This window comes from Corallococcus sp. AB038B (assembly GCF_003668955.1).
GTDB lineage: Bacteria > Myxococcota > Myxococcia > Myxococcales > Myxococcaceae > Corallococcus > Corallococcus exiguus.
The window spans coordinates 455,843-513,513 of record NZ_RAWO01000005.1 but is presented as its reverse complement, the minus strand read 5'-3'; the positions used below and the strand labels follow the sequence as shown (position 1 = coordinate 513,513).

General features: G+C 69.5%; 47 protein-coding genes (1 of these 47 cut by a window edge). 17 read left to right on the top strand and 30 right to left on the bottom strand.

Annotated features, from left to right (window positions below; genetic code table 11):
- A protein-coding gene (locus D7Y04_RS23545; protein ID WP_121760755.1) for an FHA domain-containing protein crosses the window boundary here: on the top strand, positions 1–585 show its final stretch. Its footprint begins 1,293 nt before the window's first position; 585 of the gene's 1,878 nt are visible here — the last part of the coding sequence; its start codon lies off the left edge, out of view; the stop codon is at positions 583–585.
- 55 nt (positions 586–640) lie between these two features.
- Positions 641–1,234, top strand: a complete 594-nt coding sequence (locus D7Y04_RS23540) for a response regulator (RefSeq protein ID WP_014398871.1) — start codon at positions 641–643, stop codon at positions 1,232–1,234.
- Here D7Y04_RS23540 and D7Y04_RS23535 read toward each other — a convergent pair.
- From D7Y04_RS23535 to D7Y04_RS23525, 3 genes are read right to left on the bottom strand one after another with little or no spacing between them, the layout of a single operon-like run.
- Positions 1,231–1,995 carry an enoyl-CoA hydratase/isomerase family protein gene (locus D7Y04_RS23535; RefSeq protein WP_121760754.1) on the bottom strand — a complete coding sequence of 255 codons (765 nt, stop codon included), beginning with the start codon at positions 1,993–1,995 and terminating at the stop codon, positions 1,231–1,233. The genes D7Y04_RS23540 and D7Y04_RS23535 overlap by 4 nt on opposite strands.
- A gap of 12 nt (positions 1,996–2,007) precedes the next feature.
- Positions 2,008–2,220, bottom strand: coding sequence for a biotin/lipoyl-binding carrier protein (locus tag D7Y04_RS23530; RefSeq protein WP_014398873.1), 213 nt, complete (start codon positions 2,218–2,220; stop codon positions 2,008–2,010).
- A gap of 27 nt (positions 2,221–2,247) precedes the next feature.
- A complete protein-coding gene (locus D7Y04_RS23525) occupies positions 2,248–3,597 on the bottom strand; it encodes an acetyl/propionyl/methylcrotonyl-CoA carboxylase subunit alpha (protein ID WP_120594378.1) in 1,350 nt (449 codons plus the stop codon).
- Positions 3,598–3,770: 173 nt separating this feature from the next.
- Between D7Y04_RS23525 and D7Y04_RS23520 the strand changes: the two genes are divergently transcribed.
- The gene (locus tag D7Y04_RS23520) at positions 3,771–4,115 is read left to right on the top strand and encodes a hypothetical protein (protein WP_233601545.1); all 345 of its coding nucleotides are present in this window, start codon (positions 3,771–3,773) and stop codon (positions 4,113–4,115) included.
- A gap of 16 nt (positions 4,116–4,131) precedes the next feature.
- On the opposite strand, the gene ftsZ is transcribed toward D7Y04_RS23520, so the two are convergent.
- The 18 genes from ftsZ to mraZ form a co-directional block, all read right to left on the bottom strand.
- Complete coding sequence (gene ftsZ, locus D7Y04_RS23515) at positions 4,132–5,364, bottom strand: cell division protein FtsZ (RefSeq protein WP_120594409.1); 1,233 nt, start codon at positions 5,362–5,364, stop codon at positions 4,132–4,134.
- A 340-nt stretch (positions 5,365–5,704) separates the two neighbouring features.
- Positions 5,705–13,549 (bottom strand): Ig-like domain-containing protein, encoded by a 7,845-nt coding sequence (locus D7Y04_RS23510; RefSeq protein ID WP_121760790.1) that lies wholly within the window; start codon positions 13,547–13,549, stop codon positions 5,705–5,707.
- Positions 13,550–13,956: 407 nt separating this feature from the next.
- Entirely contained in the window at positions 13,957–15,192 is a 1,236-nt protein-coding gene (gene ftsA / locus D7Y04_RS23505; RefSeq protein WP_120566811.1) for a cell division protein FtsA, read from the bottom strand.
- Between the two features lie 41 nt (positions 15,193–15,233).
- A complete protein-coding gene (locus D7Y04_RS23500) occupies positions 15,234–16,091 on the bottom strand; it encodes a cell division protein FtsQ/DivIB (protein WP_120594381.1) in 858 nt (285 codons plus the stop codon).
- Between the two features lie 134 nt (positions 16,092–16,225).
- Positions 16,226–17,182, bottom strand: a complete 957-nt coding sequence (locus tag D7Y04_RS23495; protein ID WP_120594382.1) for a D-alanine--D-alanine ligase — start codon at positions 17,180–17,182, stop codon at positions 16,226–16,228.
- Positions 17,179–18,111: a UDP-N-acetylmuramate dehydrogenase gene (gene murB / locus D7Y04_RS23490; RefSeq protein WP_120594383.1), complete on the bottom strand. Its 933-nt coding sequence runs from the start codon at positions 18,109–18,111 to the stop codon at positions 17,179–17,181. The genes D7Y04_RS23495 and murB overlap by 4 nt, the downstream gene beginning before the upstream one ends.
- Positions 18,112–18,114: 3 nt before the next feature.
- Positions 18,115–19,539, bottom strand: coding sequence for a UDP-N-acetylmuramate--L-alanine ligase (gene murC, locus D7Y04_RS23485; protein ID WP_121760753.1), 1,425 nt, complete (start codon positions 19,537–19,539; stop codon positions 18,115–18,117).
- Entirely contained in the window at positions 19,536–20,687 is a 1,152-nt protein-coding gene (gene murG, locus D7Y04_RS23480; RefSeq protein ID WP_120594385.1) for an undecaprenyldiphospho-muramoylpentapeptide beta-N-acetylglucosaminyltransferase, read from the bottom strand. Before murG ends, murC begins: the two co-directional genes overlap by 4 nt.
- A complete protein-coding gene (ftsW, locus tag D7Y04_RS23475; protein ID WP_120594386.1) occupies positions 20,684–21,847 on the bottom strand; it encodes a putative lipid II flippase FtsW in 1,164 nt (387 codons plus the stop codon). Before ftsW ends, murG begins: the two co-directional genes overlap by 4 nt.
- Before the next feature lie 5 nt (positions 21,848–21,852).
- Positions 21,853–23,223 carry a UDP-N-acetylmuramoyl-L-alanine--D-glutamate ligase gene (murD, locus tag D7Y04_RS23470; RefSeq protein WP_121760752.1) on the bottom strand — a complete coding sequence of 457 codons (1,371 nt, stop codon included), beginning with the start codon at positions 23,221–23,223 and terminating at the stop codon, positions 21,853–21,855.
- Between the two features lie 32 nt (positions 23,224–23,255).
- Positions 23,256–24,434, bottom strand: a complete 1,179-nt coding sequence (gene mraY, locus D7Y04_RS23465; RefSeq protein ID WP_120594388.1) for a phospho-N-acetylmuramoyl-pentapeptide-transferase — start codon at positions 24,432–24,434, stop codon at positions 23,256–23,258.
- Entirely contained in the window at positions 24,434–25,834 is a 1,401-nt protein-coding gene (gene murF / locus D7Y04_RS23460; protein ID WP_121760751.1) for a UDP-N-acetylmuramoyl-tripeptide--D-alanyl-D-alanine ligase, read from the bottom strand. The genes mraY and murF overlap by 1 nt, the downstream gene beginning before the upstream one ends.
- Before the next feature lie 25 nt (positions 25,835–25,859).
- Positions 25,860–27,398 (bottom strand): UDP-N-acetylmuramoyl-L-alanyl-D-glutamate--2,6-diaminopimelate ligase, encoded by a 1,539-nt coding sequence (locus tag D7Y04_RS23455; RefSeq protein WP_120575428.1) that lies wholly within the window; start codon positions 27,396–27,398, stop codon positions 25,860–25,862.
- A 49-nt stretch (positions 27,399–27,447) separates the two neighbouring features.
- Positions 27,448–29,469, bottom strand: a complete 2,022-nt coding sequence (locus tag D7Y04_RS23450) for a penicillin-binding protein (RefSeq protein WP_121760750.1) — start codon at positions 29,467–29,469, stop codon at positions 27,448–27,450.
- A complete protein-coding gene (locus D7Y04_RS23445) occupies positions 29,466–29,858 on the bottom strand; it encodes a cell division protein FtsL (RefSeq protein ID WP_120575430.1) in 393 nt (130 codons plus the stop codon). The genes D7Y04_RS23450 and D7Y04_RS23445 overlap by 4 nt, the downstream gene beginning before the upstream one ends.
- Positions 29,855–30,760 (bottom strand): 16S rRNA (cytosine(1402)-N(4))-methyltransferase RsmH, encoded by a 906-nt coding sequence (rsmH, locus tag D7Y04_RS23440; protein WP_120594391.1) that lies wholly within the window; start codon positions 30,758–30,760, stop codon positions 29,855–29,857. Before rsmH ends, D7Y04_RS23445 begins: the two co-directional genes overlap by 4 nt.
- A 24-nt stretch (positions 30,761–30,784) precedes the next feature.
- Complete coding sequence (locus tag D7Y04_RS23435; protein WP_120594392.1) at positions 30,785–31,168, bottom strand: STAS domain-containing protein; 384 nt, start codon at positions 31,166–31,168, stop codon at positions 30,785–30,787.
- Between the two features lie 48 nt (positions 31,169–31,216).
- A complete protein-coding gene (gene mraZ / locus D7Y04_RS23430) occupies positions 31,217–31,669 on the bottom strand; it encodes a division/cell wall cluster transcriptional repressor MraZ (protein ID WP_120566798.1) in 453 nt (150 codons plus the stop codon).
- Between the two features lie 238 nt (positions 31,670–31,907).
- Between mraZ and D7Y04_RS23425 the strand changes: the two genes are divergently transcribed.
- On the top strand, positions 31,908–32,618 hold the full coding sequence (locus D7Y04_RS23425; RefSeq protein WP_120594393.1) for a PilZ domain-containing protein: 711 nt from the start codon (positions 31,908–31,910) through the stop codon (positions 32,616–32,618).
- 33 nt (positions 32,619–32,651) lie between these two features.
- Here D7Y04_RS23425 and D7Y04_RS23420 read toward each other — a convergent pair whose 3' ends face one another.
- Entirely contained in the window at positions 32,652–34,460 is a 1,809-nt protein-coding gene (locus D7Y04_RS23420) for an acyl-CoA dehydrogenase family protein (RefSeq protein WP_121760749.1), read from the bottom strand.
- A 181-nt stretch (positions 34,461–34,641) separates the two neighbouring features.
- Positions 34,642–35,364, bottom strand: coding sequence for a hypothetical protein (locus D7Y04_RS23415; protein WP_233601544.1), 723 nt, complete (start codon positions 35,362–35,364; stop codon positions 34,642–34,644).
- 223 nt (positions 35,365–35,587) lie between these two features.
- On the opposite strand from D7Y04_RS23415, the gene D7Y04_RS23410 reads away from it, so the two are divergent.
- From D7Y04_RS23410 to D7Y04_RS23380, 7 genes are all read left to right on the top strand, one after another.
- Positions 35,588–37,801: a serine/threonine-protein kinase gene (locus tag D7Y04_RS23410; protein WP_121760748.1), complete on the top strand. Its 2,214-nt coding sequence runs from the start codon at positions 35,588–35,590 to the stop codon at positions 37,799–37,801.
- A gap of 95 nt (positions 37,802–37,896) precedes the next feature.
- Positions 37,897–38,112 carry a hypothetical protein gene (locus D7Y04_RS23405; RefSeq protein ID WP_120575436.1) on the top strand — a complete coding sequence of 72 codons (216 nt, stop codon included), beginning with the start codon at positions 37,897–37,899 and terminating at the stop codon, positions 38,110–38,112.
- 78 nt (positions 38,113–38,190) lie between these two features.
- A complete protein-coding gene (locus tag D7Y04_RS23400) occupies positions 38,191–39,150 on the top strand; it encodes a CarD family transcriptional regulator (RefSeq protein ID WP_120594397.1) in 960 nt (319 codons plus the stop codon).
- An 83-nt stretch (positions 39,151–39,233) separates the two neighbouring features.
- A complete protein-coding gene (locus D7Y04_RS23395; protein WP_120594398.1) occupies positions 39,234–39,746 on the top strand; it encodes a hypothetical protein in 513 nt (170 codons plus the stop codon).
- Positions 39,733–40,683 carry a hypothetical protein gene (locus D7Y04_RS23390; protein WP_121760747.1) on the top strand — a complete coding sequence of 317 codons (951 nt, stop codon included), beginning with the start codon at positions 39,733–39,735 and terminating at the stop codon, positions 40,681–40,683. The genes D7Y04_RS23395 and D7Y04_RS23390 overlap by 14 nt, the downstream gene beginning before the upstream one ends.
- A gap of 20 nt (positions 40,684–40,703) precedes the next feature.
- A complete protein-coding gene (locus tag D7Y04_RS23385) occupies positions 40,704–42,542 on the top strand; it encodes a glycosyltransferase family 39 protein (RefSeq protein WP_121760746.1) in 1,839 nt (612 codons plus the stop codon).
- Positions 42,543–42,690: 148 nt separating this feature from the next.
- Positions 42,691–43,257, top strand: coding sequence for a hypothetical protein (locus tag D7Y04_RS23380; RefSeq protein WP_120594401.1), 567 nt, complete (start codon positions 42,691–42,693; stop codon positions 43,255–43,257).
- 80 nt (positions 43,258–43,337) lie between these two features.
- Here the strand turns inward: D7Y04_RS23380 and D7Y04_RS46570 are convergent, their stop codons facing one another.
- Positions 43,338–43,742 (bottom strand): ATP-dependent DNA helicase, encoded by a 405-nt coding sequence (locus D7Y04_RS46570; protein ID WP_147477181.1) that lies wholly within the window; start codon positions 43,740–43,742, stop codon positions 43,338–43,340.
- Between the two features lie 188 nt (positions 43,743–43,930).
- On the opposite strand from D7Y04_RS46570, the gene D7Y04_RS23370 reads away from it, so the two are divergent.
- The gene (locus D7Y04_RS23370; RefSeq protein WP_233601543.1) at positions 43,931–44,413 is read left to right on the top strand and encodes a hypothetical protein; all 483 of its coding nucleotides are present in this window, start codon (positions 43,931–43,933) and stop codon (positions 44,411–44,413) included.
- Positions 44,414–44,493: 80 nt separating this feature from the next.
- Here D7Y04_RS23370 and D7Y04_RS23365 read toward each other — a convergent pair whose 3' ends face one another.
- The 4 genes from D7Y04_RS23365 to D7Y04_RS23350 all read right to left on the bottom strand — a co-directional run bounded on the left by D7Y04_RS23365 (position 44,494) and on the right by D7Y04_RS23350 (position 49,294).
- Complete coding sequence (locus D7Y04_RS23365; RefSeq protein WP_121760745.1) at positions 44,494–44,913, bottom strand: ATP-dependent DNA helicase; 420 nt, start codon at positions 44,911–44,913, stop codon at positions 44,494–44,496.
- 160 nt (positions 44,914–45,073) lie between these two features.
- Positions 45,074–46,258: an iron-containing alcohol dehydrogenase gene (locus D7Y04_RS23360; protein WP_121760744.1), complete on the bottom strand. Its 1,185-nt coding sequence runs from the start codon at positions 46,256–46,258 to the stop codon at positions 45,074–45,076.
- An 18-nt stretch (positions 46,259–46,276) separates the two neighbouring features.
- Positions 46,277–47,740 (bottom strand): glutamine synthetase family protein, encoded by a 1,464-nt coding sequence (locus D7Y04_RS23355; RefSeq protein ID WP_199749719.1) that lies wholly within the window; start codon positions 47,738–47,740, stop codon positions 46,277–46,279.
- A 66-nt stretch (positions 47,741–47,806) separates the two neighbouring features.
- A complete protein-coding gene (locus D7Y04_RS23350; RefSeq protein WP_120594405.1) occupies positions 47,807–49,294 on the bottom strand; it encodes an aldehyde dehydrogenase family protein in 1,488 nt (495 codons plus the stop codon).
- Between the two features lie 88 nt (positions 49,295–49,382).
- On the opposite strand from D7Y04_RS23350, the gene D7Y04_RS23345 reads away from it, so the two are divergent.
- From D7Y04_RS23345 to D7Y04_RS23325, 5 genes are all read left to right on the top strand, one after another.
- Complete coding sequence (locus D7Y04_RS23345) at positions 49,383–50,141, top strand: glutamine amidotransferase (RefSeq protein ID WP_172818164.1); 759 nt, start codon at positions 49,383–49,385, stop codon at positions 50,139–50,141.
- Between the two features lie 148 nt (positions 50,142–50,289).
- Entirely contained in the window at positions 50,290–51,120 is an 831-nt protein-coding gene (locus D7Y04_RS23340) for a triacylglycerol lipase (protein ID WP_121760742.1), read from the top strand.
- 3 nt (positions 51,121–51,123) lie between these two features.
- A complete protein-coding gene (locus D7Y04_RS23335; protein WP_121760741.1) occupies positions 51,124–51,585 on the top strand; it encodes a hypothetical protein in 462 nt (153 codons plus the stop codon).
- A 154-nt stretch (positions 51,586–51,739) separates the two neighbouring features.
- On the top strand, positions 51,740–52,960 hold the full coding sequence (locus D7Y04_RS23330; protein WP_121760740.1) for an AI-2E family transporter: 1,221 nt from the start codon (positions 51,740–51,742) through the stop codon (positions 52,958–52,960).
- 120 nt (positions 52,961–53,080) lie between these two features.
- On the top strand, positions 53,081–55,648 hold the full coding sequence (locus D7Y04_RS23325; protein ID WP_121760739.1) for an ATP-binding protein: 2,568 nt from the start codon (positions 53,081–53,083) through the stop codon (positions 55,646–55,648).
- Between the two features lie 21 nt (positions 55,649–55,669).
- Here D7Y04_RS23325 and D7Y04_RS23320 read toward each other — a convergent pair whose 3' ends face one another.
- Both D7Y04_RS23320 and rho read right to left on the bottom strand, forming a co-directional pair.
- Complete coding sequence (locus tag D7Y04_RS23320; protein ID WP_120575451.1) at positions 55,670–55,990, bottom strand: hypothetical protein; 321 nt, start codon at positions 55,988–55,990, stop codon at positions 55,670–55,672.
- 26 nt (positions 55,991–56,016) lie between these two features.
- Positions 56,017–57,630 (bottom strand): transcription termination factor Rho, encoded by a 1,614-nt coding sequence (gene rho / locus D7Y04_RS23315; RefSeq protein WP_120597457.1) that lies wholly within the window; start codon positions 57,628–57,630, stop codon positions 56,017–56,019.
- Positions 57,631–57,671 lie beyond the last annotated feature (41 nt).

Genomic DNA, 57,671 nt, shown 5'->3' with positions numbered 1-57,671 from the left:
TCGGAGAAGGACCTCGGTGCGACCCGCAAGGCCCTCCTCAAGCCCAATGGGGCCGGTGTCGATGAGGCGACCAAGATCTTCGGCGCCATCCCCACGGACACGGTCTTCGCCAAAGAGCGCGAGGAGCTGAGCGACAAGTTGGAAGCCGCGCAGACCCAGGCCGCGCAGAACACCCAGCTGCCCGAGACACCTCCGCAGGACGAACCGGACGCGACCGCCACCGCGCCCAATAAGTCCAATGAGAAGCCCACGTCCGATTACATGAAGGACATGAAGTCTGCGGACGTGGCCAAGCGGATCGGCGATATCCAGAAGCAGATCCTCACCATGAAGGCCCAGGATCCGAACGGCGCCCAGGAAATCGCCAAGGACTGCGCGTTGCTCGCGCCCAAGGTTCCCGAGTGCCACCTCATGCTTGGCATGACGTATGCCCAGCTCAAGAAGTTCAAGATGGCCGAGCAGCACTACGAGACGTTCCTGACGCTCACGCCAGAGGGCTATCCAAAGCGCGACCTGGTGATCCAGGCGTTGACCAAGATGACCGGAGCGCCACCGACCCAGGCGCAAAAGTCCCCCGGCCCGTAGCCTGGCGAGTAATCCCCCCGCAGCAATTCCCTCAACCCTGCAGCGAGGAGACGCTGTGCAGATTCGCATCCTGGTAGTTGATGACGAGCAGGACAACTGCGACTACCTCAAGCTCGTGCTGACCCGTGAAGGCTACGAGGTCGTCACCACCACGGACCCCACGCAGACGGTGGACATCCTCCGTGGCTCGGACTTCCACCTCGTCATCCTCGACATGATGATGCCGCAGATGTCCGGCACCGAGGTGCTGGAGCTGATCCGCAAGTACGACACGGACATCGCGGTCATCGTCGCCACGGCGTACCCCACCGTGGACACGGCCGTCGCGTCGCTCAAGGCGCAGGCGTCCGACTACGTGAAGAAGCCCATGGAGCCGGAGCAGTTCACGGCCGCCGTGCGCAACGCGTTGCAGAAGAAGGGCCTGTCCCAGGACCCGGAAGCAGACCTGCACCGCGCCATCGGCCGCACCATCCGCGACGCGCGCAAGACGCAAGAGCTCACGCTCAAGCAGCTGGCCCGCCGCACCGGCCTGTCCGTGTCCCTGCTGTCCCAGATTGAGCGCGCGGAGTCCTCCGCGTCCATCTCGTCGCTCTACAAGATCGCCTCCGCGCTGCAGCTGCGCATGGGCGAGCTGTTCGGCGATACCTAGCGACCGGTGAAACGGGGCGCGCGCTTCTCCAAGAAGGCCGCGCGCCCCTCCTTCGCGTCCTCGCTGCCAAACGCCTCGCCGCGCACCTGACGCAGGTGCGCGACGTTCTCCGGGGACAGCCCGGAGCGCGCCAGCAGCCCGAACGCCTCCTTCATCCCCGACACCGCCTTCGGCGCCCCCGCGGCCAGCGTCGCGCACAGCGCCAGCGCGCGCGCTTCCGCGTCCTCGGGGCACTCATCCAACAGGCCCCACGCGAGCGCCTCCGCCGCCGGCAGCCGGCGCGCGGTGAGGAACAGCTGCTTGGCGCGTGAAAGCCCCACCAGCCGCACCGCCCGCGCCAGCCCCTCCGGCGAGTACACGATGCCCAGCCGGGCCGGAGGCATGAGGAAGAACGCGTCGGAAGCGCCCACGCGGAAGTCGCAGGAGGCCGCCAGGTCGAAGCCCGCGCCCACCGCGCCGCCCTGCACCAGCGCCACCGACGGCGCCGGGTGCCGCTCCAGCTTCAGCAGGCACGCCACCAGCGGGTCATCCGGCAGCCGCCCGTCCGCGCCCGGCGGCCCCAGGTGCGTCAAGTCATAGCCCGCGCAGAAGTGCCCGCCCTGGCCGCGCACCAGCAGCGCTCGCACGTGGGCGGCCGGCTCCAGCGCCGCGTCCAGCCGGGCCAGCAACGCGTCATTCAGCGCGTTGCGCCGCGACGGGTTGGAGACGGTGAGCACCCGGACACCGCCCTCGCGATCCTCCACCTCCAGCGTGGGCTCCATCGAAGCCCGTGGCTACTCGAGCACCACGAGGACGTCACCCTCGTTGACCGCCTGCGCTTCCTTGCAGCGGATCTCCTTCACCGTGCCGCCCTCTTCGGCCTCCACGGGCATCTCCATCTTCATGGACTCGAGGATGACGAGCGTGGTGCCGGCATCCACCTTGTCGCCCACCTTCACTTCGATCTTCCACACCGTGCCCGTGATGTGCGCCGCAACGTCCGCCATGAACCGTCCCTCCTCGGGTGGGAATACTTAAGGCTTCGCGTGATGATCCAGGAAGTGCGTGTCCAGCTCGCCGGCGCTGAAGGCCGGGTCCTTCAGGATGCGAAGGTGGAGCGGGATGTTCGTCTTGATGCCTTCGATGCGGAAGGACTCCAGGGCCTTCACCGCGCGGGCAATGGCCTCGTCGCGCGTGGCACCGGTGATGATGAGCTTGGCGATCATCGGGTCGTAGTTCGGCGTCACCACGTCCCCTTCCGCGTAGCCGGCGTCCAGGCGCACGCCCTCGCCCGTGGGCGGCTGGAACACCTTCAGCGGGCCAGGGGACGGGAAGTACTTCACCGGGTCCTCCGCGTAGATGCGGAACTCCAGCGCAGCGCCCTTCCGCTTCACGTCCTCCTGCTTCACGGTGAGCTTCTCGCCCGCGGCGATGCGCAGCTGCCAGCCGATGAGGTCCAGGCCGGTGGTCAGCTCCGTCACCGGGTGCTCCACCTGGAGCCGGGCGTTCATCTCGATGAAGTACACCTGCCCGTCGGAGTACAGGAACTCCACCGTGCCCGCGTTGGCGTAGCCGAACGCCTTCGCCGCCTTCACGGCCGCCGTGAAGAGCGTGTCCGTCAGCGCCGCGTTCCGTCCATTGGCGAACAGCACCGACGGGGCCTCCTCCACCACCTTCTGGTGCCGGCGCTGGATGGAGCACTCGCGCTCCAGGCCGTGGATGAGGTGGCCGTGGGTGTCGCCCAGAATCTGGACCTCGATGTGGCGGGGCGCCGGGAAGTAGCGCTCCAGGTACACGCCCTCGCGGCCGAAGGCGGCCTTCGCGCGGTCCGTGCACTGGCGGTAGACCTTCTCCAGCTCCGCGGGGTTGTTCGCCGCCGCCATGCCGATGCCGCCACCGCCGCTCGCGGCCTTGCACAGCACCGGGTAGCCAATGCGCTCCGCGGCCTCCAGGGCGCTCTGCACGTCCGGCAGCACACCGTCGCTGCCCGGCACCACCGGCACGCCCGCGGCGGACACCAGCTTGCGCGCCTGGCTCTTGTCCTTCATCCGCGCCATGGCCTCCGGCGGGGGGCCCACGAAGGTCAGCCCCGCGTCCGCGCACGCCTGGGCGAAGTCGCCGTTCTCCGACAGGAAGCCGTAGCCCGGGTGCACCGCCTGGGCGCCCGTCTTCTTCGCGGCCTCCAGGATGGCGGGGATGCTCAGGTAGCTGTCCTTCGCGGGCGCGGGGCCGATGCGCACGGCCTCGTCCGCCTCCTTCACGAAGGGCAGGCTCACGTCCGCGTCCGAGTGCACCGCCACCGTCTTCACGCCCATGCCCCGGGCCACCGCCCCGATGCGACGCGCGATTTCACCCCGGTTGGCGATGAGCAGCTTCTGGAACATGGCAGGCACCCTGGCGTTGCGAAGGGCGGCCAAACTAACCCCCACCCCCTTGACTGACAAGCGTCCGGGCAGTCGCGCAACATGTCCGTACAGTCCCGTAAATTTGCGGGGTTGCGAGCCCCTGGCGTACCTTGCCCGACGTGAATCCTCCTTCGACAGGAACGCACAGCGTCGTGGACCTGCATGGTGCCCGCCGCGCTCGCCGTCTGGACTTGTACCGGAACCGGCTCAACCAGCGGCAGCAGGACACCCGCTCCAATCTGGTGACGCTCTACGAGGGCGGCACCCTCTTCACGCCCGACGGCACGCAGCAGGGCCGCTCCCTGCTCAAGGCCCTGCAGCTGCTGCAGCGCGCCGGCACCCGCCTGGAGGAGCTCTCCGGTGACGGCCTGCTGCCCGCCCCCAGCGCGTCGGAGCGCATCGACGCGCTCTACGACGAGGTGGACGGACTGTTCACCAAATGCGACCGCCTCACCGGCAGGGGCACGGCGAGCGTCGCCCGCCTCCCCCGCGGTTAGCGTCCCCGCTGCCTGACTACGGCAGCTCCGTCTGGCCCTGGCGGCGCAGGAACGTGGGGATGTCGAACTGATCCTCGTCCAGGGGCAGCGCCGCGTCCTTCACCACGGCCGTGCGCGCGCTCTGCATGGACGACTTGGGCGTCTCCACGGTGGACATGGTCGGACGCGGAGTGCCCTTCGCGGGCACCAGGCTGGCCACCTCCTCACGCGACGAGGACAGCACGGACGGCTGCGTGGAGGGACGGCCCACCAGCGGCACCTGCACCACCTGAGCCATGGGGCGCGCCTTCGCGTCCCGGTGCACGAAGCCCGTGGCGATGATGGTGATCTTCACCTCGTCCTGGATCTGCTCGTCGATGAGCGACCCGAAGATGATCTCCGCCTCGCCGTCCGCCGCGTCGTGCACCAGCGTCAGCGCCTCGTTGACCTCCTGCAGGGTCATGTCGCGGCCGCCGGTGATGTTGATGAGCAGGCCCGTGGCGCCGTCGATGGAGACGTCCTCCAGCAGCGGGCTGGAGATGGCCTGCTGCATGGCGGTGACGGCGCGGCGGTCGCCACAGGCGTTGCCCGTGCCCATGAGCGCCAGGCCCTTGTCGCTCATGATGGTCTTCACGTCCGCGAAGTCCACGTTGATGTAGCCGTGGTACTGGATGAGGTCGCTGATGCCCTGCACGGCGTTGAGCAGGACCTCGTCGGCGCGCTTGAAGGTCTCCAGCAGCGGCATGGGCTCGTTGGAGAGCGACAGCAGGCGCTGGTTGGGGATGGTGATGAGCGTGTCCACCGCGGCCTTGAGCTCCACGATGCCCTGCTCGGCCTGCTTGCGGCGCTTGTTGCCTTCGAAGAGGAAGGGCTTGGTGACGACGCCCACCGTGAGGCAGCCCAGGCTCTTGGCGATGTCCGCGATGATGGGCGCGGCGCCCGTGCCGGTGCCACCGCCCATGCCCGCGGTGACGAAGACCATGTCGGCGCCTTCCAGCACCGCGGCGATCTGATCGCGCGACTCCAGGGCGGCCTCGCGGCCCATCTCCGGGTTGGCGCCGGCGCCCAGGCCCTTGGTGAGCGCCTGGCCCAGCTGCAGCCGGGTGGGCGCCTTGCTCGCGGCGAGCGCCTGGACATCGGTGTTGGCGGCGATGAAGTCCACGCGGTCCAACTTCGACAGAATCATCGTGTTGACCGCGTTGCAGCCCGCCCCGCCCGCGCCCACGACACGAATCTTCGCGGCCTGCTTGTTCTGCTCGAACTGGTCCATGTCGTCCTCGTGGCGGAAGCACCGCGGCGCCGTCCGCGGAAACACCCACCCTCGACAATCATCAGGAAGTCGGGCGCTTTGGCAAGTATTCCGCTACCAGCCTGTAGCGCCCTGCTGCGCGACTGAGTCCTGACGCCCACTTACGCGAATGGCATCAGCGGCCATGCGGACATCGCGCGGATGTAAACACCCTCTTGACTCGCGTCCGCTGACTCGCCGTGACCAGTTGTGCGCGTCTTCCGCGCGCGCGTGACGTGACAGGACGGGGCACGGATGACGAAAAGGCCCGGCTCCCTTCGGGGGAACCGGGCCTTCCGTGTTTCATTGCATGTCGCGGGTGTTACGGGGCGGGCTTCTCCACTTCCACCTTGCCCATCCGCGTGATGTTGAACTCCACGCGGCGGTTGTTCTCACGGCCCGCGGCCGTCTTGTTGGTGTCCACGGGCTTCGTTTCGCCGAAGCCCTCGGACTCCAGGCGCTCGCCCGCGATGCCCTCGTTCATGAGGAACGTCTTCACGCTGGCGGCGCGGCGCTTGGACAGGTCCAGGTTGGCGGCGTCGTTGCCCTGGCTGTCGGTGTGGCCCTCGACGCGCAGCAGCTCCACCTGCGGGTTGGCGCGCAGCACGGCGGCCACCTGCTTCAGGATGGGGAACGAGCGCGGCAGGATGACGTCCTTGTTCGTGGCGAAGTAGACCTTCTCCAGGATGAGGATGCGCTCGCCCTCGACGAGCACCTTGACCTTGCCCTTGTCCGGGCAGCCGTCCTCGTCATCCACGCCGTTGATGGTCTCCGGCTCGTTGGGGCACTTGTCCGCCGTGTCGGGGATGCCGTCCTTGTCGTTGTCCGGATCCGGGCAGCCGTCCTCGTCCTGGAAGCCGTCCTTGTCCTCGGGCGCGTTGGGGCACTTGTCGTCCGGGTCCATGATGCCGTCGCCGTCGGAGTCCACCGGCGCGGGCGGAGGCGGCACGGGCTTCGTGTCCGGGCAGCCGTCCTCGTCCTCGAAGCCGTTCACCGTCTCCGGCTCGTTGGGGCACTGGTCGGCCGTGTCCAGGATGCCGTCGCCGTCGTTGTCCGGGTCCGCGCAGCCGTCCTGATCCTGGAAGCCGTCGAAGTCCTCGGGGCCTTCCGGGCACACCGGCCGGGGCTCCGCGGAGCGCTCCGGGGCGGTGTAGGCCACGGACGCGAGCACGCGGAAGGTCGGCGTGCCGTAGCCGTGCGTGAGGCCCGGGCCCGCGCCCACCTGCGCGGACAGGCCGGTAGGCGCGCGGTACTTCAGGGCCGCGAGCAGTTCCAGGGGACGCTCCTCCTCGTTCTGCTGCTTGAAGCCCATCGCGCCCACCAGCGACGCCTGGGCGGCCAGCGGCAGGTCACCCAGCGGAACCTCCGCGCCCACCCCGTACGCCAGCGCGCTGCCGACGTTCAGGTTGCGCAGCTGCTCCGACTTGCGGATGTCCACACCCACGTTGGCGAGGATGCGGAAGCGCTTGCCGTACTCCGCCACCACGCGCGGGTTGACGGACACGCCGGACCCGCCGAGGAAGTCCGACGCACCACCCGTGGGCAGCGAGATGGGCAGCACCACGGACACGCCGTAGTCGTCACCGTCCAGCAGCCGCGCCTTCGGGATGAGGCGCAGGTCGCCGATGCCGCCCCCGCCCACCCCGTTGGCGAAGGAGGAATCCACGGCCGGCGAGTTCTCCGAGCCCTGGATGGTGATGGGCAGCACGACGCCGATTTCGAACCGGTCGAAGAGGCCGATGGCGCCCATCAGGTCGAAGCCCACCTGGCTCTTCACCAGGGAGGTGACGTACGTGTCCGAGCGGGGGTCGAAGAAGTTGAGCGGCTTGTCGGCGTAATTGACCGACAGCCCCACGTTCCACCCCAGGTGCCGCTGCACCTTCGCGCCGTGCACCGCGAGCACGTCCGCGATGCCCGGGCCCGGCTTGTACTGCTGCACGTCGATGGCCTGCGACACCGCGGTGGCCTGCGCGTGGGCGGAAGTGCCCATGCCCACGACCAGCGCCATGACGAACACCGCCAGCGCCCCACCCGCGCGCGCCAGGAAGTCCCCGGCGCGGCGGAAGCGGCGGCCCACCAGGGGCAGCGCCAGCAGCATCAGCGCGAAGGGCGCCAGCGAACCGGAGCCGCCCGTGCTGCAGCCGTGGCCCACCACCAGGTAGTCATCGTTGGCGTCGAGCGGATCAGAGCCGCCCTTCACTTCCGTGCCGTCGTCGATGCCGCCCTGGTCGGTGTCCTTCATGTTCGGATCCGTCTCCGTGGCGTCACGGCGGCCGTCCTGGTTGCGGTCCTCCTCGCCGTCCTTCAGGCCGTCGCCGTCCGTGTCCGGGTTCTTCGGGTCCGTCTTCGTCGTCGGATCCGCGTCCGGCTTGAAGTTCGGGGACGACGTGTCGGTGCCCGGCGGAGCGGTCTCCAGCGTGACGCCCATCTCCGTGCCGTCGTTGATGCCGTCGTTGTCGCTGTCCGGGTCGAGCGCGTCGATGAAGCCGTCACCGTCCGTGTCGGTAATGCCGTCGATGCCGTCCGGCACGCCGTCGTCGTCGGAGTCGGCGTCGAACGGATCCATCCCGAGCTCCAGCTCCGTGGCGTTGTCCACGCCGTCGCCGTCCGCGTCCTGGTCGTCCGCCGGGTTGAGCGGGTCGGACTCCTGCACGTCCACGCGGCCGTTGTGGTTGCGATCCTCGACGCCGTCGAGCACGCCACCCTTGTCGGTGTCGGGGTCGAGCGGGTTGGTCTTGGTGTCGGGGTCCTGATCCGCGACGAACTTCGTCGGGTCGGTGTCCGCGCCCTGGGGCTGGGTGAGGCCCAGCTCCAGGCCGTCCGTCAGGCCGTCGCCATCCGTGTCGCTCTTGTTCGGATCCGTCTCGGTCGGGTCCACCTTGCCGTCGTGGTTGGAGTCCTCGTTGCCGTCGGTGAGACCGTCGTCATCCGAGTCATCGTCCAGGGGGTTGGTCTTCGTCGACGGGTCCTTGTCCGCCACGAACTTGGACGGGTCGGTGTCGTCGCCCTGGGGCTCGGTGAGGCCCAGCTCCACGCCGTCGGTCAGGCCGTCGCCGTCGGTGTCCGGGTTGTTCGGGTCGGTCTCGTCGGCGTCGACGATGCCGTCGTGGTCCTTGTCCTCGTTGCCGTCGAGGATGCCGTCGTCATCCGAGTCGCTGTCGAGCGGATCCGTTCCGCCCACCTTGACCTCGATGCCGTCGGGGATGCCGTCACCGTCGGTGTCCGGGTTGTTCGGGTCGGTGCCCGCGAGGATCTCCTCCTCGTCCGTCAGGCCATCGTTGTCCGAGTCCACCGTGCCCGCCGTGTTGACGGTGAAGGTGGTGGTCGCGGTGGTGCTGTTGGTGCCCGCGCCGTTCGTGGACACCGCCGTGACGGTGTACGTGCCGTCCGCCAGCGGGCCGGGCAGCGCCTGGCTCCAGTTGCCGGAGGCGTTCACGGAGATGGGGCCGTAGTTGGTGCCATTGAACGTCACCGTCACGGACGTGGCGTTCGCGGACGTGCCCGTGACCGTCACGTTGGGGTTGGTGACGGTGGAGCCGTTGACCGGCGAGGTGATGGCCACCGTCGGGGCGGCCGTGTTCACCGTGAAGGTGGAGGTCGCGGTCGTGCTGGTGTTGCCAGCCGCGTCCACCGCCACCGCCGTCACCGTGTAGGTGCCGTTGGCCAGCGGGCCGGGCAGCGCCTGGCTCCAGTTGCCGGAAGCATCCACTGCGATGGGGCCGTAGTCCGTGCCCTGGAACGTCACGGTCACGCTCGTCGCGCCGCCCGTGGTCGTACCGGTGACCGTCACGTTGGCTCCCACCGTGGAGCCGTTGGCCGGCGTGGTGATGGCCACCGTCGGCGCCGTCACATCCACCGTGAAGGTGACGGAGTCGGGCGTGCTCTCGTTGCCGGCCGCGTCCGTGGCCACCGCGGTCACGGTGTACGTGCCGTCCGCCAGCGGGCCGGGCAGCGCGTAGCTCCAGTTACCGGAAGCGTCGACCGCGATGGGGCCGTAGTCATTGCCCTCGAAGGTGATCGTCACGGAGGTGGCGCCCACGGAGGTACCGGTGACGGTCACCGTGCTGGAGGCCACCGTCGCGCCGTCCACCGGCGAGGTGATGTCGACTTCCGGATCCGTCAGGTCCACCGTGAAGGTGATGTCGTCCGGCGTGCTGGTGTTGCCCGCCGCGTCCGTGGCCGTGGCGGTCACGGTGATGGGGCCTTCCGGCAGGGTCACCGGCAGCGGGTAGCTCCAGTTGCCCGAGCCATCCACGGGGATGGGGCCGTAGTTCGTGCCGTTGTAGGTCAGCGTCACGGACGTCGCGCCCGTGGACGTGCCCGTCACCGTCACGTTGGGGGTGTTGACCGTCGAGCCGTCCACCGGGGTGCTGATGGCGACGGTCGGCGGGGTCAGGTCCACCGTGAAGGTGGAGGTCGCGGTCGCGCTGTTGGTGCCCGCGCCGTTCGTGGAGACCGCGGTCACGGTGTACGAGCCCTCGGCCAGGGGGCCGGGCAGCGCGTAGGACCAATTGCCGGAAGCGTCCACCGTGACGGGGCCGTAGCTGGCGCCTTCGAAGGTGAGCGTCACGGAGGTCGCGTTGGTCGTCGTACCGGTGACCGTCACCGTGGCGGTGTTCACCGAGGTGCCGTTGCCCGGCGTGCTGATGGCGACCGTGGGGACGGTCAGGTCCACCGTGAAGGTGGAGGTCGCGGTCGTGCTGGTGTTACCCGCCGCATCCGTGGACACCGCGGTCACGGTGTTCGGGCCTTCCGGCAGGGTCACGGGCAGCGTGTAGCTCCAGTTACCGGAGGCATCCACGGGGATGGGGCCGTAGTTGGTGCCACCGTAGGTCAGCGTCACGGAGGTCGCGCCCGTGGACGTACCGGTCACCGTCACCGTGTTGGTGCCGATGATGGCGCCGTCGGCCGGCGAGCTGATGGCCACCGTCGGCGCGGTCAGGTCCACCGTGAAGGTGGAGCTGTCCGGCGTGCTGGTGTTGCCCGCCGCGTCCGTGGCCGTCGCGGTCACGATGTACGTGTCCTCGGCCAGAGGGCCGGGCAGCGCGAAGCTCCAGTTGCCGGAGGCGTCCACGCTGATGGGGCCGTAGCTGGCACCGTCGAAGGTGAGCGTCACGAACGACGCGCCCACGGAGGTGCCCGTCACGGTCACGTTGGGGGTGTTGAGGATGGCACCATCGAGCGGAGTGCTGATGGCCACCGTCGGAGGCGTCTGGTCCACCGTGAAGGTGGTGGTCGCGGTCGTGCTGTTCGTGCCCTGGGCGTTCGTGGACACGGCCGTCACCGTGTACGTGCCGTCCGCCAGCGGGCCGGGCAGCGCCTGGCTCCAGTTACCGCCGGTCACCGTGATGGGACCGTAGTTGGTGCCCTGGAAGGTGACCGTCACCGTAGTCGCGTTCGCGGCCGTACCGGTCACCGTCACGTTCGGGTTCGTCACCGTCGAGCCGTTGGCCGGGGTGCTGATGGCCACCGTCGGCGCGGGCACGTTCACCGTGAAGGTGCTGGTCGCGGCCGTGCTGTTCGTGGTGCCGTTGGTGGACACCGCCGACACCGTCTGCGAGCCGTTGGCCAGCGGGCCAGGCACCGTGAACGTCCAGTTACCGCCCGTCACCGTGACGGGGCCGTAGCTCTGCCCGCCCAGCGTGAACGTGACGGACGTCGCGTTCGCCGCCGTGCCGGACACCACCACGTTGGTGGGGTTCGTCACCGTCGAGCCGTTGGCCGGCGTGGTGATGGCCACCGTCGGCCCAGCCACCGTGAAGGTGCTGGTCGCCGCCGTGCTGTTCGTGGTGCCGTTGGTGGACACCGCGTTCACCGTCTGTGAGCCATTGGCCAGCGGGCCGGGCACCGTGAACGTCCAGTTACCGCCCGTCACCGTGACAGGGCCGTAGCTCTGCCCACCCAGCGTGAACGTGACGGACGTCGCGTTCGCCGCTGTGCCAGACACCACCACGTTGGTGGGGTTCGTCACCGTCGAGCCGTTGGCCGGCGCGGTGATGGCCACCGTCGGCCCGGCCACCGTGAAGGTGCTGGTCGCGGCCGTGCTGTTCGTGGTGCCGTTGGTGGACACCGCCGACACCGTCTGCGAGCCATTGGCCAGCGGACCCGGCACCGTGTACGTCCAGTTACCGCCCGTCACCGTGACGGGGCCGTAGCTCTGCCCGCCCAGCGTGAACGTGACGGACGTCGCGTTCGCCGCTGTGCCAGACACCACCACGTTGGTGGGGTTCGTCACCGTCGAGCCGTTGGCCGGCGCGGTGATGGCCACCGTCGGCCCGGCCACCGTGAAGGTGCTGGTCGCGGCCGTGCTGTTCGTGGTGCCGTTGGTGGACACCGCCGACACCGTCTGCGAGCCATTGGCCAGCGGACCCGGCACCGTGTACGTCCAGTTACCGCCCGTCACCGTGACGGGGCCGTAGCTCTGCCCGCCCAGCGTGAACGTGACGGACGTCGCGTTCGCCGCCGTGCCGGACACCACCACGTTGGTGGGGTTCGTCACCGTCGAGCCGTTGGCCGGCGCGGTGACGGCCACCGTCGGCGTCGGCGTGCCGCCCGTCACCGTGAAGGTGTTGGTGTTGCTATGAAGGAGCGGGCTGCCACCGGAGACCGTGACCGCGTAGACGGTGTGAGAGCCCGGGGCCAGGACGGGCGACGCAATGGTGAAGACACCGGACGCATTCGACGTCGTCGAACCAATCAACGTGCCGTCCACGTAGACGTTGACGGTCTGGTTGCCGCCGTCCGGCGTCGTGCCAGTGATGGTGGGCGTGGTGTTCGTCGTCGACGAACCGTTGGCCGGCGAAGTGATGGTCGGCGGAAGGTTGACGACGCCCGGGTTGCCCGGAGCAGAACCGTACGTCACACCATCAATCGCGGCAGCGCTCGGCTGAACACCTGCCGCACCGCCAGTGACGGACGTGAGGCACGAAAGGGTCGTGCCCTGAAGAAGGATGTTGCCGCCACCCGCACCACCGCCAGTCCCATGCGGCGAAGCAGTGAAGGTGCTGCTCCCGCCGTTACCGCCCCTCGCGGAGAGGGTGCCCGTGCCACCACAGGACAGCGCCCCCGTGAACTTCAAGGTGATCGTGCCACCCGCGCCACCACCACCCGCGGCGTCATTCTGGGAGTTGGTGCCAGCCGCACCATCCGCCGTGATGTTGCCAGTCCCGGCCAGGGCAGCGCCGCGCACGAACACGATGCCGCCAGCGTTACCGCCCTTGCCGCTCACCTGGTCATTGCCATGACCCGCGCCACCGCCACCGCCGAAGAGAAGCCGGGTCGAGGGAGAGAAGAGCATCTTGACGCCGCCCAACCCACCCACGGCGCGCGCGGGATCGGCATCCCCCGTCCAGGTCCGGCCGCCAATGCCACCCGAACCACCATTGCCACCACCACCGCCACCCGAGTTGTGGCAGACGCCACCACCGCCAGCGTTGAGGATGTTGCCCCGCCCTGCGAAGAGGTGCCCCACCTCCGGAAAGTCACCGGGAACCTTGAACCGGAGGGGAACCAGCCCCTCCCCCTTCATCGCCCCGCCCTCCCATTCCTGGTCGAGCTGGGTGCAGCTGTCCCCTGAGCCGTTGAACTTCTCGCCACCTCGGAAACCAGCGCCAGCCGCAGAAATGGTGCCGTTGTTCGTCACCGTCCCCGTTGCGAGGAAAACCACGAGGCCCCCCAAGGAGTCTCGGGAGGTGCCATCATTCGACCAGGCCTTCGCGGTGATGCTGGCCCCGGCATTGATGGTCAGGTCCGTGTACTCAGGAACCCGGATGACCTGCGCCGAGCTACGGTAGTCGATGTCATTGTCCGCGAGGGCACCGGTGAAGTTCGACGTGAGCGCGGGAGCGAACGTCAGGGTGGTCCCGCCGCGCGCCGTGACTCGCGCGAAGTTCCAATTGCCCACCGGATTCACCCCGAGGGTGAACGCCGCCTGATCTCCAGAGCTCGCCGTCCCCGTATAGCCGGAGGACTGGTAGATCATGATCAGGTCGTTCACGTTGATTCCAGCGATGGAATTCAGCGTGATGGTGGTGGAGCCCGCGTTCGCGTTCGCCGCCAGCCGCCTGTACGTATTGATGGTGTTGTTGGCGGTGGTGATGGTCACCGCGCCAGTGCGCCCCGTACCGTTGCCGAAGCTGTCTGGATCCGCGTTTGCGGGTGGCGCCATCAGCACGGCACACAGCAGGGCCAACAGGCCCGCGGCCGAGCGGCGAAGTCCCGTGAGGGGCGTCAGCAACCGCGAAGTCTTTTGTGGAGTCATAAGGTCAGAGGCTCACCAGGAACGGAGAAATCCGTTCCGGGAGCCACGGGCTCCCATAGCAAGCCGGAAGCCATCCTCTGTCGAATTCCCGAACCGTCCAAATCCTGGATCTTGCACGGCTGGCCGCCCGTGCTTAGAGCGGCCGTCCGGAAGCCGGATCCAGATTCCGGAATCTGGAAAATGTCCGCGTCCCGGATGGACGCGTCAGCGTCCCCCTCTGACACGTCAATTCAGTTCCCGGACACAGCCCCAGAAACGCGAAAGGGCCCCCGAAGGGACCCTTGGCTCAGCGCGTTACAGCTCCGGAAACCGGACTAGAAGATCTCTTCCAGCCACTCGCGCATCCGGCCCTTCACCTTCTTGTAGACGTTGCCGTCCTCGCGGATGCGGAACATGCGGCGGTCCATGTGCTTGGCGCCGTAGACGACCAGGCCCACGCCCGTGGCGTACATGGGGCTCTTCACCACGTCCACCAGGCCGCCAATGCCGCGCGGCATGCCCCGGCGCACCGGCAGTCCCAGCACCTCTTCCGCCAGCTCCGGCATGCCCGCGAGCAGCGTGGAGCCGCCCGTGATGACGATGCCGGACGCGAGCAGGTCCTCGTAGCCGCACTTCTGGATCTCCCGGTGCACCAGCTGGAAGATCTCCTCCACGCGCGGCTCAAGAATCTCCGAGAGGATCTGCCGGCCCAGGACGCGCGGCTGACGGCCGCCCACGCTGGGGACCTCGATCGTCTCGTCCTTGTTGATCATGGACGCGAGCGCGCAGCCATACTTCTGCTTGATGCGCTCGGCCTCGTGCGCGGGGGTGCGCAGGCCGATGGCGATGTCGCTCGTCAGGTTGTTGCCGCCCAGGGCGATGACGGCCGTGTGGACGATGGCGCCGCCGGAGAAGATGGCGATGTCCGTGGTGCCGCCGCCGATGTCGACGAGGCACACGCCCAGCTCCTTCTCGTCCTCGCTCAGCACCGCCTCGGCGGAGGCCAGCGGCTGGAGCACGATGTCGGAGACGTTCAGGCCCGTGCGGTTGGCGCACTTGACGATGTTCTGCGCGCTGGAGACGGCGCCCGTGACGATGTGCACCTTGGCCTCCAGGCGCACGCCGGCCATGCCCAGGGGCTCCTTGATGCCGCCCTGGTCGTCGATGATGAACTCCTGAGGCAGGACGTGGATGACCTCCCGGTCCAACGGGATGGCCACCGCCTTCGCCGCGTCGATGACGCGCGCGATGTCCGCGTCGCGGACCTCCTTGTCCTTCACCGCGACGATGCCCTGGGAGTTGAAGCCCTTGATGTGGCCGCCGGCGATCCCCGTGTAGACGTGGGAGATCTCCGCCCCGGCCATCAGCTCGGCTTCCTCCACGGCGCGCCGGATGGACGACACCGTGGCCTCGATGTTGACCACGACGCCCTTGCGCAATCCCTTCGACGGATGCGTGCCGATACCGATGATGTCGATACCGCTATCGGTCAGCTCGCCGACGATGGCGCAGATCTTCGTCGTGCCGATGTCGAGGCCGACGATGATCTCCCCCGACTTCTGCTTCGCCATGACTCCTCCCAGGCTCCCTCACTTTCGTGAAGGAAGCATCCTCACTGCGTCGAGTCCCCGCTCCGCACGGAGTCGGACCCACTCGAAAGCCTCACCGCCACCCAACCCGGTCGGGCACGGTTATCCAGGCGAATGATCGCGGCCGCAAGCCCCCTTGTGCTGAGCTCGCGTCGAACGCGCGCCAGCCGCTGGAGCTTGACTTCCGTATCGCCAGCACCGAGGCGCACCTCCTGCCCCGTCGCCGTCACCAGCGCAAGCCCGGTGTTCTCCAGGCGCACTTCAGAAAGCCGCTCGGATCGCCCGGGCAACAACCGCGCATAAGCACGGGTTACATCCAGCGCGTCGCGGAACTTCGAACGCACCGCGTCCGGGTCCGCCACGTACGCATCGCGCTCCATGCCCGTGACGAGCGGCAAATCCAGCCCGTCCCCCGGGGTGACGCGCTTGAAGGGCTCGCCCTCCTCGTCCAGCACGTACAGGTCGCCCAGCACCGCCAGCGCCGCGGGTGCGTGCTCCGTCACCTCCACGGACACGCCGCGCGGAAACCGCCGCGTCACCTCCACCGTGCGCACCCAGGGGTGCTGGCCCATGGACCGCGCCAGCGCGGCCGGGTCCAGCGTCCACAGGTTCTGCCCCGCCGTGAGCCCGGACAGCTTCAGGAGCTCCGGGCGCGACGCGCGCTCCAGGCCGGAGAAGTTCACCGACTCCAGCGCGAAGCGCGGCGACACCACCGCCCAGGCGCGCAGCTCGATGCTGCCCCAGATGAGCCCCGCCGTCGCCACCGCCAACCCCAGCGCCTTCGCCACCGACGGCCCGTGCGAACGGACCGCGCCCGTCACCGCGTCATTGCGCGGTGCGGCGTCCAGGCGGCGGCGATTCTTGGATTTTCCGAAGGCCATGACTAGGGAGGCGCATGCTGCGTGCGGACGTCGAACCACGCCAGTTTTTGGCTACAGGCACGTCGCTGTAGCGGCATGGGGGGACCACCCCGGCCTGCAAGAGACCGGAACTCCAGGAAAGAACGCGGAGCGGCTCAAGCCTTGAGCGAAGCGCCCTGAAGCAGCCGCTCACAGAGCGCCGGGAAGTCGATGCCCCGCCCCGCCGCGATTTTGGGCAGGAGGCTGGAGGCCGTCATTCCGGGCAGCGTGTTGATTTCCAGCAGGAAGACGTCGCCACCTTCCGTGACGATGACGTCCGAGCGCGAGCCGCCGGAACACCCCAGCGCCTTGTGCGCGCCCAGGGAGACCTCGTTGACGCGCGCGTACAGGTCCGGGGGCAGCGGCGCGGGGAAGAGATACTGAGTACCGCTGCCGGCCTTGTACTTCGCTTCGTAGTCGTAGAACTCGCGGGCGGCCTTCACTTCGATGACGCCCAGGGCCTCGTTGTCCAGCACGCCGCCCTGCACTTCCCGGCCCTTGATGAACTGCTCCACCAGGAGCGTGCCCGCGTGCTTCGAGGCGTCCTGGACGGCCGCGGTGTAGTCCTCGCGCGTCTTGCAGATGTGCACGCCCACGCTGCTGCCCTCGCGGCTGGGCTTCACCACCACCGGGAAGGGGAACGGCAGCCGGTCACCTTCCGCGAGCGCGGCCTCCGCCGTGTCGAAGGCGCGGTAGGGGGGCGTGGGGATGCCGCGCGCGACGAAAATCTCCTTCGCGTACACCTTGTCCATGCCCACGGCGGAGGCCATCACGCCGCTGCCGGTGTAGGGGATGAACATGGCCTCCAGCAGGCCCTGGATGCAGCCGTCCTCGCCGAAGCGGCCGTGCAGCGCGAGCCACGCCACGTCCACCTTCTCCGCGATGAGGCGCGCGGGCAGGTCCTTGCCCACGTCGATTTCCACCACGTCGTAGCCCAGCCCCTTGAGGGCGCCCGTCACCGCGGCGCCCGTGCGCAGGGACACCTCGCGCTCGCTGGAGAGGCCGCCGTACAGCACGCCGACGCGCTTCGCCTTCAACTCAGCGGGGGTGAAGCCTCGGGGACCGATGCTCATGGAAGGAAGACTCCGACGAATTTGACTTCGGGGTGCATGACGACGCCGGTGGCTTCCTTCACCCGCTCCTGCATCAGGGTGATGAGGCCCCGCACGTCCCGAGCGGCCGCGCCGCCCAGGTTGACGATCCAGTTCGCGTGCAGGGTGGACACCTGCGCGCGCCCCAGGGTGTGCCCCTTCAGGGCCACGAGTTCAATGAGCCGCCCGGCGTGGTCGCCCGGCGGGTTGGTGAACACGCTGCCGAAGTTGGGCTGACTCAAGGGCTGCGTGCGCTTGCGGTAGCCCAGGTCCGCGTCCATGGCCGCCTTGCTGGCCACGACATCGCCCTTGGGAAGATGGAAGCGCACGCGGGTGACGATACCTCCCGCGGGCAGTGTGGCGTGACGGTAGGTGTGAGGCACCTGCGCTTTGTCCAGCCACCCCACCCCGTCCGCGGTGGCGACTTCAATGGCCTCCACCACGCGGAAGCACTCGCCGTTCTTGGTGCCGGCGTTCATGGTGACGGCGCCGCCCAGGGTGCCGGGGATGCCCGCGAGGAACTCCGCGCCCACCAGGCCCTGCGCGCGCATCACGTTGACCAGCCGGGCAATGGCCGCGCCCGTGCCCAGCGTCACCCGGCCGTCGTCCGGGCCCACGTCCAGCGCCTCCGGGAACAAATCCGGAGGCAGCTTCACGGTGAGCCCCGGCACGCCGCCGTCGCCCACCAGCGTATTGGCCCCGCCGCCCAGCACCGTCACGGGGATGCCCTCGTCACGGGCCAGGCGCAGCAGCTCCACCAGCGCGTCCGGTGAGCGCGGACGCACCAGCGCCTCCGCGGGGCCGCCCACGCGCACGCTGATGAGCGGCGCCAGGGGCTCGCCCGGCTTCACGTCCAGGCCCGGCAGCCGCGCCACGCGCGCCGCCAGAGGTGTCACCTCGCCCGCCTGCATCCCCTACCCGCCCTTCGCCGCGCCCATCAGATGGAGCAGGTCGGGGCCCACCTGGGTGATGTCGCCCGCGCCCAGCGTGAGCACCAGGTCGCCCTCGAGCACGCGCTCGTGGAGCGCCTTCGCCACGTCCGCGCGCTTCTCCACGAACGTCACGTCGCGGTGGCCGTGCGCGCGGATGGCCTCCGCCAGCGCGTCGCCGGTGGCGCCGGGAATCGGCTCCTCGCCCGCCGCGTAGACGCTGGTGACGAAGAGCACGTCCGCATCGTTGAACGCGGTGGCGAACTCCTTCATCAGGTCGTGCGTGCGCGTGTAGCGGTGCGGCTGGAAGGCGGCCACCACCCGGCGGCCAAAGGCGCGGCGCGCGCCGGACAGCGTGGCCATCACTTCCGTGGGGTGGTGCCCGTAGTCGTCCACCACGGTGACGCCTCCCACCTCGCCGCGCACGGTGAAGCGGCGCTGCACGCCGCCGAACTCCGCCAGCGCGGAGCGCACCGTCTCCAGCGGGATGTCCATCTCCTCCGCGATGGCCACCACCGCCAGCGCGTTGAAGGCGTTGTGCGCGCCCACCATGCGCACCCGGAACTCGCCCAGGTCCTCGTCCCGGCGGAAGGCGCGGAAGGTGGTGGTGAAGCCGTCCAGCGAGATGCCCTCCAGCCGGTAGTCCGCCATGTGCGAGCTGCCGTACGTGACGAAGCGCTTCTCGATGCGCGGCAGCAGCGCCTGGACGTTGGGGTTGTCCAGGCACAGCACGTTGAGGCCGTAGAACGGAACGCGGTTGCAGAACTCCACGAAGGCGGACTGGAGCGTCTCCAGGTCGCCGTAGTGGTCCATGTGCTCCGGGTCGATGTTGGTGACGACCGCGATGGACGGGTGCAGCTTGAGGAAGCTGCCGTCGGACTCGTCGGCCTCCACCACCATCAGCTCGCTCTTGCCCAGCTTGGCGTTGGAGTCGAGCACGTTCACCTTGCCGCCCACCACCGCCGTGGGGTCCAGGCCCGCCGCGGACAGCACCGTGGCCACCATGGACGTCGTCGTCGTCTTGCCGTGGCTGCCGGCGACGGCGACCGCGTACTTCAGGCGCATCAGCTCCGCGAGCATCTCCGCGCGAGGGATGACGGGAATCTTGCGCTGGCGCGCCGTCACCACCTCCGGGTTGTCCTTGCGCACCGCGGAGGAGATGACCACCACGTCCGCGTGCACCAGGTTGGACGCCTTGTGGCCCTCGTAGAGCGTGGCGCCCAGCTTCGCCAGGCGGCGGGTGATGTCGCTTTCGCGCAGGTCCGAACCGGAGACGCGGTAGCCCAGGTTGAGCAGCACCTCCGCGATGCCGCTCATGCCGATGCCGCCCACGCCCACGAAGTGCACGTGCGCCGCGTGGCGCGTCTTGAAGAGGCTGCCGGGCTTGTTGCTGACGGTCTTGCTGCTCATGCCTTGCTCCCGGGTGCCTTCTTCACGTCCTTCTGTCCGCGGTCCCGTCCGCCCGGGCCCCAGGCCTGGGTGGTCAGCTCCACGCACACGTCCGCCAGCTCCTTCGCCGCGGCGGGGCGGCCGAAGATGCCCGCCTTCTTCGCCATCTGCTTGAGCTTCGCGGGGTCCGTCATCAGGCCGCGCAGCGTTTCCGCCAGCTTTTGCCCGGTGAGCTCCGACTCGCGGAACATGATGGCCGCGCCCGCGTCCACCAGCGCTCGGGCGTTCACTTCCTGGTGGTTGTCCGTCGCGTGCGGGAAGGGCACCAGGATGCTGGGCTTCTTGCACACCGTCAGCTCCGCCAGGGACGTGGCGCCCGCACGGCAGATGACCAGGTCCGCCTTCGCGTAGGCGGAGGACATGTCGTCGATGAACTCCACCACCTGCGCCACGTCCGCGAAGCCCTTGTCCGCGTAGCCCTTCTTCACGTTCTCCAGGTCCAGCTTCCCCGTCTGGTGGACGATGTCGAGCTGCCCCTTCACATCGCCCAGCGAGTCCAGCGCCTCCAGCACGCGGTTGTTGAGGCCACGCGCGCCCAGGCTGCCGCCGAAGATGAGGACGGAGAACTTCTCGTGCGCGGAGCTGCTGCGCAGGTAGTTGTCCATCAGCTTCTTGCGGATGGGGTTGCCAATCATCTGCACCTTGGCTTCCGGGAAGTGGTTGCGCGCTTCCTCGAAGGAGGTGAAGACGACCTTCACGATGCGGCCCAGCACCTTGTTGGTGAACCCGGGCAGCGCGTTCTGCTCCTGGATGGCCGTGGGGATGCCCATCAGCCACGCGGCCAGCACCACCGGGCCGCTCGCGTAGCCGCCCACGCCCACCACCACGTCCGGCTTGTGGCGCGACAGGATGCGGAACGAAGCGAGGAACGCCAGGGGCAGCGCGATGAGCCCCTTGAGCAGGCCGATGAATCCCTTGCCCTTGAGCCCCTGCACCTTCACCAGCTCCAGCGGGTAGCCCTCCTTGGGCACCACGCGCGCCTCCAGGCCCTTCTCCGTGCCAACAAACACCACTTCGTTGGCGGGGTGGCGAGTGACGACCTCCTCCGCCAGCGCGATGCCCGGGAACAGATGGCCGCCGGTGCCGCCGCCCGCGATGAGCACCTTCACGCCGTCACCTCCCGCAGGTCCGACGAGCCCGCGCGCACCGGCCGCGTCGCGCCCTGCGTGTTCGCGCTGAGCGACAACAGCACACCCGCGGAGCCCATCAGCACCACCAGCGACGTGCCGCCGTAGGACACGAACGGCAGCGTCAGGCCCTTCGTGGGCAGCAGGCCCATGGCCACGCACATGTTCACCGTGGCCTGGAACGCGATGATGGAGCTGATGCCCAGGCCCAGGTACGTGCCGAACGTCTCCCCCGCCGCCAGGGCCGCGCGGATGCCGCGCCACAGGACGATGGCGTACAGCGCCACGAGCAGCCCCACGCCGATGAGCCCCAGTTCCTCACCCAGGATGGAGAAGATGAAGTCCGTGTGCGCCTCTGGCAGGAAGAACAGCTTCTGCCGGCCGTCCCCCAGGCCCAGGCCGGTGATGCCGCCGGAACCGATGGACATCAGCGACTCCGCCACCTGGTAGCCCACGTCGTGCCGGTGGGCCCAGGGGTCCAGGAACGCGAGGATGCGCTTCATGCGGTAGGGGCTGGTCGCGATGGCGACGAAGGCCAGCGGCAGCGCGAGCAGGATGGAGCCCACCAGGTACGACAGCTTCGTGCCCGCCGCGAACAGCAGCACGAAGAGCATGAACACCAGCAGCACGCTGCTGCCGAAGTCCGGCTGGAGCATGCACAAGAGCACCAGGATGCCGCACAGGGCCAGGTGCGGCAGGAAGCCGATGGAGAACGTGGCCACCTTCTCCCGCTTCTTCGCCAGCGAATAGGACAGGTACACGAGCCACGCGAACTTGGCGATTTCAGCCGGCTGCAGGCTGAAGCCCGGCAGGCGGATCCACCGCCGCGCGCCGCCCGCCGTGGTGCCGATGCCGGGAATGGCCACCGCGATGAGCAGCACGATGGCGACGAGCAGCAGCGGGTACGCCAGCCGCGCCAGCTTCCGCCACCCCAGCTTCATGGCCACCGCCATGGCCACGAGGCCAATGCCCGCGGCGGACAGCTGACGCTTGAGGAAGTAGAGGCTGTCGCCCAGCTTGTCCTGCGCGAGCACGGCGCTCGCCGAGTACGTCATCACCAAGCCTAGCGTCACGAGCGCCAGCACCGCGCAGAGAAGAATCGGATCGAACCGCACGGGAGCGGTCGGAGGAGAGGTCTTCATCACGGTCAGAGCGCCCCGACGAGGCGCTTGAACGTGTCGCCCCGGTCCTCGAAGTTCTTGAACTGGTCGTACGACGCGCATGCCGGGGACAGCAGGACCGTGTCCCCCGCCCTCGCCACCTCACGCGCCTTCGCCACCGCCGCGTCCAGGGTGCCGCACGCGTGCACCGGCGCGTCGTTCGCGTACGCCCGCGCCAGCGCGTCCGCGTCCTGGCCAATGGTGAGCACGCCCTTCACCTTGCCCTGCCCCGCCTCCACCATGGGCGCGTACGGCGCGCCCTTGCCCTTGCCGCCCGCGATGAGCCACACGTCGCCAGCGAACGCCTTGAGCGCCACCAGCACGGAGTCCACGTTGGTGGCCTTGGAGTCGTTCACCCACTCCACGCCGTCCAGCACGCGCACGCTCTCCAGCCGGTGCGCCAGGCCCGGGTAGCTGTCCAGCCCCGCCTGCACCGCGTCCTTCGCCACGCCGCCCAGCCGGGCCAGCAGCGCCGCCGCCATCGCGTTCTGCGCGTTGTGCGCGCCCCGGAGCGAGCGGTTGGTGAGCGTGTAGGACTCGCCCGCGAACTCCAGCTCGAAGCCGCCGGGCCGCGCGATGGCCAGCCCCGCCAGCTTCGGCGCGTCCACCACCGGGCGGCCCGTGAGGCTGAAGCCGTACACGGGCACGCGCGCGGAGGCGGCCAGCCCCATCACCGCCGCGTCATCCGCGTTCACCACGGCGAAGTCGCTGGCGCCGTCCTGGTTCATGAAGATGCGCGCCTTGGCCGCGCCGTACACGGCGTGGTTGGCGTAGCGGTCCAGGTGGTCCGGCGTGAGGTTGAGGATGGCCGCGCCCGTGGGCTTGAGCTGGTGGATGCCTTCCAGTTGGAAGCTGGACAGCTCCACCACCAGCGCGTCCCAGTCCCCGGGGGACATGGCGGCCTCGGCCAGCGGGCGCCCCAGGTTGCCGCCCACGAAGGTGCGCAGGCCCGCCTTCGCGTACAGCTCGCCGGTGAGCGCCGTGGTGGTGCTCTTGCCGTTGGTGCCGGTGATGCCCAGGAAGCGGGTGGCCGTGAGAAGGCGGCTCGCGAGCTCAATCTCGCCCCACACCGGGACGCCCGACGTGCGCGCGGCCTCCAGCTCCGGCAGGGACAGCGGCACGCCCGGGCTCACCACCACCAGGTCCTGGCGGGTGAGCAGCCCCGGGGGCGTGGCGCCCGTGACGAGCGTCACGCCCTTCGCGTGCAGCTCCTTCGCGACGTCGCCGAGCGCATCCTCGGAGCGCGCATCCAGCGCCGTCACCTTCGCGCCTTGCTGGACCAAAAGCCGCAGCGCCGCGACGCCGCTCTTGGCCAGCCCGAACACCGCGACATTCCGACCGGACAGCGAGGGATTCATGGGGCGGGCCGACCTCGATGGGGGCAAAGCGACTAGCGCAGTTTCAGGGACAGCAGGGCCACGCCACCACAGAGAATGGCGACAATCCAGAAACGCACGATGATCTTCGGCTCGGCCATGCCCTTGAGCTCGAAGTGGTGGTGCACGGGCGCCATCTTGAAGACGCGCTTGCCCGTCATCTTGAAGGACGTCACCTGGATCATCACGGAGAGCGCCTCCGCGAAGAAGATGCCGTGGATGATGGCGGACACCACTTCGTTCTTGGAGAACACGGCCAGCCCGCCCAGCGCGCCGCCCAGGGCCAGCGAGCCGATGTCGCCCATGAACACGGACGCCGGGTAGGTGTTGAACCAGAGGAAGGAGATGCCCGCGCCCACGATGCTCGCGCAGAAGACGGCCAGCTCCGCGCCGCCCGGCACCTGGAGGATGCCCAGGTAGCGGTACAGCGGCGTGGCGGTCAGCCGCGTGACGCCGTTCACCGTCTCCGTGTCCGCGATGTGCAGCGTGGTGCCCGCCACGTAGCAGAGCACGCAGAAGGTCACCGCCGACACAATGGTGGGCACGATGGCCAGGCCGTCCAGGCCGTCCGTGAGGTTCACCGCGTTGGACGTGCCCACAATCACGATCCACGCGAACACCACGTAGAACCAGCCCAGGTCCGGGTTGAACCAATGGGACGGCACGAACGGCAGCGTCAGCCGCGTGTCGATGAGCAGCGTGGGCCCGAAGGAGCCGTCCGCCTTCGTCCACGTGCACATCAGGCCGAAGATGGCGATGAGGAAGAAGAGCGTCTGCAGCGCCATCTTCTTGCGCCCGGCCAGGCCCTTGGAGTTGCGCTTGGACAGCTTGAGCCAGTCGTCCAGGAAGCCGATGAAGCCGTAGCTGAAGGTGAGGAGGATCATCACCCAGACGCCGCGGGACTTCAGGTCCGCGAACAACAGCGTGCCCGCCGCGATGCTGATGAGGATGAGCGCGCCACCCATGGTGGGCGTGCCCTTCTTCTTCTGGTGGCTGTCCGGGGTGTCCTCGCGCACGTTGCTCTGCCCGTGCTGCTTCAAGCGCAGCCGCGCGATGAGGCGCGGCCCGATGAGCATCCCCAGGAGCAGGGCGAAGACGCCCGCGGCGATGATGCGGAAGGTCGGGTAGCGCAGGAAGTTGAGGACGCGCCCGGCCTCGGTGTTCTGGATGAGCTCGTACAGAAGGTACAGCACTAGTGACTCCCTCCGGGGGGTGCCGCGCCCGTCAGGGCCGCCACCACGCGCTCCAATCGCATGCCGCGACTGGCCTTCACCAGCACCACGTCACCGGGTGACAGCCGGGGCGTCAACCACGCCACCAATGGCTCCACTTCGGTGAAATGGGCGGCGGAATCTCCCATGTCCGCGCTGCCCAGACCGCCCGAGGACCGGGGGCCGAAGAACGCGACCAGCTTCGCGTGCCGCGCGACGAGCTCACCCAGCCGGGCATGCTCCTCCGCCTCGCCCGCGCCCAGCTCCAGCATGTCGCCCAGCACCGCCACCGCCCGTCCGCCTTCCGGCACCAGCGTGCCCAGCGTGACGAGCGCGGCCTCCATGGAGGCCGGGTTGGCGTTGTAGCAGTCGTCCACCACCGTGATGCCGTTCCTGCCATCCACGATGTTGAGCCTGCGCGCGTACGGCCGCGCGGACTCCAGGCCCTTCACGCACTCCTCGGGGGAGTAGCCCAGGGCCAGCGCCGTCGCGAACGCCGCCGTCGCGTTCTGCGCGTTGTGCGGCCCCACGAAGTGCAGGCGCACCGGCCAGTCCTTCCCCTGGTAGCGCACGGTGGCCACCATGCCGTCGCGGCCCAGCGTGTGGACCGCCGTGAGGCGCACGTCCGCCCATTCCGCCCGGCCGAACGTCAGGTGCTTCGCGCCGCTGCGCGCGGCCTGGCGCACGATGAGCGCGTCGTCCACGTTCACGACAGCAGTGGCCTGGGGCAGCAGTTCGCGGAACATCTCCCCTTCCGCCTCCGCCACGCCCTCCAGGCTGCCCAGCCCCTCCAGGTGCTCCGGCTGGACGACGGTGATGACACCGGCGTCCGGCTGGACCTTTCGGGTGAGCCGTTCGATTTCGCCCGGCTGGTTCATCCCCACTTCGATGACGGCCGCCACGTGGGACGGCTCCAGCCGGAAGAGCGTGAGCGGGACGCCCACCTCGTTGTTGAAGTTGCCCTCCGTCTTCAGCGCCGGGCCCCGCGTGGCCAGGATGGCGCCCACCATCTCCTTGGTGGTCGTCTTCCCGTTGGAGCCCCCCACCGCCGCGACCGGAATCTGGAAGCGGCGGCGGTGCAGCGCGCCCAGGCCGCCCAGCGCGGCCAGGGTGTCATCCACTTCGTACAAGGCGAAGCCCGGGGGCAGGGCCGGCAGCGCCCTCCCCCGCTTCACCACCGCCCCGGCCGCTCCCTGGCGTTGGGCACCGTCCACGAAGTCGTGGGCGTCGAAGCGCTCGCCCTGCAGCGCCACGAAGAGGCACCCGGGGGTGAGCGATCGCGTGTCGGTGCAGACGGCGGGAAAGCCCGCTTCCACGGGCTCCCCGCGCCGGGTCGCACCCGTCGCCTGCACCACCTCGTCATCGGAGAATCGAACGGCCATGGAGGGGGGGTGGCCTTGAGAAGGTTCAGCCCGGGATGCGGTTGGCCAGCGCGCGCGCGGCGACTTCGCGGTCGTCGAAGGCGAGCTTCTCGGTCCCCACCGTCTGGTAGGTCTCGTGGCCCTTGCCGGCGATGAGGACGACGTCGTCGTCCTTGGCCAGGTTGATGACCTGCTCGATGGCGGCGCGGCGGTCCGCGTCCACCAGGTAGCCCTTCTCCCCGACCTTCGCCTTGCCCTCGGAGATGCGGCGCAGGCCGCCCTTCTCCAGGCCCGGCGTCACCTCGGAGATGATGGTCTCCGGATCCTCCGTGCGCGGGTTGTCGCTGGTCACCATCACCAGGTCCGCGCCCTCCGCGGCCACCGCGCCCATCAGCGGGCGCTTGCCCTTGTCGCGGTCGCCGCCGCAGCCGAAGACGACGATGACGCGGCCCTTGGCCAGCGCGCGCGCCGCTTCGAGGGAGCGCTTGAGCGCGTCATCCGTGTGCGCGTAGTCCACCAGCACCGCCGGCGCCGGGCCGCCGCGGTGGTTCTCCGCACGGTCCATGCGGCCAGCCACGCCCGTGACGAGCTCGATGCCGCTCTTCACGTCCGAGCGGCTGATGCCCGCGCCCAGCGCGATGCCGGCGGCGAGCATGATGTTCTCCAGGTTGTGGGGCCCCAGGAGCTTGCTCTTCACCTTGATGTCGCCCGCAGGCGTCTTCAGGGTGGCCTCGATGCCCTTGAGCGAATAGGCGGCATCCGCGGCGGAGATTTCACCCGCGCCCGTGCGGCTGAACTTCCACGCCATGCGCTTCTGGTTGCGCAGCTCCGTGTAGAGGCGGCTGGCGAAGGCGTCGTCCGCGTTGACGACCGCGGTGCCGGAGGCGCCCAGGTTCTCCAGGAAGAGCTTGCGCTTCACCTGGAAGTACTCCTCCAGGTCCTTGTGGTAGTCTAGGTGGTCGCGCGACAGGTTGCTGAAGCCGGCGGCCTTGAAGGTGAGCCCGTGCACGCGCTCCTGCGCGAGCGCGTGGCTGGAGACCTCCATCACCACCGTCTCCACGCCCGCGTCCACCATCTCGCGGAAGATGCGGTGCAGTTCCAGCGGGTCCGGCGTGGTGTTGGCCAGCTCCGTCGTCTTGCCACCGAACTTGTAACCCAGCGTGCCGATGACGCCCGGCGCCGGAGAGCCGGTGTACATGGCGGCCGTGGCGAGGATGGCCTCCAGCAGGTACGTGGTGGTCGTCTTCCCGTTGGTGCCGGTGACGCCCAGGAGCGTCAGCTTGTCCGCGGGACGGCCGTGGAAGTTGGCCGCGATGAGGGCCAGCGCCTTGCGCGCGCTGCTCACCTTGAAGAACGGCACCTGCGACGACTGGCCCTGCTTCTCCGACACCACGGCGACAGCGCCGCGCGACACGGCTTCACCAATGAACTGGGCCCCGTCTTCCTTCAGGCCCGGCACGGCAATGAAGAGATCCCCCGGCTTCACGCGCCGCGAATCCTGCGTCACTCCCGTGACGTCGACCGCGGAACGGCCGCCCGAGGTCTGCTCGGCTCCACACCCTGCGAGGACATCCGTCAGCTTCATCTCTTCCCCTTCACACGCATTGCTTGCGGGGCCTGGAAAGGACACGGCCTCATTGCCGCGTCGCCAGTTCCAGCGTCACCCGGGCCCCCTTCTCCACCAGCGCACCGGCGGGGGGGGTCTGAGATACGACTCGTCCACTTCCTTGCAGCTGTGGCTCCAACGCCGCGGCGAGCAACTTCACCACGGCTTCCCGTCCCGCCTGACCCTGGACGTCCGGCACACGCACCGTGCCGGGCTCCGGAGTCTCGGTCACCGCATCCTCCAGGCCGGCCCGAACGGGCACGACCTTCGCCAACGCCTTTGGTGCCGGAGGGGGCACCACGGGCGCGGCGGCCGCGGCCACCTCGGCGGGTGCCACCGTCCGGGACGGGGGCACGGCCAGGTGGGCCATGGCAGCGGTAGCGATTTCCTTGAAGGCAGGGGCAGCCACGTTCCCCCCGTATACGTCTGTCTTGGGTTCGTCCACCACCACGAGAATCACGGCGCGCGGGGCCTCGGCCGGTACCATGCCCGCGAACGACGCGATGCGTTTGTCGGAATACCCCCGTGCCACGGGGTCCGCCTTCTGTGCGGTACCCGTCTTGCCGGCCACCCGGTAGTCGTCCATGGCGGCCTTGGGCGCGGTTCCTCCCTTGACCACCACGCTCTCGAGCATGCCCACGACCTGGCGCGCCACCCTCTGGGAAACCACCCGCCGCAGCTCCGTGGGCTGGTTTTCCAGCAGTACCACGCCGTCCGGGTCCACCACCTTGGAGACCAGGAACGGGCGCATCAGCACGCCGTCGTTGGCCAGCGCGCCGTAGGCCGCCGTCAGCTGGACGGCGGTGGAGGTCATCCCCTGGCCGAAGGATTGGGTGGCCAGGGAGATGTCCGATTTCGGAAACGGGATGACGCCGCGGCTCTCGCCGGTGAGCGCCAGGCCGGTGCGCTCCGCGAAGCCGAAGGCGTGGTAGCCGGCGACGAACTTCTCGCGGCCCAGGGCATCGGCGACCTTCGCGGCGCAGATGTTGGAGGACACCTGGAGGATGCCCTGCGCGTTGAGCCAGCCGTGCGGGTGGGTGTCCCGGATGGTGTGACGGCCGATGCGCAGGGAGCCGTTCTCACAGAAGAACAGCTGGTCCGCGGTGATGGCCTTCTGCTCCAGCGCGGCGGCCACCACGAAGGCCTTCATCGTGGAGCCGGGCTCGAAGGAGTCCAGCGCGGCGCGGTTGCGGATGGCGTTCTTCACGCCGTCTTCCGGCGTGTTGGGGTTGAAGCGCGGGTTGTTCGCCAGCGCGAGAATCTCCCCGGTGCGCGGATCCAACACCACCGCCATGCCCGCCGTCGCCTTGGCGTCGTCCACCGCCTTGGCCAGCGCCTTCTCCGCCACGTACTGGAGGTGGCGGTCCAGCGTGAGGGTGACGGCGGCGCCCTGGCGCTCCAACGGATCCATGGCGCCCTGGACCATCAGCTTGCGGCCCTTGGCGTCGCGGAAGCCGGAGGTGCGCGAGTTCTGCCCGGACAACTCGTCCTCGAAGGCCAGCTCCAGGCCCTCCAGGCCGTGGCCGTCGGTGCCCACCATGCCCACGATGTGCGCGCCCAGCTCGCGCTGGGGATAGAAGCGCTTGGGCTCCTTGGTGAAGCCCAGGCCGGGCAGGCCCAGCGCCTTCACCGCCTCCACTTCCTGGGGCTTCGCCTGGCGCTTCACCCAAGCGAAGCGCTTGGCGCGCGACAGGCGCGCGGTCAGGTCGCCACTGTCCAGGTGCACGGCGCGGGCGAGCTGACGGGCCGCCTGCGGTACGTCGGGGAGCAGGGACGGGTCCACCCAGATGGAGTCCACCTCCACGCTCTGCGCCAGGGGCGTGCCGCGCCGGTCGAAGATGTCTCCGCGCCGGGCGGGGATGTCGATCTGCCGGACGTACTGGTCCTGCGCGAGGCCCCGCAGCTTCTCCTGCTGGAAGACCTGGAGGTAGACCGCGCGGCCGAACGCCGTGCCCAAGAGCGCGAGGAACAGCCCGAACAGGAGCTGGACCCGCAGCCTGAGCCCCTTCGTGTTCGACTCGGGAATCCGCGCGCTCTTCAGGTCCCTCACCGCTGGGTCCCCCGCTCCGCCACGCGGACGGCCGGGGCCGCGGAACGGGCCTGCGCGGTGCCGGAGCCCTTCACGCGCTCGTCCGCCAGGGACACCACCGCGCCGCCCTTGGGCATGGCCATGCCCAGCTGCTCACGGGCCACGCGCTCCAACCGGCCCGGCGCCTTGAGCGTGGCCAGCTCCAGCTTGAGCCGGTCGTTCTCCCGGGTGAGCGAGCGGCTCTCGCCCTCCGCGTTGGACAGGCGGTAGCCCATGTCCACCACCAGCACGCGGCTGGTGACGTGGAGGATGCCCACGGCCGCGAACAGGGTGAAGAGCATGACGGCGGGCAGCAGGTGCATCAGCACGCCGGCCACGGACACGGAGGGACGCGAGAGGGCCTTGCTCATCGGATTTTCTCCACCGCGCGCAGGTGCGCGCTGCGAGAGCGGGGGTTGGCCTCGACTTCCGCTTCGGAAGCCGCGACGGCCTTCTTGGACACGAGGACGAAGTCACCCTGGCTGTTGCACACGCACACCGGGAAGCCCGGCGGACAGGTGCACCCGCCCACCAGGGCGCGGAAGGCTTCCTTCACCTTCCGGTCCTCCAGGGAGTGGAAGGAGATGACCGCGGCGCGGCCGCCCACCTTGAGCAGCGAGGGCAGCGCGGCGAGCAGAGAGTCCAGCGCCTCCAGCTCCCCGTTCACCGCCATGCGCAGCGCCTGGAAGGTGCGGGTGGCCACGTGGATGCGGTCCGGCCACGCCTTGCGAGGCACGGCGCGCTTCACCACCTCCGCGGCCTCCAGCGTGCGCTGGGGCAGCGCCTTCTTCAGCTCCCGCGCGATGGGCCGCGCGAAGGGCTCTTCCCCGTAGTCCTTGAGCAGCTTCGCCAGGTCGCGCTCGTCCGTTTCGGCGATGAGCTCCGCGGCGGTGATGCCGCTGTCGCCCATGCGCATGTCCAGCGGGCCCTCCTTCATGAAGGAGAAGCCGCGCTCGGCCACGTCCAACTGGGGCGAGGACACGCCCAGGTCCACCAGCACGCCGTCCACGGGCAGCAGGTCCTGCGCGACGCTGAGAAGGTCCGCGAAGTTGCCCTGCCGGGCCTGGAAGCGCGCGTTGACGCCCATCCGGGCGGTGGCCGCGGCCAGCGCCACGGGGTCCCGGTCCACGCCCACCACCGTGGCGCCCCGGGCGAGCAGCGCCTGCGTGTGGCCTCCGCCACCGAGCGTGCCGTCGAGGATGACCTTGCCCTCCGCCGGGTTCAGCAGCTCCACCGTCTCGTGGAGCAGGACGGTCTGGTGCTGGAAGTCCACGGGAGGGGGCCTTGGGGTGCGGGGTCAGACGAAGGGAGCGCGCGCGAGCTGGAAGGCGGCCCGGGCATCGTTCATGTGCGGGTACAGCTCGAAGGCGTCATGGGCGCCGGCCGCGCGGAAGATGGCGGCCAGGTACGGCGACAGCCCGGACAGCTTCACGTCTCCACCGGAGCGGCGGAACGCGTCCGTGCGGGCCATCAGCGGGCGCACGCCGCGGTAGTTCAGGTGAGACACGTCCGCGAAGTCGAGGACGACCTGACGGGTGCCCCGGTGCAGGCGGTGCATCAGGTCCTCGCACAGCTTGAGCAGGTCCGCCTCCTCCAGCTCGCCCTCCAGCATCAGCGTCTCCACGCGCTCGGACGCCGCCACCACCGCCCTGGTCCGACGAACCTCCTGAAGCTGGTCCATGCGCCTACCCACCCTTCTCTCGCGAAACCAAAGCTGTCGACTTCCTGGCTACGGCTGGCGCAGCTCGCCCAGCACCCGCAACACGTCCGGGGAGGTGGCTTCCTGGCGCGCGTCCTCCTGCGCCTTCGCCCAGCCTTCCTGGCTCCAAAGCTCAATCACCTTCACCATCCCCGCCCACACCACTTCCTTCTCCAACTTCGCGTACGCCCTGAGCGACGGCGGGATGAGCAACCGGCCCAGCTTGTCCAGCGGGCACTCCTGCGCGCTGGCCACGTACAGCCGCATCAACGTCTTGACCCCCGGCTCCATGGGGTTGCGCCGGGCGAGCGCGGTCTCCAACGCCTCCCACTCCCGCACCGGATAGGCGTGGAGGCAGGGGTCCAGGGCCGTGGTGACGATGAGCCGCTCGTCGTAGGCACCCACCAACGTCTCCCGAAGCTTCGCCGGGAGGCTGGTGCGCCCCTTCGCGTCGATCTGGTGCTCATAGACGCCTCGGAACACGCGGGACGATCCACCTTTTCAGCCCAGCACGGGACGGACCACCACTCCTTCCCACTTCTTACCCCTCTGCGGCCGGCATACATACGCGCCCCCCCCAGGGGGGTCAAGAAAGCGCGCAACAGGCTGGAACACCGCGCGCCCGCCGGCGGACATCCGCTGGGGCACATGCCGCGCGGCCTACCTTTGGGGGTGGGGTAAACTTGAGTTCTTTCGCTCCCAGGCTGAGACTGGCGGGCGCGTGAACACGAACGTTCGACTGAAGGTGGCCTACAAAACGCCACAGTCGCTGGTCGGTGAGTACACCCGCAGCGTGGGTCAGGGCGGCGTCACCCTGGAGACGCGCAAGGCCCTACCCCTGGGCACCCGCTTCACCTTTGAACTGCACGCGGGCGGCATGCCGCGTCCGGTGGAGGTGCTGGGCGAGGTCGTCAAAGTGGAGCCGCGCCCCGGCGAGCGCTTCATGCTCACCGTGCGCTACGACGGCGCGGAGGATCGCAGCGCGCTGGACGCGGTGCTCCAGTTCATCTTCGCCCAGGAGGAGCAGAACGGACTGCGCCGCTTCCCGCGCCTGCCGCTGCACCTGCGCGCGAGGGAGGCCGACCCCCGGGCGCCGTTCTTCTACGTGCGAGACATCTCCCGCGGCGGCGTGGGCCTGGAGGTGGACGCCCCCGCCCTGCCCCGCGAGGTGCTGGTGGGCACGCCCTTCTTCATGGAGATGGACATGAAGGAGGGGCCGCTGCTGCTCCACGGCGAGGTGGCGTGGACGTCGTCCGTGCCGCGCAAGGGCGTGGCGCAGGCGGTGACGCCGGGCTTCGGCGCGACGTTCGGCCGGCTGCGGCCGGACATGCTCCAGCGGCTGGAGGCCCTGATGGCGCTGGAGCACCTGCCGCCCGCGCCCTGGCGGGCCCGGGTCAGCTTCGGTCTGGAGGCCGTGTCGCGGATGCCCTGACGCTGCTTCCAGGGCACCCGCGCGCTTCAACCGTTACAGCGGGTTGTACGGGTAGCCGTCGGCCTCTTCCAGGCCCGCGACAATCGTCTCGCGCAGCTCCGCCGGGTCGTACGGCGTGAAGGCATCCAGCGCTGCCAGGCGCTTGAGCTCCAGCGTAAGCGCGTCACCCTTGAGCGTGGCGCAGAGCGCGCGGCGGGTGCGCTCGAAGGCGCGCGTGGTGGACTCCATCGCGTACAGCCGCACCAGCGCCACACGCACGGGGTCCTGCACGCCACCGGTGGCCGCCTGACGGGTGCGCGTCACCATGGAGTCCAGCGCGTACGCGTCCATCACCACGTCCGCCAGCGCGGCCATGACCTCCTGGTGCTTGTCCAGCTCCGTGCCGAAGGTCTCCGCGGCCAGGCGCATGCCGTGGATGGCCAGGTGCTTGGCGCACTCGGCGGCGATCTCCTCGTTGGCGAGCGCGTCATGACGGCCGGCGCGAGGACGCTCGCCGCGGCTCAGCTCCTCCGCCACGGAGCGCGCCTGCGCGAACAGCGGCAGGTCACCCTTCACGGCGCGCTTGAGGAGCATGCCGGTGATGAGCATCCGGTTGATCTCGTTGGTGCCCTCGAAGATGCGGTTGATGCGCGCGTCACGGTAGGCGCGCTCCACCGGGTACTCCTCGATGTAGCCGGCGCCGCCGTGCACCTGCACCGCGTCGTCCACCAGGAAGCCGATGGCCTCCGAGCCGAAGACCTTCATGATGGAGGCCTCGGTGGCGAACTCCTCCATCGCGGCGATGACGTGCGCGTCGTAGTCCGCGTCCGAGCGCTCCTTGGACGCGAGCCGCCCGTCCACCAGGCCCGCCGTGCGGTACGTCATGCTCTCCACCGCGTAGACGAGCGTGGCCATGCGCGCGAGCTTCTCGCGGATGAGCGGGAACGTGGCGATGGGCGCCTTGAACTGCTTGCGCTCCTGCGCGAACTTCAGCGCGCTCTGCAGCTGCAGCTTCATGCTCCCGATGACGCCCGCGCCCAGCTTCAGGCGGCCGTAGTTGAGGATGTTGAAGGCGATGCGGTGGCCCTTGCCCAGCTCGCCCAGCAGGTTCTCCACGGGCACCAGCGCGTCCTCGAAGTAGAGCGGGCACGTGGACGAGCCACGGATGCCCATCTTGTGCTCCTCCGGGCCCACGGTGAGGCCCGGGGTGTCCTTCTCCACGATGAAGCCGGTGAACTTGTCGCCGTCCACCTGCGCGAAGACGACGAACACGTCCGCGAAGGCCGCGTTGGTGATGTAGAGCTTGGAGCCATTGAGGACGTAGTGCTTGCCGTCCGCGGACTTCACCGCCTTCGTCTTCGCCCCGCGCGCGTCGCTGCCGCTGCCCTGCTCCGTCAGCGCGTACGCCGCCACCCACTCACCCGTGGCGAGCTTGGGCAGGTACTTCGCCTTCTGCGCCTCGTTGCCGAACCACACGATGGGCAGCGACCCGATGCCGGTGTGCGCGCTGGACGTCACCGACCAGGAGCCCAACAGGCTCATGGCCTCCGCGAGCAGCAGCGACGTCGTCTTGTCCAGACCCGTGCCGCCGTAGGTCTCCGCGATGTCCACGCTCAAGAGGCCCAGCTCGCCCGCGCGGCGCAGCAGGTCGCGCAGGAGCGCGTTGTCCTTGCCCTCGATGCGCGCGGCCTGGGGCAGCACCTGCTCACGGCAGAACTGGAGCGCCGTCTTGAAGAAGAGCCGCTGCTCCTCGGAGAACCCCTCCGGCGTGAGGATGCGGGTGGAGCCCACCTCCTGGAAGAGGAAGGTGGCCCCAGCGAGAACATCCTGGGGACGGGAAGCGGGCTCGGTTACGGCGACCATCAACGACCTCCGGGGAGGGAGCATTGCCCTCCGAAGCCTTCAGGGGAAAAAGGCGCGCGGGACATTAGGGCGCGCGGACCGTCACGGGTAGTAGCGGCGCGGCCCCCCCACCTCAATGCGTCGTGGGACTCCACCCGGGGTGTGTGCCCGCCCGCCAGGAGGGAGACTTCGTGGCCCTGTCTTACGGGGAACCCGCGTCCGGAGCGGACCGGGGCGTGGGGTACACGAGGCAGAGCGTGTCGAAGAGCCCCTCCTCCTGCGCGACGTACGTGCCGCCGAGCGCCCGCGCTACCTGCACCACCTCCGTACCGAACGACGGCACGAGGCACAGGTCGTCCGACGTGGTGAAGCGCGTCTTCAGCCGGGCCAGCTCCCGCCGCAGCGTCGCGATGTCCTGGCGCCCGCCGCGCACCGGCACGGATGGGCCGTTGCGGTCCGGCCCCGGCAGCTTGCCCACGCTGGTGCTCAGCTCGAAGCCGTCCGCGCGCTGGATGATGCGCAGCTTGCCGGGGGCCACCTCCTCCAGCCACGCCCGGAAGCCCTGCTCGTCGCGCAGCACCAACCGGTAGGCCACCGGCGCGTCCGGGTGCTGAAGCCACACCTCCGCTGCCTGCGCGCGGAGCACCGCCAGCGCGTCCGACACCTGCGCGAGGAACGTGTCCGAGTCCTCCACGGCGACGAGCACGTCCTTGCCCCGCACCCGCTCCGCCAGCATGGCCGCGTCCCGAGCGAGGGCCGGAGTGAAGGTCTCCGCGCCCAGTCGCACCTGATCTCCCGACAGCTCCAGACGGAGGACGTCGTCCGGGAGAGGTTCGCCCCAGACGGGCGCGGACACAGGCGTGACGGTCGCATCCGCCCAGGTGCCCGCGTCCACGGGAGCGGGTGGAGGGAATCCCGAATCCACGCGGAGTACTGGCTCTGGAGTTACCGTGCGTATCGGTTCGGCGGGAGGAGACTCCCGGCAGCCACCCCATGTGAGGGTGCTCCACACCAGGAGGAAGAATGCAGGGTTACGGGAACAGGCTGGCGAGCGTAGCGGAATATTCCACCAGGAGCGTCTGAATGGCCTCATGATAGCTTCTCGCGGTTTTTGCGAAGGACTCCCCTCCACCGGAGCCGATTCGAACGTGCCGCCGCCCTCCGCCGGCTTCCAGTTCGGCAAGTACAAACTGCTCGAGCGCATCGCGACGGGCGGCATGGCGGAGATCTACCGCGCCCGGATGACGGCGGTGGCGGGCGTGACGAAGCCGGTGGTCATCAAGAAGATCCTCCCCGGTTACGCGGACGACAGCGCGTTCGTGTCCATGTTCATCAACGAGGCGCGCATCGCGCTGGGGCTGTCGCACGGCAACATCGCGCAGATCTTCGACTTCGGCGAGGTGGAGGGCGAGTACTTCCTCGCGATGGAGTGGGTGGACGGCCATCCGCTCTCGCACGTGATGCGCCGGGCGCGGGAGAAGGGGCTGTCCGCGCTGCCGCCGCCGCTGGCGGTGCTGGTGGCCATCGACATGCTGCGGGGGCTGGCGTACGCCCACACGCGGCTGGATGACAACGGCCGCCCGCTGCACATCGTCCACCGGGACGTGAGCCCGCAGAACGTGCTCCTCTCCTTCGAGGGGCAGGTGAAGCTGGTGGACTTCGGCATCGCACGGGCGCGGCTCGCCGGGCGCTCCGACACGAAGGCGGACCCCGCGAAGGGCAAGTACGTCTACTTCGCGCCGGAGCAGGCGCGCGGCGAGGCGCTGGACGCGCGCACGGACGTGTTCGCCGCGGGCACGGTCCTCTACGAGATGCTCTGCGGGCGGCGCCCCTTCGAGGGCTCGCTCCAGGACGTGCTGCGGAAGATTTCCCAGGGCGACTTCCCCCGCCCGCGTGAGTGGACGCCGAACATCCCGGCCGCGCTGGAGCGCATCCTGCTCACCGCGATGGCCACGAGCCCGGAGCAGCGCTACCCCACCGCTCAGGCCTTCGCGGAGGCGCTGGCGCGACAGCTCCACGTCACCGCGCCGGACGTGTCCGCCAGCGACCTGGGCCACTTCATGGGCTACCTCTTCGAGCCGGAGCTCGTGGAGTCCGGCCGCCCGGTGCAGCTGCCGCGCGAGTTCGTCGCACGGGTGGGCCGCTGGAGCGGCGTCGCCGAACCGCCGCCCATCGCCACGCCTCCGGAGGTCCCCCTCCACGACTCCGAGCCCGGGGGTGAGCCCCGAGGCGATTTGACGACGCAGCCCCTGCCCCCACAGGCGATGCCTCCGGAGCCACCGCCCGCGTGGCACCGCTCCCTGCGAGGCTGGGCGGTGCGCGGCGCGCCGGTGGCGGTGGCGGCGCTCGTGGCCACGTGGCTGGGCCTGGTGATGGGTGGCTCCAACACGTTCGCGGTGGAGCTCAGCTCCTCTCCCGCGGGCGCCGCCATCCGCGTGGACGGCCGGACGCTGGCGGAGACGACGCCCACGCTCATCACCCAGCTGCCGTCGGACCGCGACCATGTGCTGGAGGTGCTGATGCCGGGCATGGTGCCCTTCAGCCAGCGCGTGCACGCCGAGCGCGGCACCACGCTGGCGGTCCATGCGCGGCTCGCGCCGAAGCAAGCGGTCGCGGCGCGCGCCCTGCCCCGCGCGGGTCCGGACGACACACCCGCCTCCTTCGCCCGCTACTCCTCCGGCGGCCCGTTCGCGCTCAGCGCGGTCGCGCATGCCCTGCGCGTGCCCCCGTCCCAGGCGGCGCGCATGCGGTTGGATCCATCCCGCGCCTACGGCCTGCGCGTGGAGGGCCGCGTGTCGGTGGGCGGCCCGCTGCCGGTGGCCCAGGCCGTGTACTTCCTGGAGGGCGGCACGGCGCTGACGGCGCGCGACAGCTTCGGCATGGTGGGCGCCGACGAGGTGCTGGTGCGCGACGCCTCCGTCCTCTACGTGTTCCTCTGGGACGACCGGCCCGACGACAACCGCGGCGCGCTCCAGGTGCACGTGCGCGAACAGGCGAGCGGCGCCATCACCACCCTGCTCCTGGACGCGCGCCGGCACGCCGTCTCGCTGTCACCCCACGACGGCTTCACGCTCCGGGAGCTGGATCCGTCCACCACCTATCGCGTCGTCGTGCGTTCGGCCGGGGAACCGGCGCGCACGCGCGGCTTCGGCGGCGGCGAGGTGGGCGGCGTGCTCGCGCTGCACGGCGCGGGGCCGTCCCCGGCCCTGGCCCCGGGCACGCTGGAGGTGCTGGAGGTCAACCAGCCCACGGTGATGCGCGGCGCGAGCTGGCTGCGGCTCGCGTTCCCGGATGACGACGTCCAGGACAACTCCGGCGGCCTCACGCTGGAGGTGACGCCGGTGGCGCCGCTGCACCAGTAGCGAGCGACGGGCCGCTACAGGACACCGCCAGCCTGTAGCCGAAAAATTGATCATCCGGGCGCCGCCCCTACCCTGGGCCGCCACGGAGGACGCTCATGAAGAAGCTGCTGGCGGTGCTGGCCCTGGGGATCGCGGTGATGGCGACGGTGGGACTTTCCACCCGCGTGGACGCACGGCCCGGAAGCACGGCGGACGAGGGGCCGACCGACGCCCAAATCGACGCTGTCCTGGACTCGCAGGCGCACGAGGTCATGGCCAAGCTGTTGGAAGCGCAGCGCAATGCCAACCGGATGACAATGCTTCCCCGGTAATCTCGTGGCATCCGGCGAGGCTCGGTGCTACGACCGGCGCTCGCTTCGGTGATCATTCCACCCGCCCACGAGGGGGCCATGCCAGAAGGGTCCGCTGCACTCCAGCTCCAGGTTGGAGACCGGGTCGTCTACCCCAACCAGGGGGTCTGCCGCGTTGCCGCCATCGACGTGAAGGAGGTGGCAGGCCAGAGCCTCACCTTCGTCACCATGCGCCGGGAGGAAGACGGCGCGGTCGTGATGGTGCCGCAGGGGAAGATCCTCTCCATCGGCGTGCGCAAGGTGGCCAGTCCTGCTGACGTGGAGGAGATCTACTCGTTCCTCCGCTCGGACAGTGACAAGGCGGACCTGGACTGGAAGCAACGCGCGCGCACCAACCTGGACCGAATGACCCAGGGAGGCATCCTGGGTCTGGCGGAGGTCGTCAAGGGCCTCCAGGTCCTCAGCGAGCTGCGGCCGCTGCCCACCAAGGAGCGCGAGCTCTACGACAACGCCCGGCACCTGCTGGTCTCGGAGGTCGCCGCCGCGCTGGGCACCGCCGAGGCCAACGCCGAGGACTCCATCGACATCGTCCTCTTCCCGCCCGGGAAGGAGCGTCCCAAGCGCACCGCCGCGGAGTTCGCGCGGCCCGGTGGCGAAGAGGACGACATGGACCTGGACGGCGACCTCATGGGTCTGGAGGGCGGGGAGCTGGACCTGCCCTCGGACGAGGAGCCGCAGTCCGAGTCCGAGGAGGAGTCCTCCGAGGAAGAAGGCGGCGAGGAGGAAGGCGGCGAGGAGGGGGGCGAGGACGCTCCCAAGAAGCGCGGCCGTCCGCCCAAGGCCAAGCCGGCCGAAGGCGAGGAGGCCGCCGCGCCGAAGAAGCGCGGCCGTCCGCCCAAGCCGAAGCCCGAGGTGGCGGAGGGAGCCGAACCCGCCGCCCCGAAGAAGCGCGGCCGTCCGCCCAAGGCCAAGCCACCCGAGGGCGCCGCACCCGCGGAGCCCGCCGCGCCCAAGAAGCGTGGCCGTCCTCCCAAGGCGAAGCCGCCCGAGGACGAGTGAACCCCACGGCCCTCCGGCCGCCCGCGTCGCGCGTTGAGCGCGCGCCCGGCACCGCGAGGGCCTTCCCGCCGAGGTGACGCCCCGTGATTCGCGTCGTGACGCTGGACCCCTTCGACGACAAGCAGCTCGCCAAGTTCAACCGCACGCTCTACACGGCCTTTGGCGTGGGCAGCGAGCACAGCGGCTCCGCGGAAGTCCCCGCGAGCATGTCCGAGCCCCTGGACGCGGAGAAGCTGCTCGATGAGGTGAAGGGCATCCGGGCCTACAAGGACGACAAGGTGCTGCTGCTCACCTCGCGCAAGCTGAAGGACCGGGACCTGCCCAGCGGCAAGGCGCCCACGTCGGGCTTCGCCAGGTACGGCAAGGACCGGGCAATTCTCTCCATCGCGCCGTTCAAGGACCTGGAGAAGGACTTCAAGCCCATCGCGCGCCACGCGCTGCACCAGCTGGGCACGCTCTGGGAGCTGCACCACTGCCTGGATCCGCGCTGCTCGATGTACCCGCCCTGGACGCCGTCCTTCAATCAGGGCGACCACATCTTCTGCACCTTCTGCCGCGAAAAGAGCGAGCAGAAGATCCGTCTTGCCAAGTCCTAAGGCCCTGCGCGCCCTGCCCCTGGTGGAGCTGGGGGCCCTGTTGCTCGTCGCGCTCTTGTGCCTGGTCTTCCAGCTGAGGCTTCCGGGCCGGCTGCCCACGGACGCGGACGAGCGCGCCATGGCGGACGTGCTGGCCCGTGAAGCGCGCCCCGGGGACGCGGTGCTGCTGTTCCCCTGGTGGACCGAGCGCGCCCGTCTGTTCGTGCCGTCCTCCGTGCCCGTGTACGGGTGGCTGGAGTCGGACGGCGCGGATTTGAGCGCGCACCCCCGCATCTGGGTGCTGGGCCAGCCGGAGCTGCCCCGCTCCGACGTGGGCGCGTTCGACGCGGCCTTCCTCCCCGGCCGCAAGGCGCTGGGCCCCGAGTCGCGCATGGGCCCGCTGTCGCTGCGTCTCTACGAGAACGGCCGCTACCGTCCGCGCCACTGGGTGGCGAGCGAGTCCGCGAGTACTGCGCGCGTGTACCTGGAGCAGCCGGACGGCTCGCGCCGGGACTGCCCCTTCGACGGACGCGTGCACCGCTGCCCCGGCCCGCCGCACCTGTACGTGGCGCCGGAGTGGCACGAAATCCTCTACGAGCCCCGGCACTGCCTGTGGATGCACGCGCCCGGAGGCGCCCAGCGGCTGGTGGCGGAGTTCGCCAACGTGCCGTCCGGCATGGGCCTGCGCCTGGAGGGCGGCATCATCTTCGAGTTCGCGCACTCGAAGGACCCGCGCCTGTCCACCTCGTACCTGGGCGTGGATGACGCGGCCACCGGCGAGCGGCTGTTGGACGTGCCCATTCCACCGGGCCGAGAGGGCGTGCAGAAGGCGGAGGTGGTGCTGCCGCCCGGGCCGCCGCGCACGGTGAAGGTCTGGGTGCAGGCGGACAACGCGGAGTCGCGGCAGGTGTGCCTGGACGTGATGGCGCTGGAGCCCGCGGTGGGGGTGAAGCCATGACAGCTCCGGTGACGTTTCAGATGACCGGACGCCCCGCCACGCGCGAGGAGAAGTTCACGGCCCTGGCGCTATGGGTGCTGGCGTTCGCGGCGCTGTGGAGCACGGAAGCCGCCGTGGGCTTCACTCGCGACGAGAGCGTCTACTTCGCGGCGGCGGAGGGCTATTCGCAGTGGTTCCGGCTGCTGCTGCACTCGCCCGCGCAGGCGTTCACGGACAGCGCCATCGTGCGCGCGTGGGACTACAACCACGAGCACCCGGCGCTGATGAAGACGCTGTTCGGGTTGAGCCACCTGCTCTTCCACGACACGCTGGGCGTGATGCGCGACGCGACGGCCTACCGGCTGCCCGCGTTCGCGATGGCGGCGCTGGTGCCCGCGCTGTGCTTCCTCCTGGGCAGCGCGCTGTACGGCCGCACCGCGGGGTGGTTCGCCGCCCTCTCCTTCCTGTTGGTGCCGCGCCAGTACTTCAACGCGGAGCTGGCGTGCTTCGACATGCCGGTGGCCGCGATGTGGCTGCTCGTCGTGTACTGCTTCTGGCGCGCGCTGGAGAGCACCCGCTGGGGTGTCGCGTGCGGCGTGGCGTTCGGACTGGCCCTCGCCACGAAGCACAACGCCCTCTTCCTGCCGTTCGTGCTGTCGCCGTTCGCGCTGTGGCGCGCGTGGCAGACAAGCGAAGGCAACCCCGAGGCCCGCGTGCGGCTCTTCCGCTTCGTGGGGCTCTTCGTGGCGGTGGCGGTGCTGTACGGCCTGCTGGTGGTGTTCCTGGGCGGGCCCGCCGGGTTCCAGCAGAAGTTCCTGCTCCTGAGCCCGCACACGCTGTTCTTCGTGGGGCTCGCGGTGGGCTGCGCGGTGCTGCTGAGGGATCTGCGGCGCGTCAGCCTGCCGGTGACGCAAGCACTGGTTCCGCTGGCGGCCATGGCGGTGCTGGGCCCCGTCCTCTTCTACCTGCACTGGCCCTACCTCTGGCACGCGCCGGTGGACCGCACCGCGTGGTACCTGGCCTTCCACGCGACGCACAACCACTACGCCTGGTTCTACCTGGGCACGTTGATGCGAGGGCCGCCCTTCCCGCTCAGCTACGTGTTGGTGAAGACGGCGCTGACGGTGCCCACCAGCCTCTTCGTGCCCATGGTGACGGGCTTCGTGGCGCTCGTGGGCCGCGCGCTGCTCAGCGTGAGTGAACGCACGCGCGAATGGGTGCGGATGCCCACCGCGGCGGAGGCACTGGTGGGCGTCAACGCGGTGACGTCCATCCTCATCATCAGCCACCCGCAGGTGCCTCACTTCGGCGGCGTGAAGCACTGGTTCCCGTCCATGCCCTTCCTGGGCATCCTCGCGGGCGCGGCGGTGGCGCGCGGGTGCTTCGCGCTGTGGGAGGTGCTGAAGGCGCGGCGGCCGTCGGTGTCACCGCTGGCGGTGACGGTGCCGGTGTTCGCGCTGCTCATGGCGCCCGCGCTGCTGGGGCTGGTGCGGGTGTTCCCGTACGGCACGGCGGCGTACTCGGAGCTGGCGGGCGGGCTGCCGGGCTCGGCGACGCTGGGGATGCAGCGGCAGTTCTGGTCCAGCCACGTCACCGGCGTGCTGCCGTGGATCAACGAACACGCGAAGCAGGGCGCGCGCGTCTACCTGCACGAGGTCAACGGCTTCTCGTTCCGCGACTACCAGCGCAACGGCATGCTGCGCGCGGACGTGCGAGCGGTGAACAGCCCGTTCGACGCGGACATCGTCGCGTACCAGTACCACCAGGAGTTCCGCGAGCACGAGTTCCTCACGTGGCAGGCCTTCGGCACGCGCACGCCCGTCACCGGGCTGTACCTGGACGAAACGCCGCAGGTCATCGTCTACCAACGCCCGGAGTAGGTCCGGGCCCGGATGACGCAGGAGGCCATGTGCACGACCGTGCACTCGGCGGCCTCACGGGCGTCCACGAAAAGCGGACAGGACCGGAAGGCATGGGGCCGGGGTAGGCTGGCGGTGTCGGCCATTCCACCTTCCCGAGGAGGAACACATGACGCGCTGGACGGGCTTGTTGACGGTGATGGTGCTGGGCGCGGGCATCATCAGTTGCGACGACGCGAAGCCGCCCGCGAAGGTGACGCGCGCGCAGGTGAAGCGCACGGGCCCCTCGACGATGGAGATCATCCCCGTCGAGGGACAGCTCCCCTACTGCATGCTCTTCACGATGTCCGAGAAGGGCATCATCCGGCAGCTCACGCTCACGCGCGAGAACCGCTCCATCCGCTGCGACCCGGGCCGCCCCGTCGCGAACACCAGCTTCCGCGTGCCGGTGCAGGAGGGGAAGGTGCGCGTCTACATCTTCTTCTCCGACGAGCGCGTGCCGGCGGGCTCCGTGGCGCAGCAGCTCTACGACTTGCGCGACCGCGAGCGCGTCACCGCCATGGACCTGCGGCTGCCGGGGCGCATCTTCGTGGAGACGCTGGAGTTCACGCCGGAGACGGGCGAGCCGGAAGCGACGGGCGGCATCGTGGGCGCGGGCGGAGTGGTGACGTCCGACGGAGGCACGGCCCCGGACGCCGGGACCCGCGAGCTGACCGTGGAGCCGCTGGACAACTGAGCTCCAGACGCGAAGAAGCCCGAGGGTGGTCATCCGCCCCCGGGCCTCCGTGCTGCTTCAAGCCGTGACACCGTGGCCGCCTAGTTCAGCCACCCACCGCCGTAGCGGCTGCGCTCCAGCCTGGCCAGGCGCTCCCGCTCCTGCCGCTCGCGCTCCAACCGGGCCTGCCGCTCCCGCTCCTGCCGCTCGCGCTCCACCCGAGCCTGACGCTCCCGCTCCTGCCGCTCGCGCTCCACCCGCGCCTGCCGCTCGCGTTCCTGCCGTTCCCGCTCCATCCGCGCCTGCCGCTCCCGCTCCTGCCGTTCCCGCTCCAGCCGCGCCTGCCGCTCGCGTTCCTGCCGCTCCCGCTCCTGCCGCTCGCGCTCCATGCGGGACTGGTCCTGGCGGCTCACGAGGGGGGTGGCGGCGTGGAAGTCCGCCGCCATCACCGGGGAGCTCGCGACGAGCGCCACAGCCACCACCATCTTCTTGAGCATTGCCTTCATGACCTGCCTCCGTGAGCCGCGTTGTGCTGCGTTCTGAAACTACTGACGGGGAAGGCCCTGCCTGATTCAACCGCGCCATCGGAAGATGGCCCTGTTGAAACACTCTGAAATGAAGCCCGAGTGAAGCCGCTTCTCACGCGGACAGGAGGGGTAGTCTCGCGGTCGGCATCCTTCCCTGGGAAGAACACGTGACGCGCTGGACGGGCTTGTTGACGGTGATGGCGTTGGGCGCGGGCTCCGTGCGCTGCGACGACGCGAAGCCCGCGAAGGTGACGCGTGCCCAGGTGAATCGGACGGGCCCCGCGACGATGGAGATCATCCCCGTCGGGGACCAGCTCCCCTACTGCATGCTCTTCACGACGTCCGAGAAGGGCATCATCCGGCAGCTCACGCTCACTCGGGAGAACCGCTCCATCCGCTGCGAGGCGAACCGGCCTGTCGCCAACACCCGCTTCCGCGTGCCGGTGCAGGAGGGGAAGGTGCGCGTCTACGTCTTCTTCTCCGACGAACCCGTGCAGGCGAACTGGGTGGCACGGCAGCTCTATGAGTTGCGCGACCGCGAGCACATCACCGCCATGGACCTGCGGCTACCGGGGCGCATCTTCGTGGAGACGCTGGAGTTCACGCCGGAGACAGGCGCCGTCGTGGACGCGGGCAGCACCGCCCGCTGACCTCCAGACGCGAAGAAGCCCGAGGGTGGTCATCCGCCCCCGGGCCTCCGTGCTGCTTCAGTCTGTGGCGCCATCGCGGCTTAGTTCACCCAGCTGCCCCGGTAGCGGCCGCGCTCCAGCCGGGCCAGGCGCTCCCGCTCCTGCCGCTCGCGCTCCATCCGGGCCTGACGCTCGTGCTCCTTGCGCTCCCGTTCCATCCGAGCCTGACGCTCCCGCTCCATCCGCTCGCGCTCCAGCCGGGCCTGACGCTCCCGCTCCATCCTCGCCCGCTCCTTGCGCTCACGCTCCAGCCGGGCCTGACGCTCGCGCTCCATCCGCGCCCGCTCCTGCCGTTCGCGTTCCAGCCGCGCCGTCCGCTCCCGCTCGTGCCGTTCGCGCTCCATGCGAGCCTGGTCCTGACGGCTCACGAGGGGGGAGGCGCCGTGGTAGTCCGCCGCCATCACCGGGGAGCTCGCGACCAGCGCCACAGCCACCACCATCTTCTTGAGCATCGCCTTCATGACCTGCCTCCGTTGAGCCGCGTTGTTGCTGCGTTCTGAACCTTCTGACGGAGGAGGTGCCGTCTGATTCAAGCGCACCAAAGGCACGAGGCCCCTCCCGTTTCCCTCGGAAGAGGCCCCGCTGAAACACTCTGAAATCAAGCCGGAGTGAAGCCGCTTTTCAGTACGCCTCGCGGGCCATGGCCAGCAGATCCGCCTCCGTCACGGTGCGCGGATTCCCCTGGTGGGACGCGTCCTGGAAGGCCTTCTGCGCGATGTGCTCCAGGTCCTTCTCCTGCACGCCCGCTTCGCGCAGCCGCGTCGGAATCCCCACGGACGCCGCCAGCTTGCGCACGCGGTCGATGGCGTTCGCCGCGAGCACCTCCTCGCGCGCGTTGGACGTGTCCCCCAGCGCCGTGGCGATGCGCGCCAGCCGCGCCGTGCAGGACGCGCGGTTGAACTCCATCACCGCGGGCAGGACGATGGCGTTCGCCAGGCCGTGCGGCACGTTGGAGATGGGCGTGAGCGCATGCGCCAACGCATGGCTCGCGCCCAGGCCCTTCTGGAAGGCCATGGCGCCCTCCATCGCGGCCACCATCATGTCCGTGCGCGCCGCCAGGTCGCGGCCCTCCTGCACCGCCGTCACCAGCGAGCGCCCCACGCGCATCACCCCGTCGATGGCCACCGCGTCCGCGAGCGGATGGAAGCCATTGGCGACATACGCCTCGATGCAGTGGGTGAGCGCGTCCATGCCCGTGGCCGCCGTGACGGACGGGGGCAGGCCCAGCGTCAACTCCGGGTCGATGACCGCCGCCTTCGGCAGCAGGTACGGGCTGAAGATGACCGTCTTGCGGCCCGTGTCCGCCAGCGTCACCACGCCGGAGCGCCCGACTTCAGAGCCCGTGCCCGCCGTCGTGGGAATGGCGATGAGCGGAGGCAGGTCGTCGCGCACGTACTGGTCGCCGCCCTTCGCGTCGTCGTAGCGGCTGAGCGGCGGCTCGTGCGTGGTGAGCAGTTGCACCAGCTTGCCCGCGTCCAGCGCGCTGCCACCGCCCAGGGCGACGATGCTGTCCGCCTTGTGCGCGCGGTACGCCTCCAGGCCCGCGAACACGTCGCGCTCCGTGGGGTTGGGCTCCACGCGGTCGAACACCGCGCACTCCAGGCCCGCGCCCTTGAGCACGTCCGCCACACGCGCGGCGAGGCCCGCCTTCACCACGCCCGCGTCCGTCACCAGCAGCGGGCGCTTCATGTTCAACCGAGCCGCGTGCGCGGGCAGCTTCTGGAGCGCGCCCGCGCCGAACACGATGCGCGTGGGCCACGCCATCTCCGTGACGCGCGGCTCGGAGGGAATGTCGAAAGTTTTCATGAACGGTCCTCCTTCAAATCAGATGAGTTCCAGGTAGCGCTCCAGCTCCCAGGAGGTGACCGCCCGCTCGTACTGGCGCACCTCCCACTCGCGGGTGCGCACGAAATGGTCCACGAAGCCCTCGCCCAGGATTTCGTGGGCACGCTCGCTGTTCTTCAGCAGGGCCACCGCGCCCTTCAGGGTGCGGGGCAGCGGCTTCGTGTTCTTCGCCTCGTAGGCGTTGGACAGCACGGGCGCGGGCGGCTCGATTTCGTTCTCGATGCCCCACAGGCCCGCGGCCAGGCTCACCGCCATGCCGATGTACGCGTTCATGTCCGCGCCCAGCTGGCGGTACTCGATGCGCATGGACTTGCCGCTGTCGCCGATGACGCGGATGGCGCAGGTGCGGTTCTCCAGGCCCCACGTCGCGGTGGTGGGCGCCCAGGTGTTCTCCACGCTGCGCTTGTAGCTGTTGATGGTGGGCCAGTAGAGCGCCGTCAGCTCCGGCATCAGCGCCACCTGCCCGCCGATGTAGTGCCGCATCAGCTTGCTCATCCCGTGCTTCTGCGACGGGTCGTGGAAGAGGTTCTCCTCCTCCTTCAGGTTCCACAGCGACTGGTGCACGTGGCCGGAGCAGCCCGGCAGCTTCGGATCCACCTTCGCCATGAAGCACGCGGACACGCCGTGCTTCGCGCAGATCTCCTTCACCACCGTCTTGAAGAGCGCCGCGCGGTCCGCCGCCAGCTCCAGCGTGTCGTAGCGGATGGCGGCCTCGAAGACGCCGGGGCCCGTCTCCGTGTGGAAGCCTTCGATGTTGAGCCCGTACGCGTTGCACCCGTCGATGAGCGCATGCACCAGCGGCGCGTTCATGGACGTGCGCAGCCACGAGTAGCCGAACATGCCCGGCGTCAGCGGCGTGAGGTTCTTGAAGCCCTTTTCATGCAGGCTCTGCGGGCCTTCCTTGAAGAGGAAGAACTCGTACTCGGCGCCGAACTTGGGCAGGAAGCCCAGCTTGCGCGCGCGCTGGCCCATCTTCTGGAGCAGCTGGCGCGGGCTCGCCTCGAAGGGCGTGCCGTCCGGGTTCACGAAGTCCAGCAGGAACGCCGCGGTGTCCGGCTCCCACGGGATGATGCGCGCGGTGGACAGGTCCACCTTCGCGGGCGTGTCCGGGTAGCCCGTGTGCCAGCCCGTCACCTTCGTGTTGTCCAACAGCTCGTCGCCCAGGTCCCAGCCGAAGACGACATCGCAGAAGCCCATGTTGCTCTTCGCGGCGCTGTAGAACTTCTCCAGCGAGACGTACTTGCCGCGCAAGATGCCATCCATGTCGATGGCGCCCACCTTCACCTTGCGGACGCCCTTCTCGTCCATCCACCGGCGCAGGGAGTCCATGTCCCCCTGCTGTCCGGGCACCGCTCGCGGCCCTCCCTCGCTCCGCTCCTTCGCGCGAGCCCGGCGGGCCATCGCCGGATGGGTGAGCACCTTGGCCTTGGGACGCGACGCCATGCGGACCTTCCTTTTCTTCGTCATTCGGCGGTGAAGCAGTGAAATGGAATGGAGCGCGCGGGTGCGTCAGGGAGACGGCAACTTCGTCCACACGGCCTTGGTCTGGAGGTAACCATCCAGCGCGTGGTGGCCCAGGTCCTTGCCCCAACCGGATTCCTTGTAGCCACCGAAGGGCGCCGCGTCGTCGAACTCGTTGAAGCAGTTGATCCACACCACGCCGCTCTTCACCTGCTTCGCCAGCGCGTGGGCCTTGGCCACGTCACCCGTCCAGATGGACGCGGCCAGGCCGTACTGCGTGCTGTTCGCCATCGCGATGGCCTCCGCGTCGTCGCGGAAGCGCAGGCAGCTGAGCACCGGGCCGAAAATCTCCTCCTGGGCAATCTTCATGTCCGGCTTCACGTCGCCGAAGATGGTGGGCTTCACGAAGCAGCCCTTCGCCTTGAAGCCCTCGGTGTCGCGGCCACCGCCCGCGAGCAGCTTCGCGCCCTGCTGCTTGCCGCTCTCGATGTAGCCCAGCACCACGTCCATCTGCTTCTGGCTCACCAGCGCGCCCATCTCCGTGGACACGTCCAGCGGGTCGCCCACCTTCATCGTGCGCGCCTTCTCCGCGAGCTTCGCGACGAAGGCCTCGTAGGCGTCCTGGTGCACCAGCACGCGGCTGCCCGCGTTGCAGGTCTCACCCTTGTTGCCGAAGATGCCCCAGAAGCACGCCTCCACCGCGCGGTCGAAGTCCGCGTCCGGGAAGATGATCTGCGGGCTCTTGCCGCCCAGCTCCAGCGTCAGCTTCTTCAGGTTGCTCGCGGCCGACGCCTGCAGCAGCCGGCGCGCGGTGCGGCCGGAGCCGGTGAACGAAATCTTGTCCACGTCCGGGTGGCGGGCGATGGCTTCACCCGCGGGGTCACCCAGGCCGGTGACGATGTTGATGACGCCCGGCGGGAAGCCCGCCTCCAGCGCCAGCGCGCCCAGCTTCAGCGCGGTGAGCGGCGTGTACTCGGACGGCTTCACCACCACCGTGCAGCCGGCGGCCAGCGCTGGCCCCAGCTTCCAGCCCAGCATGCACGTGGGGTAGTTCCACGGAATGATGGCGCCCACCACGCCCACCGGCTCCTTGAGCGCGTAGGTGTGGAAGGGGCCGTCCACAGGCAGCACCTCGCCCGTGATGGTGCTGGCCATGTCCGCGAAGTTCGCGAGCGTCGCGGAGGCCGGCGCCACGTCTCCCCGGATGGCGTCCTTGAAGGTCTTGCCGTTGTTCAGCGACTCGACGAGCGCGAACTCCTCGCGGCGCTCGTAGAGCAGGTCCGCCAGCTTGCGGATGAGCTTGCCGCGCTCGCGGCCGGTCATCTTTCCCCACGGCCCGGATTCGAAGGCGCGGCGCGCGGCCTTCACCGCGCGGTCCACATCCGCGGCGGTGCCCGCGGGCACGTCCGCGATCTTCTGGCCGGTGGCGGGATTCACCACCGCGAAGGTGCCCCCTTCGATGGGGTCCACCTGCTGCCCGTCGATGAGCAGCTTGAGCACGGGGAGCTTGGGAGTGAGCGAACGAGCGTCGGTCATGGCGAGGCCTCGGGTGAGCACGGCGCGCGAGCGACCTGGGAGTGGCGGGCACCGGACACGGACGGCTGGACACGGTAGGAATGGGGACATGACGCGGCAACCTGCCCCCATGAAGAACGTCCTCCTGCTGAAAGCCGGCGACGCAGCGACCTCCGTCCAGCTCTCCGTGGGCGACTATGAGCGGTGGTTTCTGCAAACCATTGGACTGTCCGGTCAGCGCTTCGACATCCTTCCCGTGCACAAGGGCGCACCCCTGCCGAAGGACGCGAAGGGCTACGACGCGGTGATGATGACGGGCTCGCCCCTGTCGGTGACGCAGCGCGAGCCGTGGATGGAGCGCGCGGGCGCCTTCATGGTGGAGGCGGGCGAGCAGGGCATCCCCGTGCTCGGCGTGTGCTTTGGTCAACAGCTGCTCGCGGAGGCCTACGGAGGCAAGGTGTCGCGAAACCCCAACGGCCGCGAGACGGGCACCGTGGAGGTGACGCTCTCACCCGAGGGCCGCGCGGATCCGCTGTTCACCGGCCTGCCGGAGCGCTTCGTCGTGCAGGAGACCCACGAGGACATCGTCTCCCGCCTGCCTGAAGGAGCGACGGTGCTCGCGGGCAACGCCAACACCGCGAACCAGGCGCTCGCCTTCCGCAAGAACGTGCGCGGCGTGCAGTTCCACCCGGAGATGCCCACGGACGCCATGCGCGCGGTCATCCTCGCCCGTGAGGACACGCTGGAGTCGCTCGGGCGTGACAAGGGAATCCCCGAGGGCGAGTACGTTCCGAAACTGTTGTCCGGCATCACCCCGACGCCGCACGCGCACCGGGTGCTGATGAACTTCCTCGAACACTTCACCTGACCGGACCTTCCGGGTTCGGGCCGCCGGACGCGCGAAAGCGGACAGAGGCCAGGCGCTGATCCGGGCCGAGCGCTGACGCGCTCCCTAGTTTTGCCCCGTGTTCCAGGGCGGCGGTCCACGCACCGTCCAGGAGGGGCGGGGGCTGGGGATGAATCCGTTCGTGATGCAGTACCGGAAGCTGAAGTGCCAGCTGAAGTACCTGGCCAGCTACGTGGATCTGGATCCACGCGGCAACCAGGTCGTGCGCCGCACGGACTTCAAGCGCTGCCAGAGGCCGGTGCTCCTCTTGCACGGCTTCTTCAGCACACGCCGCGTCCTGGAGGTGCTGGAGCACCGCCTGCGCCGCGAGGGCTACTGCGTCTGGTCCATCCACCTGGGCGGCACCATGGACCGCTTCAACACGCACCGCATCGACGAGCTGGCACGCAAGGTCCAGGGCAAGGTGGACCGGCTCTACGAGCGACACCCGGGCATGGGGCCGCTCACCATCATCGGCCACTCCAAGGGCGGCCTCATCGGCACGTACTACGTGAAGCGGCTGGGCGGGGACACGCGAGTGAAGAGCCTCATCACCCTGGGCACGCCGCACCGGGGCACGCGCATGGCCTACCTGGGCTGCGCGACGCTGGGCTGGTTCAGCCGCAGCATGTGGCAGCTCACGCCGACGTCGCGATTCATCAAGGGCCTGAGCGTGGGCGCCTTCCCACGCCACGTGCGGCTCACGTCCATCTACTCGCGCGACGACGTCATCGCGCCCTACCCCTCCTCCGTGCTGGACGTGGACGGCCAGTCCAACGTCTTCAACGTGGAGCTGTCCGGCGTGGTGCCCCACGGCGAACTGCTCACACGCAGGGCCGTGTGGGAGGTCATCCAGCGCGAGCTGGCCCTGGGCTATGCTGACGGTCCCGTGGCAGCACCTATCGCCGCGCTTCCGCCCCCTCCCCTTCCGGTGGCCCTGCCCGCCGCCGCCAGCCCCTGACATATGCCCTCGCGCTGGGACCACCTCTTCGACCTCAAGCCCGTCGCCCTCGTGGACCACCTGCTGGACGAGGTGGCGCGGCTGCTCGCCAAGGACCTGGAGTCCTGGCCCCCGCCCGTCCAGGACCTGGACCCGGCCACCCTGGGCGAGTTCGCCCCGCTGTTCCAGGAGGCCACCCGGCGCCCCGACCCGGCCGTCTACACGGAGGCCCTGCGGCTGGCGAAGTGGGACCTGGCCCGCGAGTTCGACGCCTTCGACGACTACGTGCGCAACAAGCGCTACCTGGAGCGGGGCCTGGTCCCTGACGACCGCGTCCCCCTGCTCTTCCTCACCCGCTGGCTCACCGAACAGATGCTGGGCCTGGGAGAGTCCACCCAGGGCCGCATCAAGCGCCCCCTGATGCGCGAGTGCCTGGACCGGCTGGAGCCCCGGCTGAGTGACCGGTCCCGGATGCCCCAGGCCTGAAGCCCGGGCAGGCCCCGGGCCGGCTGGCTGCCTTTCCCCACAGGGGTTCCGGAGGGGGGGTCCGGACCCTTGGGGGGCATAGGAGACGGGCCCCACCGGAAGCTTTCCGCCGGGAACTTGTCAGGAGGGAGGCCGCTGCCTTAAGCCCGGGAGCATGTCGCCGCCCGTGGAAGCCACCGCCCCCGACGAACGCCGCAAGCGCCTGCTCCTCCTCGCCGGGTTGTGGGTGGCCATCGCGGTGACGCTCTTCGCCCTGCGCTCGGTGGTGATGCCCTTCGCGGGCGCGGCGCTCATCGCGTACCTGGTGCAGCCGCTGGTGGCGCGCATCACCCGGCTGAAGGTGACCGGCCGCTACGTGCCGCGCTGGGTGGCCATCCTGCTCATCTACGCGGGGTTCTTCCTCGCGGTGTATCTCTTCTTCGTCGCGCTGGTGCCGCAGCTCTACCGCGAGGTGGCGCGCATCAGCCGCGAGATGGCCACCTTCGCCAGCGCGCTCACGCCGGAGCACGTGCAGGGGCTCGCGCAGCGCGCGGAGGAGTGGCTCAACACCTACGGCATCCCCGTGGCCCTGTCGGACCGGGCCATGGAGGGCGCGGCGGCGGGCTCGTCCGGCGGCTTCAGCCTGGCGCTGGACCTGGAGCAGATGCTCACGGACACGGTGGCGCGCGTGACGTTGCTCGCGAAGGAGAACCTGGCGGACATCGTCAACGTGTCGCGCCACATCGTCACGGAGGTGCTGACCGGCGTCTTCATGCTGTTCTTCATCCTGATGGTCGCCGCGTTCTTCTCCATCGACGCGCAGGCCATCCGCCGCTACTTCGGCACGCTCGTCCCCGCGGAGTTCCTGCCGGACGCGAAGACGCTGGTGGCCCGCATCGACAAGTCGCTGTCCGGCGTGGTGCGCGGGCAGGTCACCATCTGCCTGGTGAACGGCGGCCTCACGCTGGTGGGCCTGCTCCTGTTCGGCGTGAAGTTCGCGTTCCTGCTGGCCACCATCGCCACGCTCTTCAGCCTCATCCCCATCTTCGGCACCATCATCAGCTCGGTGCCCATCGTCCTCATCGCGCTGGCGGACGGCTTCCAGAAGGGCGTCGCGCTCCTGCTGTGGATCATCGGCATCCACGCGCTGGAGGCGTACTTCCTCAACCCGAAGATCATGGGCGAGGCCGCGCGCATCCACCCCGTGGTGGTGGCCTTCTCCCTCATCGCGGGCGAGAAGCTCTTCGGCCTCTGGGGCGCGCTCTTCGCGGTGCCGGTGGCCTCCATCGCGGTGGCCTGCTTCGACTACGCGCGCCTCAAGGCGCAGCCGCCTCCGCTGGTGGCCACGACGACCCAGCAGGCGGTCGCCTCCACGGACGCCGCCCCTGCGGCTTGAACAACGGGCGTACCCAAGCGTCCACCGGTGGAAAACCGGGGGCTGTCTCCCACTTCCCCCCTGGTCATCCCAGGGGCGAATGACTAATTCCAGGCACGCCTCCGCCTCTGAGGACGTGTGATGCCCCCCAGCCCCTCACCGGCCCCGGACTACCGGAGCCTGTTCGAAGCCGCGCCCAACCCGTACCTGGTGCTGACGCCGGAGTTCGTCATCGTCGGGGTGACGGACGCGTACCTGCGCGCCACGCGGACGCGGCGCGAGGACATCCTGGGCCGCCACATCTTCGACGTCTTCCCGGACAACCCGCAGGACCCACAGGCCAGCGGGGTGACCAACCTGCGCGCGTCGTTGGAGCGCGCGGTGAAGACGCGCACCCCGGACGCGATGGCGGTCCAGAAGTACGACATCCCCCGGCCCGAGGCGGCCGGCGGCGGGTTCGAGCTGCGCTACTGGAGTCCGCTGAACACCCCGGTGTGCGGCGAGGACGGCGCGGTGCGCTACGTCATCCACCGCGTGGAGGACGTCACCGACTTCATCCGTCTGAAGCACCTGGACGAGGAGCAGAGCCGCCAGCACGCCGAGCTCCGCGCCCGCGCGGACGAGATGGAGGGCGAAATCTTCCGGCGCGCCCAGCAGATTCAAGAGGCCAACCAGCAGCTGCGCGTGGCCAACGAGCAGCTGGGCGAGTTGGACCGGCTCAAGTCGGAGTTCTTCGCCAACGTCAGCCACGAGTTCCGCACGCCGCTGACGCTGATGCTGGGCCCCACGGAGGACCTGCTCGCCGGGCGAGCGGGCCCGCTGTCGGACGAGGTCCGCAAGGAGATGGAGCGGGTGCACCGCAACGCCGGGCGCCTGCTCAAGCTGGTGAACGCGCTGCTGGACCTGTCGAAGCTGGAGGCGGGCCCCAAGGAGGAGCGCTTCGCGCCCACGGACCTGGCCGCGCTGACGAAGGACGCGGCGTCCAGCTTCCGCTCCGCCATGGAGCGCGCGGGCCTCAAGCTCACGGTGGACTGCCCTCCCCTGTCCCAGCCCGTCTACGTGGCGCCGGACCTGTGGGAGCAGATCGTCCTCAACCTGGTCTCCAACGCGTTCAAGTTCACGCTCCAGGGCGGCGTCACGCTGCGCCTGCGCGAGCACGGGCAGCGGGTGTCGCTGGAGGTGGAGGACACCGGCTCGGGCATCCCCACGCACGAACTGCCCCGCCTCTTCGAGCGCTTCCACCGCGTGACGGGCTCGCCGTCGCGCACGGTGGAGGGCAGCGGCATCGGGCTCGCGCTGGTGCAGGAGTTCGCCAGGCTGCACGGCGGCACCGTGTCCGCGAGCAGCACGGAAGGCGAAGGCAGCACCTTCCGCGTGGAGCTACCCCTGGGCCACGAGCACCTGCCGCAGGAGCGCATCCGCACCACCGCCCGGCCGCGCTCCGCGGCGCGCGAGGCCACGTCGGCCTACGTCGAGGAGGCGCTGCTGTGGGGCAGCGCGAAGCCCAAGGACCGCACGCAGTCCTCGCACCACCGGCACCCGGCGTCCGCGGACGGCCACGCGGTGGCCCCGGCTCCCCGCGCGCGCATCCTGCTGGTGGACGACAACCGGGACATGCGCGACTACATCCACCGCGTGCTGTCCGCCGAGTACGACGTGGAGGTGGCGACGGACGGCGAGAAGGGCCTGGAGGCCGCGCTGGTCCGGCCACCGGACCTGGTGCTGTCGGACGTGATGATGCCGAAGCTGGACGGCATGGGCCTGTTAAGGGCCCTGCGCGCCGCGCCCACCACCCGTGAGCTGCCCATCCTGCTGTTGTCCGCGAAGGCCGGGGAAGAGGCCACGGTGCAGGGCCTGGCGTCCGGCGCGGACGACTACCTGGTGAAGCCCTTCTCCGCGGGTGAATTGCTCGCGCGCATCGCGTCCAACCTGAAGCTCGCGAGGATGCGCGGGGAGATGGCCAACGAGCGCGTCCGCGCGGAGAACCTGACGGAAGCCCTGCGCGCCCGCGACGACTTCCTCTCCGTGGCGGCGCACGAGCTGCGCACGCCGCTGGCGGCCTTCCAGCTGCACCTGGAACTGGTGGAGCGCGGCCTGGGCAAGGACGCTCCGCCCAAGGCGCTGGAGCGCCTGAAGCAGGCGCGGTCCTTCATCCGCCGGCTGGCGATGCTCGTGGACGTGCTGATGGACGTGTCGCTCATCACCAGCGGCCGGCTGAAAATCACCCGCACGGACGTGGACCTGGGTGACCTGCTCGTGGAGGTGACGCGCTTCGCGGAAGAAGAAGCGCGCCGTGACGGCACGCCGCTCACCGTGGACGTGAAGGGCCCGGTGATGGGCACCTTCGACCCGTCACGCATCTCGCAGGTGGTGCACAACCTGGTCGCCAACGCGCTGAAGTTCGGCCGGGGCCGTCCGGTGGACGTGACGCTGCAGCCGGATGGAGAGGTCGTGCGCCTGTCAGTGGTGGACCACGGCATCGGCATCAAGCCGGAGGACCGCGAGCGCATCTTCGACCGCTTCGAGCGCGCCGTGTCCACGCACCACTACGGCGGCCTGGGCCTGGGGCTCTGGGTGTCGCGTCAGGTGGTGGAAGCGCACCAGGGCCGCATCGACGTGGAGGACACGCCGGGCGGCGGCACCACCTTCCGCGTGACGCTGCCCTTGAGGGACCCGCCGGTGGACGTGGCCACCGGGCTGGCCAGCTGAAGCAGCACGTGCGGCCGCCCGCTACTGGCAGGCGGCGGCGCAGCGCGCGTTGCGGCACGTGGGGATGCACCGGCCGCAGTCCACGCTGTTGGGGGTACACGTCCCGTCGCACCGCACGTTCGTGCAGTCCGGCCCCACGTCGCGGTGGGTGATGGCGGTGCCCTCACCGCAGCACGCGTTCGCGACGCAGTCCGAGTCGTCGTAGCAGACCTGACTGGAGAGCACCGGTGGGGTGTCTCCAATGGGCAGGTCCTCTACCCCCAGGTCGCAGCCCGCCAACAGCCCCAGGGTGAGGCCCGCGACAGCGCGGGCGACAAGAAGAGGGAGGCGGGCACGACGCATGGGGGGCTCCTTGGGCCGGAAGGGAACTACCGGTTCATCGAGCCCAGGAACTCCGCGTTCGCCGCCGTCGGACGCATGTGCTTGAGCACGAACTCCATCGCGTCGATGGGGGTGAAGGGGTGGAGCACCTGGCGCAACGCCGTAATGCGCACCAGGTCCGCCTGAGACAAGAGGAGTTCCTCCTTGCGGGTGCCGGATTTGTTGATGTCGAGCGTTGGGAAGATGCGCTTCTCCATCAACTTCCGGTCCAGGACGATTTCGGAGTTACCCGTGCCCTTGAACTCCTCGAAAATCACTTCATCCATGCGGCTGCCGGTGTCGATGAGCGCCGTGCCGATGATGGTGAGGCTGCCGCCCTCTTCGATGTTGCGGGCCGCGCCGAAGAAGCGCTTGGGCTTGTGGAGCGCGTTGGCGTCCACGCCGCCGGAGAGGATCTTGCCGGACGCGGGCACCACCGTGTTGTAGGCGCGCGCCAGACGGGTGATGGAGTCCAGCAGGATGCAGACGTCGTACTTCTGCTCGACCAGGCGCTTGGCCTTGTCGATGACCATCTCCGCCACCTGCACGTGACGCGTGGCGGGCTCGTCGAAGGTGGAGGACACCACCTCGCCGCGCACGCTGCGCTCCATGTCCGTCACTTCCTCCGGGCGCTCGTCCACGAGCAGCACGATGAGGTAGACGTCCGGGTGGTTGCGGCTGATGGCGTGCGCGATGTTCTGCAGCAGCACCGTCTTGCCGGCCTTCGGAGGCGCCACGATGAGACAGCGCTGGCCCAGACCGATGGGGCAGAACATGTCGATGATGCGCGTGGTCATCTCCGACGACTCGTGCTCCAGCTTGAGCTTGCGCGTCGGATAGAGCGGCGTGAGGTTGTCGAACAGGATGCGCTCGCGCGCCGCGTCCGACATGGGGTCCGCGAAGTTGACCTTGTCCACCTTCTGCAGCGCGAAGAAGCGCTCGCCCTCGCGGGGCTGGCGGATGGGGCCCGTCACCGTATCGCCGGGCCGCAGGTTGAAGCGGCGCACCTGCGACGGAGACACATAGATGTCGTCCGGGGACGGCTGGTAGTCGCTGTCCGAGCTGCGCAGGAAGCCGAAGCCGTCGCTGAGCAGCTCCAGCACGCCTTCCGCGTGGACCTCGAAGCGCTTGTCGGCGATGCCGCCCAGCAGCGCGAAGATGAGGTCCTGCTTCTTCAGGCCCTGGTAACCCTCGACGCCCGTGTCGTGGGCCATCTTCGACAGGTCGGTGATCTTCATCCGCTTCAGGTCATTGAGCTTGATGACCTGCATCGGGGTGCCGTCGCGCTCGACCTCCGTGATGGCGGGGGACTCGGCGGACTCCTGCGGGGCGGCCGGAGCGGCCTCCTCGGCGGGCGTCTCCTCCTCCGTACCGCGCAGCTCCTGGAGCTCGTCGTCGCGCACGGGACGGGAGATGGGAGTGAGCACCGGACGGGGCGCTTCCGCGACAACCTCGGGGGCCTCGGCCTCCTCGGCGGGAGCCTCTTCACGACGAGCCGGCGCACGACGCGTCCGGGGAGCGGGCTTCTCCGCCTCCTTCGCCGCCGCGCGCTTGCGCCGGGGCTTCTCCTCGGTGAACACCGGCTGGACTACCTTCTCTCGGGGGGAACGGGCTTTGGCCATGACGGTCTGCGTACGGAAGTAGGGGGGAAGCGCCCGAAGGC

Bases quoted from the DNA above. Each gene is read 5' to 3' on its own strand.
- murD (WP_121760752.1), bottom strand. From the start codon at position 23,223: ATGAATCCCTCGCTGTCCGGTCGGAATGTCGCGGTGTTCGGGCTGGCC.
- ftsZ (WP_120594409.1), bottom strand. From the start codon at position 5,364: ATGGACCAGTTCGAGCAGAACAAGCAGGCCGCGAAGATTCGTGTCGTG.
- D7Y04_RS23455 (WP_120575428.1), bottom strand. From the start codon at position 27,398: ATGAAGCTGACGGATGTCCTCGCAGGGTGTGGAGCCGAGCAGACCTCG.
- D7Y04_RS23345 (WP_172818164.1), top strand. From the start codon at position 49,383: ATGACGCGGCAACCTGCCCCCATGAAGAACGTCCTCCTGCTGAAAGCC.
- D7Y04_RS23340 (WP_121760742.1), top strand. From the start codon at position 50,290: ATGAATCCGTTCGTGATGCAGTACCGGAAGCTGAAGTGCCAGCTGAAG.
- D7Y04_RS23320 (WP_120575451.1), bottom strand. From the start codon at position 55,990: ATGCGTCGTGCCCGCCTCCCTCTTCTTGTCGCCCGCGCTGTCGCGGGC.
- D7Y04_RS23525 (WP_120594378.1), bottom strand. From the start codon at position 3,597: ATGTTCCAGAAGCTGCTCATCGCCAACCGGGGTGAAATCGCGCGTCGC.
- D7Y04_RS23335 (WP_121760741.1), top strand. From the start codon at position 51,124: ATGCCCTCGCGCTGGGACCACCTCTTCGACCTCAAGCCCGTCGCCCTC.
- D7Y04_RS23495 (WP_120594382.1), bottom strand. From the start codon at position 17,182: ATGAGCATCGGTCCCCGAGGCTTCACCCCCGCTGAGTTGAAGGCGAAG.
- D7Y04_RS23365 (WP_121760745.1), bottom strand. From the start codon at position 44,913: ATGAAGGCGATGCTCAAGAAGATGGTGGTGGCTGTGGCGCTGGTCGCG.
- D7Y04_RS23435 (WP_120594392.1), bottom strand. From the start codon at position 31,168: ATGGACCAGCTTCAGGAGGTTCGTCGGACCAGGGCGGTGGTGGCGGCG.
- D7Y04_RS23510 (WP_121760790.1), bottom strand. From the start codon at position 13,549: ATGGCGCCACCCGCAAACGCGGATCCAGACAGCTTCGGCAACGGTACG.
- rho (WP_120597457.1), bottom strand. From the start codon at position 57,630: ATGGCCAAAGCCCGTTCCCCCCGAGAGAAGGTAGTCCAGCCGGTGTTC.
- D7Y04_RS23325 (WP_121760739.1), top strand. From the start codon at position 53,081: ATGCCCCCCAGCCCCTCACCGGCCCCGGACTACCGGAGCCTGTTCGAA.
- D7Y04_RS23360 (WP_121760744.1), bottom strand. From the start codon at position 46,258: ATGAAAACTTTCGACATTCCCTCCGAGCCGCGCGTCACGGAGATGGCG.
- D7Y04_RS23350 (WP_120594405.1), bottom strand. From the start codon at position 49,294: ATGACCGACGCTCGTTCGCTCACTCCCAAGCTCCCCGTGCTCAAGCTG.
- D7Y04_RS23420 (WP_121760749.1), bottom strand. From the start codon at position 34,460: ATGGTCGCCGTAACCGAGCCCGCTTCCCGTCCCCAGGATGTTCTCGCT.
- murB (WP_120594383.1), bottom strand. From the start codon at position 18,111: ATGCAGGCGGGCGAGGTGACACCTCTGGCGGCGCGCGTGGCGCGGCTG.
- D7Y04_RS23355 (WP_199749719.1), bottom strand. From the start codon at position 47,740: ATGGCGTCGCGTCCCAAGGCCAAGGTGCTCACCCATCCGGCGATGGCC.
- D7Y04_RS23500 (WP_120594381.1), bottom strand. From the start codon at position 16,091: ATGGCCTTCGGAAAATCCAAGAATCGCCGCCGCCTGGACGCCGCACCG.
- murF (WP_121760751.1), bottom strand. From the start codon at position 25,834: ATGGCCGTTCGATTCTCCGATGACGAGGTGGTGCAGGCGACGGGTGCG.
- ftsA (WP_120566811.1), bottom strand. From the start codon at position 15,192: ATGGCGAAGCAGAAGTCGGGGGAGATCATCGTCGGCCTCGACATCGGC.
- murC (WP_121760753.1), bottom strand. From the start codon at position 19,539: ATGAGCAGCAAGACCGTCAGCAACAAGCCCGGCAGCCTCTTCAAGACG.
- D7Y04_RS23445 (WP_120575430.1), bottom strand. From the start codon at position 29,858: ATGAGCAAGGCCCTCTCGCGTCCCTCCGTGTCCGTGGCCGGCGTGCTG.
- ftsW (WP_120594386.1), bottom strand. From the start codon at position 21,847: ATGAAGACCTCTCCTCCGACCGCTCCCGTGCGGTTCGATCCGATTCTT.
- D7Y04_RS23535 (WP_121760754.1), bottom strand. From the start codon at position 1,995: ATGGAGCCCACGCTGGAGGTGGAGGATCGCGAGGGCGGTGTCCGGGTG.
- D7Y04_RS23530 (WP_014398873.1), bottom strand. From the start codon at position 2,220: ATGGCGGACGTTGCGGCGCACATCACGGGCACGGTGTGGAAGATCGAA.
- D7Y04_RS46570 (WP_147477181.1), bottom strand. From the start codon at position 43,742: ATGAAGGCAATGCTCAAGAAGATGGTGGTGGCTGTGGCGCTCGTCGCG.
- D7Y04_RS23400 (WP_120594397.1), top strand. From the start codon at position 38,191: ATGCCAGAAGGGTCCGCTGCACTCCAGCTCCAGGTTGGAGACCGGGTC.
- D7Y04_RS23330 (WP_121760740.1), top strand. From the start codon at position 51,740: ATGTCGCCGCCCGTGGAAGCCACCGCCCCCGACGAACGCCGCAAGCGC.
- D7Y04_RS23405 (WP_120575436.1), top strand. From the start codon at position 37,897: ATGAAGAAGCTGCTGGCGGTGCTGGCCCTGGGGATCGCGGTGATGGCG.
- D7Y04_RS23380 (WP_120594401.1), top strand. From the start codon at position 42,691: ATGACGCGCTGGACGGGCTTGTTGACGGTGATGGTGCTGGGCGCGGGC.
- D7Y04_RS23385 (WP_121760746.1), top strand. From the start codon at position 40,704: ATGACCGGACGCCCCGCCACGCGCGAGGAGAAGTTCACGGCCCTGGCG.